Source organism: Leptolyngbya sp. GGD, from assembly GCF_026735145.1.
Classification (GTDB): domain Bacteria; phylum Cyanobacteriota; class Cyanobacteriia; order Leptolyngbyales; family Leptolyngbyaceae; genus Leptolyngbya; species Leptolyngbya boryana.
The window spans coordinates 115,344-173,014 of the sequence record NZ_JAPQKE010000003.1; the positions used below are offsets into that span (position 1 = coordinate 115,344).

Annotated in this window: 49 protein-coding genes and 2 tRNA genes (2 of these 51 cut by a window edge); 24 read left to right on the forward strand and 27 right to left on the reverse strand. The window is 46.8% G+C overall.

The window, feature by feature from the left end; genetic code table 11:
- The 4 genes from OU814_RS15440 to dusB all read right to left on the reverse strand — a co-directional run.
- Positions 1-29, reverse strand: the start of a protein-coding gene (locus tag OU814_RS15440; RefSeq protein WP_268184118.1) for an ABC transporter permease. It extends 772 nt beyond the left edge of the window; the window shows 29 of its 801 coding nt (coding positions 1-29); the start codon lies at positions 27-29; the stop codon falls past the left edge of the window.
- On the reverse strand, positions 26-985 hold the full coding sequence (locus tag OU814_RS15445) for an ABC transporter ATP-binding protein (protein ID WP_268184119.1): 960 nt from the start codon (positions 983-985) through the stop codon (positions 26-28). Before OU814_RS15445 ends, OU814_RS15440 begins: the two co-directional genes overlap by 4 nt.
- Positions 986-1,430: 445 nt before the next feature.
- Positions 1,431-2,972, reverse strand: a complete 1,542-nt coding sequence (locus tag OU814_RS15450) for a TAXI family TRAP transporter solute-binding subunit (protein WP_017287605.1) — start codon at positions 2,970-2,972, stop codon at positions 1,431-1,433.
- A 151-nt stretch (positions 2,973-3,123) separates the two neighbouring features.
- Entirely contained in the window at positions 3,124-4,260 is a 1,137-nt protein-coding gene (gene dusB, locus OU814_RS15455; RefSeq protein WP_326498309.1) for a tRNA dihydrouridine synthase DusB, read from the reverse strand.
- Between the two features lie 1,095 nt (positions 4,261-5,355).
- On the opposite strand from dusB, the gene OU814_RS15460 reads away from it, so the two are divergent.
- The 4 genes from OU814_RS15460 to OU814_RS15475 all read left to right on the forward strand — a co-directional run bounded on the left by OU814_RS15460 (position 5,356) and on the right by OU814_RS15475 (position 10,884).
- Positions 5,356-8,523, forward strand: coding sequence for a peptidase domain-containing ABC transporter (locus tag OU814_RS15460; RefSeq protein WP_268184120.1), 3,168 nt, complete (start codon positions 5,356-5,358; stop codon positions 8,521-8,523).
- 173 nt (positions 8,524-8,696) lie between these two features.
- Positions 8,697-10,070, forward strand: coding sequence for an HlyD family type I secretion periplasmic adaptor subunit (locus OU814_RS15465; protein WP_017287608.1), 1,374 nt, complete (start codon positions 8,697-8,699; stop codon positions 10,068-10,070).
- Between the two features lie 38 nt (positions 10,071-10,108).
- Positions 10,109-10,519 carry a HetP family heterocyst commitment protein gene (locus OU814_RS15470; RefSeq protein ID WP_017287609.1) on the forward strand — a complete coding sequence of 137 codons (411 nt, stop codon included), beginning with the start codon at positions 10,109-10,111 and terminating at the stop codon, positions 10,517-10,519.
- A 26-nt stretch (positions 10,520-10,545) separates the two neighbouring features.
- Complete coding sequence (locus tag OU814_RS15475) at positions 10,546-10,884, forward strand: hypothetical protein (RefSeq protein ID WP_017287610.1); 339 nt, start codon at positions 10,546-10,548, stop codon at positions 10,882-10,884.
- Between the two features lie 310 nt (positions 10,885-11,194).
- Here OU814_RS15475 and OU814_RS15480 read toward each other — a convergent pair whose 3' ends face one another.
- Positions 11,195-11,512: a hypothetical protein gene (locus tag OU814_RS15480; protein ID WP_017287611.1), complete on the reverse strand. Its 318-nt coding sequence runs from the start codon at positions 11,510-11,512 to the stop codon at positions 11,195-11,197.
- Between the two features lie 188 nt (positions 11,513-11,700).
- Positions 11,701-11,964 (reverse strand): hypothetical protein, encoded by a 264-nt coding sequence (locus OU814_RS15485; protein ID WP_017287612.1) that lies wholly within the window; start codon positions 11,962-11,964, stop codon positions 11,701-11,703.
- Positions 11,965-12,221: 257 nt separating this feature from the next.
- On the opposite strand from OU814_RS15485, the gene OU814_RS15490 reads away from it, so the two are divergent.
- Positions 12,222-14,561 (forward strand): GNAT family N-acetyltransferase, encoded by a 2,340-nt coding sequence (locus OU814_RS15490; protein WP_268184121.1) that lies wholly within the window; start codon positions 12,222-12,224, stop codon positions 14,559-14,561.
- Between the two features lie 258 nt (positions 14,562-14,819).
- On the opposite strand, the gene OU814_RS15495 is transcribed toward OU814_RS15490, so the two are convergent.
- Positions 14,820-15,152, reverse strand: a complete 333-nt coding sequence (locus OU814_RS15495; RefSeq protein ID WP_017287614.1) for a hypothetical protein — start codon at positions 15,150-15,152, stop codon at positions 14,820-14,822.
- A gap of 415 nt (positions 15,153-15,567) precedes the next feature.
- Here OU814_RS15495 and OU814_RS15500 point away from each other — a divergent pair, with 415 nt between their 5' ends.
- Entirely contained in the window at positions 15,568-16,299 is a 732-nt protein-coding gene (locus OU814_RS15500; protein WP_026148556.1) for a peptidylprolyl isomerase, read from the forward strand.
- Here OU814_RS15500 and OU814_RS15505 read toward each other — a convergent pair.
- The gene (locus OU814_RS15505) at positions 16,293-16,910 is read right to left on the reverse strand and encodes an esterase/lipase family protein (protein WP_017287616.1); all 618 of its coding nucleotides are present in this window, start codon (positions 16,908-16,910) and stop codon (positions 16,293-16,295) included. The two genes, OU814_RS15500 and OU814_RS15505, sit on opposite strands and share 7 nt — an antisense overlap.
- Before the next feature lie 74 nt (positions 16,911-16,984).
- On the opposite strand from OU814_RS15505, the gene fumC reads away from it, so the two are divergent.
- Positions 16,985-18,415, forward strand: a complete 1,431-nt coding sequence (fumC, locus tag OU814_RS15510; protein WP_268184124.1) for a class II fumarate hydratase — start codon at positions 16,985-16,987, stop codon at positions 18,413-18,415.
- Here fumC and OU814_RS15515 read toward each other — a convergent pair.
- Entirely contained in the window at positions 18,402-19,286 is an 885-nt protein-coding gene (locus OU814_RS15515) for a heme-dependent oxidative N-demethylase family protein (protein WP_268184125.1), read from the reverse strand. The genes fumC and OU814_RS15515 overlap by 14 nt on opposite strands.
- A 4-nt stretch (positions 19,287-19,290) precedes the next feature.
- Here OU814_RS15515 and ilvA point away from each other — a divergent pair, with 4 nt between their 5' ends.
- The 3 genes from ilvA to OU814_RS15530 all read left to right on the forward strand — a co-directional run bounded on the left by ilvA (position 19,291) and on the right by OU814_RS15530 (position 22,460).
- Positions 19,291-20,802 (forward strand): threonine ammonia-lyase, biosynthetic, encoded by a 1,512-nt coding sequence (gene ilvA / locus OU814_RS15520; RefSeq protein WP_017287619.1) that lies wholly within the window; start codon positions 19,291-19,293, stop codon positions 20,800-20,802.
- 54 nt (positions 20,803-20,856) lie between these two features.
- Entirely contained in the window at positions 20,857-21,366 is a 510-nt protein-coding gene (locus OU814_RS15525; protein WP_017287620.1) for an inorganic diphosphatase, read from the forward strand.
- Positions 21,367-21,614: 248 nt separating this feature from the next.
- A complete protein-coding gene (locus OU814_RS15530) occupies positions 21,615-22,460 on the forward strand; it encodes an MBL fold metallo-hydrolase (RefSeq protein WP_017287621.1) in 846 nt (281 codons plus the stop codon).
- A 91-nt stretch (positions 22,461-22,551) separates the two neighbouring features.
- Here OU814_RS15530 and OU814_RS15535 read toward each other — a convergent pair whose 3' ends face one another.
- Both OU814_RS15535 and ppk2 read right to left on the reverse strand, forming a co-directional pair.
- Positions 22,552-24,723 carry a glutamine synthetase III family protein gene (locus OU814_RS15535; RefSeq protein ID WP_268184126.1) on the reverse strand — a complete coding sequence of 724 codons (2,172 nt, stop codon included), beginning with the start codon at positions 24,721-24,723 and terminating at the stop codon, positions 22,552-22,554.
- A 27-nt stretch (positions 24,724-24,750) separates the two neighbouring features.
- Positions 24,751-25,692: a polyphosphate kinase 2 gene (ppk2, locus tag OU814_RS15540; RefSeq protein WP_268184127.1), complete on the reverse strand. Its 942-nt coding sequence runs from the start codon at positions 25,690-25,692 to the stop codon at positions 24,751-24,753.
- A 607-nt stretch (positions 25,693-26,299) separates the two neighbouring features.
- Between ppk2 and OU814_RS15545 the strand changes: the two genes are divergently transcribed.
- Positions 26,300-26,488 carry a YnfA family protein gene (locus OU814_RS15545; RefSeq protein WP_268184128.1) on the forward strand — a complete coding sequence of 63 codons (189 nt, stop codon included), beginning with the start codon at positions 26,300-26,302 and terminating at the stop codon, positions 26,486-26,488.
- Here the strand turns inward: OU814_RS15545 and OU814_RS31375 are convergent.
- Positions 26,476-26,601, reverse strand: a complete 126-nt coding sequence (locus OU814_RS31375) for a hypothetical protein (RefSeq protein WP_268184129.1) — start codon at positions 26,599-26,601, stop codon at positions 26,476-26,478. The genes OU814_RS15545 and OU814_RS31375 overlap by 13 nt on opposite strands.
- A 216-nt stretch (positions 26,602-26,817) precedes the next feature.
- Here OU814_RS31375 and OU814_RS15555 point away from each other — a divergent pair, with 216 nt between their 5' ends.
- From OU814_RS15555 to OU814_RS15565, 3 genes are all read left to right on the forward strand, one after another.
- Positions 26,818-27,792: an S-layer homology domain-containing protein gene (locus OU814_RS15555; RefSeq protein WP_268184131.1), complete on the forward strand. Its 975-nt coding sequence runs from the start codon at positions 26,818-26,820 to the stop codon at positions 27,790-27,792.
- Between the two features lie 115 nt (positions 27,793-27,907).
- Complete coding sequence (locus OU814_RS15560; protein ID WP_017287627.1) at positions 27,908-28,438, forward strand: DUF3124 domain-containing protein; 531 nt, start codon at positions 27,908-27,910, stop codon at positions 28,436-28,438.
- Between the two features lie 95 nt (positions 28,439-28,533).
- A complete protein-coding gene (locus tag OU814_RS15565; protein WP_268184132.1) occupies positions 28,534-29,556 on the forward strand; it encodes a metallophosphoesterase family protein in 1,023 nt (340 codons plus the stop codon).
- Here OU814_RS15565 and OU814_RS15570 read toward each other — a convergent pair.
- A complete protein-coding gene (locus OU814_RS15570) occupies positions 29,548-31,047 on the reverse strand; it encodes a gluconokinase (RefSeq protein ID WP_268184133.1) in 1,500 nt (499 codons plus the stop codon). The genes OU814_RS15565 and OU814_RS15570 overlap by 9 nt on opposite strands.
- Before the next feature lie 127 nt (positions 31,048-31,174).
- On the opposite strand from OU814_RS15570, the gene OU814_RS15575 reads away from it, so the two are divergent.
- The 3 genes from OU814_RS15575 to OU814_RS15585 all read left to right on the forward strand — a co-directional run bounded on the left by OU814_RS15575 (position 31,175) and on the right by OU814_RS15585 (position 32,203).
- A complete protein-coding gene (locus OU814_RS15575) occupies positions 31,175-31,516 on the forward strand; it encodes a nucleotidyltransferase family protein (RefSeq protein WP_268184134.1) in 342 nt (113 codons plus the stop codon).
- Positions 31,503-31,856, forward strand: coding sequence for a HepT-like ribonuclease domain-containing protein (locus OU814_RS15580; RefSeq protein ID WP_268184135.1), 354 nt, complete (start codon positions 31,503-31,505; stop codon positions 31,854-31,856). Before OU814_RS15575 ends, OU814_RS15580 begins: the two co-directional genes overlap by 14 nt.
- A 218-nt stretch (positions 31,857-32,074) precedes the next feature.
- The gene (locus OU814_RS15585) at positions 32,075-32,203 is read left to right on the forward strand and encodes a nucleotidyltransferase family protein (RefSeq protein ID WP_268184136.1); all 129 of its coding nucleotides are present in this window, start codon (positions 32,075-32,077) and stop codon (positions 32,201-32,203) included.
- Between the two features lie 68 nt (positions 32,204-32,271).
- Here the strand turns inward: OU814_RS15585 and OU814_RS15590 are convergent.
- The 4 genes from OU814_RS15590 to OU814_RS15605 form a co-directional block, all read right to left on the reverse strand.
- Positions 32,272-32,343: transfer RNA gene (locus tag OU814_RS15590), tRNA-Thr, on the reverse strand.
- A 10-nt stretch (positions 32,344-32,353) separates the two neighbouring features.
- A tRNA-Tyr gene (locus OU814_RS15595) sits at positions 32,354-32,435 on the reverse strand.
- Positions 32,436-32,452: 17 nt separating this feature from the next.
- Positions 32,453-34,018, reverse strand: coding sequence for an NAD(P)H-hydrate dehydratase (locus tag OU814_RS15600; protein ID WP_268184137.1), 1,566 nt, complete (start codon positions 34,016-34,018; stop codon positions 32,453-32,455).
- Between the two features lie 33 nt (positions 34,019-34,051).
- Positions 34,052-34,204 (reverse strand): hypothetical protein, encoded by a 153-nt coding sequence (locus tag OU814_RS15605; protein WP_017287639.1) that lies wholly within the window; start codon positions 34,202-34,204, stop codon positions 34,052-34,054.
- A gap of 286 nt (positions 34,205-34,490) precedes the next feature.
- On the opposite strand from OU814_RS15605, the gene OU814_RS15610 reads away from it, so the two are divergent.
- The 3 genes from OU814_RS15610 to OU814_RS15620 all read left to right on the forward strand — a co-directional run bounded on the left by OU814_RS15610 (position 34,491) and on the right by OU814_RS15620 (position 39,899).
- Entirely contained in the window at positions 34,491-35,963 is a 1,473-nt protein-coding gene (locus OU814_RS15610; protein ID WP_268184138.1) for a TldD/PmbA family protein, read from the forward strand.
- 162 nt (positions 35,964-36,125) lie between these two features.
- A complete protein-coding gene (locus tag OU814_RS15615; RefSeq protein ID WP_017287641.1) occupies positions 36,126-37,466 on the forward strand; it encodes a TldD/PmbA family protein in 1,341 nt (446 codons plus the stop codon).
- 300 nt (positions 37,467-37,766) lie between these two features.
- Positions 37,767-39,899, forward strand: coding sequence for a TonB-dependent receptor plug domain-containing protein (locus OU814_RS15620; RefSeq protein WP_268184139.1), 2,133 nt, complete (start codon positions 37,767-37,769; stop codon positions 39,897-39,899).
- A 55-nt stretch (positions 39,900-39,954) separates the two neighbouring features.
- Here the strand turns inward: OU814_RS15620 and gltD are convergent, their stop codons facing one another.
- Both gltD and gltB read right to left on the reverse strand, forming a co-directional pair.
- The gene (gene gltD, locus OU814_RS15625; RefSeq protein ID WP_268184140.1) at positions 39,955-41,433 is read right to left on the reverse strand and encodes a glutamate synthase small subunit; all 1,479 of its coding nucleotides are present in this window, start codon (positions 41,431-41,433) and stop codon (positions 39,955-39,957) included.
- Between the two features lie 106 nt (positions 41,434-41,539).
- Positions 41,540-46,126 (reverse strand): glutamate synthase large subunit, encoded by a 4,587-nt coding sequence (gene gltB, locus OU814_RS15630; RefSeq protein WP_268184141.1) that lies wholly within the window; start codon positions 46,124-46,126, stop codon positions 41,540-41,542.
- A gap of 376 nt (positions 46,127-46,502) precedes the next feature.
- On the opposite strand from gltB, the gene OU814_RS15635 reads away from it, so the two are divergent.
- The 3 genes from OU814_RS15635 to OU814_RS15645 all read left to right on the forward strand — a co-directional run bounded on the left by OU814_RS15635 (position 46,503) and on the right by OU814_RS15645 (position 48,318).
- Positions 46,503-46,778 (forward strand): NIL domain-containing protein, encoded by a 276-nt coding sequence (locus tag OU814_RS15635; protein ID WP_017287646.1) that lies wholly within the window; start codon positions 46,503-46,505, stop codon positions 46,776-46,778.
- A 42-nt stretch (positions 46,779-46,820) separates the two neighbouring features.
- Complete coding sequence (locus tag OU814_RS15640) at positions 46,821-47,552, forward strand: SDR family NAD(P)-dependent oxidoreductase (RefSeq protein ID WP_268184142.1); 732 nt, start codon at positions 46,821-46,823, stop codon at positions 47,550-47,552.
- An 88-nt stretch (positions 47,553-47,640) separates the two neighbouring features.
- A complete protein-coding gene (locus OU814_RS15645; RefSeq protein ID WP_026148563.1) occupies positions 47,641-48,318 on the forward strand; it encodes a hypothetical protein in 678 nt (225 codons plus the stop codon).
- On the opposite strand, the gene OU814_RS15650 is transcribed toward OU814_RS15645, so the two are convergent.
- On the reverse strand, positions 48,284-49,378 hold the full coding sequence (locus OU814_RS15650; protein WP_268184143.1) for an ABC transporter ATP-binding protein: 1,095 nt from the start codon (positions 49,376-49,378) through the stop codon (positions 48,284-48,286). The genes OU814_RS15645 and OU814_RS15650 overlap by 35 nt on opposite strands.
- A gap of 91 nt (positions 49,379-49,469) precedes the next feature.
- Between OU814_RS15650 and OU814_RS15655 the strand changes: the two genes are divergently transcribed.
- A complete protein-coding gene (locus OU814_RS15655; protein ID WP_268184145.1) occupies positions 49,470-51,122 on the forward strand; it encodes an ABC transporter permease in 1,653 nt (550 codons plus the stop codon).
- Positions 51,123-51,230: 108 nt separating this feature from the next.
- Here the strand turns inward: OU814_RS15655 and OU814_RS15660 are convergent, their stop codons facing one another.
- The 7 genes from OU814_RS15660 to OU814_RS15690 all read right to left on the reverse strand — a co-directional run.
- Entirely contained in the window at positions 51,231-52,685 is a 1,455-nt protein-coding gene (locus OU814_RS15660; RefSeq protein WP_268184146.1) for a glycosyltransferase, read from the reverse strand.
- Between the two features lie 315 nt (positions 52,686-53,000).
- Positions 53,001-53,429, reverse strand: a complete 429-nt coding sequence (locus OU814_RS15665; RefSeq protein ID WP_017287653.1) for an FKBP-type peptidyl-prolyl cis-trans isomerase — start codon at positions 53,427-53,429, stop codon at positions 53,001-53,003.
- 63 nt (positions 53,430-53,492) lie between these two features.
- Entirely contained in the window at positions 53,493-54,659 is a 1,167-nt protein-coding gene (locus OU814_RS15670; protein ID WP_017287654.1) for an ABC transporter permease, read from the reverse strand.
- A gap of 20 nt (positions 54,660-54,679) precedes the next feature.
- Positions 54,680-55,825, reverse strand: a complete 1,146-nt coding sequence (locus OU814_RS15675) for an AI-2E family transporter (protein WP_268184148.1) — start codon at positions 55,823-55,825, stop codon at positions 54,680-54,682.
- A 94-nt stretch (positions 55,826-55,919) separates the two neighbouring features.
- Complete coding sequence (locus OU814_RS15680; protein WP_017287656.1) at positions 55,920-56,765, reverse strand: Npun_R2479 family HD domain-containing metalloprotein; 846 nt, start codon at positions 56,763-56,765, stop codon at positions 55,920-55,922.
- A gap of 107 nt (positions 56,766-56,872) precedes the next feature.
- Positions 56,873-57,196 (reverse strand): hypothetical protein, encoded by a 324-nt coding sequence (locus OU814_RS15685; protein ID WP_017287657.1) that lies wholly within the window; start codon positions 57,194-57,196, stop codon positions 56,873-56,875.
- Positions 57,197-57,300: 104 nt separating this feature from the next.
- On the reverse strand, positions 57,301-57,671 hold the 3' portion of the coding sequence (locus tag OU814_RS15690) for an orange carotenoid-binding protein (protein WP_017287658.1). Its footprint extends 589 nt past the window's final position; the window shows 371 of its 960 coding nt (coding positions 590-960); its start codon lies beyond the right edge, outside the window — the gene reads right to left on this strand; the stop codon is at positions 57,301-57,303.

Genomic DNA, 57,671 nt, shown 5'->3' on the forward strand with positions numbered 1-57,671 from the left:
GCCACAATATTCAACAATACAGTCTTCATTCTTCCGCCTCGGTAGACTCTTCAACAGGGTTTTCTTCGGTCGTTAACTTTAAGAACACATCTTCTAAACTCGCCTGTACTCGCCGCATTTCATAGAGTCCTAATCCGTGACTCACGAGCGCGTTCGCGATTTCTCGACCCAAATCGACCTCTGAAAAGACGCGAACGCGATGCCGTTGATGAACCGTCGATTGCTGCTCGACAGATTGCACGGCTTGAATCATGTTTAAGCAATGATCGATCGTGTTCCAATCGCCTTCGACTTCGAGTTCATAGCCTGCACCCCGATTGAGTTGTGCCATCAATTGATCGGGCGTATTGGTTGCGACGACTCGACCGCGATTGATAATGGTGACGCGATCGCAGGTCATACTCACTTCCGGCAAGATATGCGTGGAAAGAATGACCGTGTGATCGCTTGCTAATTGTTTGATCAGATTGCGGACTTCGATAATTTGGCGCGGGTCAAGTCCAACGGTCGGTTCGTCCAAAATAATCACGGGCGGATCATGCACGATCGCTTGAGCAATGCCCACCCGTTGCCGATAGCCTTTAGACAGTTTGCGAATAATCGTTTTTCGCTTCTCGATGAGTCCTGTTTTTTCGAGTGCGATTTGAATGCGATTTGGGCGATCACCTGCATTCACCCCTTTAATTTGGGCAACAAAATTCAAGAATCCCTGGACGGTCATTTCAGGATAAAGCGGGGGAGATTCCGGCAAGTAGCCAATCTTTTGTCGGACTGCCATGAGATTTTCATGCACCTCGAAGCCTGCGACTTTAGCCGTTCCTCGACTAGCTGGTAAATAGCCCGACAGGATTCGCATTGTGGTGGTCTTTCCGGCTCCATTGGGACCGAGAAAGCCGAGAATTTCGCCAGGTTCGACTGAAAACGTGACATCTTCGATCGCAGCGGTAGAACCGTAAAGTTTGCTGAGGTGTTCGACTTCAATCATGAGGGATTCGCTCGATCGCAGAATTTGGGTCGCAGTCTCGTAGGGTAGCAAAATTTAACGACCACTGCTCAACGTTCGACGCAAACCGATACGATTTTGCTCCAGGATAATTATGCAAAGCGCGATCGTGCTCCCTAGACGAACTCACAGGGCAATCTCACACACAGGACACTCTTGTTTAGAATTTTTTCAGCGATCGAAACGGTTACAACTTAGGGTCAAACCTGTCTAAGTTGTAACCTTAACTAGGTGTTCACTGTATACACTATCTGATAAAAAAAACAGCCTAATTAAAATTAAGGCTGCCGAAAACGCTCCGAAGCAAGTCTGATTATATCTAATCAGATTTTTTGCAAAATGGCTATCACACAATTTAGTGAGGAAATCTGTTAGTAGATTCTCCTGGTTTCTCCTATATCCACAAGTTAAGGATCAAACATTACGCCTACTGAGAATATGGGGACGAAATGATCTCAGAATCAGGAGATCGATTCTCGTGTGCTTCGGTTTTCCGAGCCAATGACATTACGGATAAGAGCGTCAGTTCCATCAGCTCAATGTATGCCTGAATCTCGACTTGATCCTGGATCAGCATCTTCCGGTATTGCTGTTTTAGGGACGTGAGTTTTTGCAGCGCGGATTCTGGGTCGATTTGCAGCGCAGCTTGCCAGTCGTCCAGAATCAGCAAGGTATCGAGCACTAATTCTTTATGCTGTTGCTTAATGGTTTTGCGGCATTCCTCGGTGAAGGTCTGGGTTTTGTGCTGAACTTGCTCATAGGTATCAGCGGTGATCCGTCCATCAATGAACATCAGACGATGTTCTTGACTGAGGTCTTCAACACCCGAAAGTGCTTGTTGAGCATTTTGAGGCAGCAGTTGATTGAGTTCGTTGAGACGAGTAATGGTGGATGTGAGGAGCTTTTTGCAGCGCTCGCGGTTCCAACGCCGCATGATCAAACCAATCCCGCTCGTTCCTACCAGAATCACAATCCCGGCTTGAAGGTCGTTATTGGATTCTAAGTATCGTAGCCAGGCTTCGCGAGGATCGGCGTTTTGACTGTAAACGCTTTGTGCGCCCGGATGTACATAGAGCAAGTTCTTTTGCAGCAGCGATCGCGCTTCTCCGGTTTGTAATTCAGGATAAAAGAGAGAGAACTGGCGCGAGTTGTAGAGAATTGACCAGGTGAGGAGTCCAACGGTTTTTTCATCGACATCCGGGCGCGTCACGAGAACGGTGGCAGTTGCGAGCGTGGAAATATCGCGATCGGGAATCGTGGGACGCGCGCTGTAAATACCTTGAGGAATGCCCATGGCTTGATATGCGCCAGGATTGCGATTCATCAAATAGTTAATGAATGTCGGTTGGATTGAAACAAGTTGCAAAGAGGGTTGTGCGACGAGTTGTTGGCGGATACGATCGCTCGCGCCGATTGAGCCGACGTAGATGGCAGCATCAATTTGGCGGTTGTTGAGTTTGCGAAACGCTTCGTCAAATCCAGACGTGTCTTTCTGAATGTTTAAGTTGAAAGCGGTATTGATCAGTTCAGAAGTGTAGTAAATTCCGCTGCCTGGAGCGCCGATACCGACTCGTTTTTTTTCTAAATCACTCAGCGATCGCACGTTTGAATTTTTAAGGGCAATGATATGAATGGGTTCATCGGCAAGCACGGCGATCGCTTGGACTTTTCCCTGCTGCATTGCCTCACTCACAACATCCAACTGCACCAGCGCAAAATCGACTTGACGATCGAGGAGACGATTGAGATTCTCGATCGAGCCTTCGGATTTTTGATCTTGAATCTGGACATTGACGGTGCGGTTTGTGGCAGTGGTAATCTGCTTGGCGAGGCGGCTGTAATAGCCATTGCTGGTGCCGCTAGAGAGTGTGATCGGTTTGGGCGATCGACTGCATCCAGCAAGCAGAGAAAAAACAGCCACAAGACTGAGAGTCAGAAGGTTCGATGGTTGCAGAAAAAGTTTTTGCATTCAAATTTGATTGCCGTCACGCCTGATGTCATGTTTAACAGAATATAGACAGCTTTTTCTGAAGACGCGCACAAAATTTTCAATGCAACTTTACCGATGCTCAGATCAATGAAATCTGCGGCAAACCAAACGGGAGTTGTGCAGTCTGAAATCAGCTAACCGACATCTCCAGCAATTCGGCTTCCGATTCTTCTTGCCATCCTGTTACTGACAAGCGATCGATTGCCTTATTGATTAACTCCAATCCCTGATTCACATTCTCAATCAGACTTAACTGCCCTCGGAGTTCTGCTGCTCCAGCAAATCCTTTTGAGTACCAAGTCATGTGCTTGCGCGCTTGTCGAACTCCGCGATCGCCTTTGTACTCCCACAACATTTGCAGATGATCGCGCGCACATTCTAAACGCTCGATGGGCGTCGGTTTTGCTTTCTCTTCTCCTGTCTTGAGAAAATAGTCAATCTCTCCGACTAAAAACGGATATCCTAATGTCCCGCGCGAACACATCACACCGTCGGCTTTGGTAAATTCCAAGCATTTTACTGCTGCTTCTACCGAGAAAATATCGCCGTTTGCAATCACTGGAATCGAGAGAATTTCTTTGACTTTGGCAATCCATTCCCACTTAGCTGCGCCGTTGTACCCTTGCGATCGCGTACGTCCATGAACGGTGATCATTTTCGCGCCTGCATCTTCCATGCGCTTCGCAAATTCCAGAATCGTAATTTCTTTATCCGTCCAACCAATTCGAGTTTTAACCGTGACGGGAACATCGACTGCATTCACCACCGATCGCACAATCTCTTCTGCAAGTTCTGGCTGCCGGAGTAAAGAAGATCCACCCCCATTTTTCGTAATTTTATTCACGGGGCAACCCATATTAATATCAACGGTGTCTGCTCCCTCGTCTACCGCTTTTTGTGCGGCTTCCGCTAGAAAATCAGGGCGACAATCAAACAGTTGAATACTAATCGGGCGCTCATTCGGATCGACTTCCATGAGAATCGGAATCTCTTTGACATAATGCAATCCGGTTGCGTTCACCATCTCGGTATACATCATCGAATCCGGAGCATGACGACGCACTAATCTCCGAAATACGAGATCTGTTACACCCGATAGTGGCGATTGCAACACCCGACTTTTCACCTCAAAATCACCAATCTTCAGAGGTTGAGCTAAGCGAGTTTGCAGTTCGGGAGAAAGAATCATCATAGCCAGAGAAGCAGTTTGACGTTTTCCAGCATAGATCATCCTTGCCGAAATCGGATCGATTGCGCGCTTACGCATTGCTTATGAAGTAAAAAATGATGCATTAAACTATTAGTTGAAATCGTCCCTCTAACCAAAGTGAGAGATTAGAATTTCCTCTAAAAATTAAGTCCAAAAAAGTGATCTGCTCTACTTTCTATGAGGTTAGTTCTTTTGTAATTTCAGATGAGTCTGAAATCGTTCTATCTAATTGTTAGGGTTCTAATGGATTGGTATTTCTAATCCATCGTAGAAGTTGATTCGCTCGTTCTTATTCTTGCTGCACTCAATTTGGTGATTATAATAACGTGCATCCTTCACAATATGTTCCACGCTTGATATCTAGACGTGATGTAGCAATCTTTGGGTAATTTGTATAGCCCATATAGTTAATAAAAATAATTTTTGTAATTGACTTGACAGCAATCATTTCGTTTCTTAGGCTTTTTACAGAACGCCTTCGCACTCAAATCCTAAATCTAAATATATCTAAATATTATTTGGTTTCGGTTTGGGCAAGTCTTTGCAAAAGCAAGTCTGTGTTCCGAGGTTATCAACGATTCACTTTACATTACTCGGAATTAGCTTCATACAGCCTGAGCGAACTGATCGTATTTCGCTTGGTGCGAGTTTGAATTCGATCGAAACGTGTTGTTTTCTAATGTTAGGTAGGCTAAAGATGTCGAGATTCAAAATTATTTGTAGACGCGGCTTACGATACCGACGATGGGATAGACAGCACCACTGAGTTTGTCGCTTCTAATAATGGAATCACTCAGAATAACAAGATTCATTGAATCTTGATCGTTGTTTTATGGCTTGGTAATCGAGATTTGTACGAGGTCATCCTAACGCCCCAAGGATGTCAATTCATTATGAGGAAATTTGTCATGCACACTCGCATCAGTGCAGGGATATTCCATTCTATTGCAACGATTTCGAGAGTTATAGGGAATACCAGTTCATTAATTTATTCAAACTGACGCTCAAACTTGAGTCCATCGCTCAAAAAATCTGCCAAATTGGCGACAAATTTGGGGAGAGATTGTCACCATTGAGAGCAAGCATTTTAACGCTCGCTGGAGAGATAGTCAGCTTTTAAGAAAAATACTCAAAATGCCAGGAAGTTAGGATATGAATTCAGCCTCGAACCTTCAGGCACTGCTTCAGCCTCAACGCTTAGGAGGCGCGATCGACATCCAAATTGCCCTCCGAAAACTGCTCGCTGCTGCCCAGATGGATGAAACGATCGCGCAAGTTTTGAGCCAGGATTTTCAGCTGTGCGAATTTCAGCTTGGGAATGAATTGAACGATAACGCAGAAGACAAATCCCCTGCTGCTTCTGACGAACAAAATGCACACTTTTATGTCATTTGTCAGGGGAAAGTTAGATTGATCTGCCCTGATCGGCGGCAGCAGCGAGATCTATCAGTCATGCTTTTAGAGACCGGGCAATGCTTTGGGGCAGAGTCGATATTTTGCCAGAATTCACTCCCTTATACTGCGATCGCGGCGAGTCCTGTGACGCTTGCGCGTATCTCTGTGACCAAACTCGAAAGTTGGTTAAAAAAGCTTCCCCAACTGCGGAATTTTTTAGTCCAGCAAGCGACTCGCTTCGCCCGTTTAATCTTTCTCAGAACTGCTATCGCTTGGGATATAGAGGGTGCTAGCTCGAAGAAAACGCTGACGAGTCATCAGGCTCAGCAGTTGTTATTTTTCTTAGAGACGATTGAAGTGCCGGCAGGGGCAAAACTGGTGGAAGCAGGCATTGATTCGGGTTACTTCTGGCTATACCAAGGCGAGATTGACGATCAAAGTTCTGAGGTGACACCCGCGATCGTCGGGGAAAGTTGGGGAGAGATTCAGAAAACTCCCCCAGATTGGATCGCGAAGACAAAATTGCTGATTTACAAAGTCTCGATCGAGCAATGGAAAGCAATTTCCTCGCCAGTCACGACTTCTGGAACATTGGGGCGCTACCAGCAAGAAACGATAGCCTTGGGGCGCGGCTCACCGCAACTTTTACTCTCAACTTCGACTCAGGGAGATACGACTCAAAAAGCCCTGAGTCAGGATGTGACTCATCCAACGCCAGCGAATCAGGTTGCAGTCAACTTTCCTAAACCCGCTCGGCATGTTCCTTGGCAACCCAAACTGCTGAAGCGGTATCCATTGATTCAGCAGCAGAGCGCAGCAGATTGTGGGGTTGCCTGTATTGCAATGATTGGTCAGTACTGGGGAAATCGGCTGAGCCTGAACACATTGCGGGAACTAGCAAAGGTGGGACGTTCTGGGGCTTCACTCAAGAACTTAGCACTCGCAGCAGAGAATGTTGGGTTTCAGGCACGACCGGTTCGGGCAAGTTTGGGGCGGATGGCGGAGCAAAAAAACCCCTGGATTGCTCACTGGGAAGGGGATCACTATGTGGTCGTTTATCGGGTCAAAGGGGGGCGGGTACTGGTCGCCGATCCTGCCCGTGGTAAACGCAATCTCACTCATCAAGACTTTCTCAAGCATTGGTCGGGCTATGCCTTGATGCTTGATCCGACCCCGCAACTCAAAACGGTTCAAACCACAGAGCGCAACTTAAAACGGTTTTGGGAAGTCTTGTGGTCATATCGGTCTGTGCTGTGGCAAATCATTCTACTTTCTTTGCTACTGCAACTGTTTGGGCTAGTTACACCGCTCTTTACTCAGATTATTCTTGATCAGGTCGTCACGCAGAAAAGCTTACCCATGCTGCATCTTTTCAGCCTTGGGTTGCTGCTGTTTAGCGTTTGGCGGATTGGACTGGTTGGAGTACGGCAGTATCTATTAGATTATTTTTCTAATCGATTTGATTTGACGTTGATCAGTGGGTTTGTTGGTCATGCTTTAGTGTTGCCTCTGAAATTCTTTGAATCCCGTCAGGTTGGAGACATTCTGACGCGGGTGCAAGAAAATAGCAAAATTCAAGCTTTTCTAACGCGGCAGGCGGTTGCGACTTGGCTAGATACGACGATGGCGATCGTTTATCTCGGGCTGATGTTCTACTACAACTGGCATCTGACTCTCTTCGTCATCGCATTGATTCCACCGATCGTAATTTTGACTCTAGTTGCGACTCCATTTCTGCGGCAAATTTCGCGGGAAGCCTTTAGCGCAACGGCTGAGCAAAACTCGCTGCTGGTGGAAATGATGACAGGTGTCGCAACCGTAAAATCGGTGGCAGCAGAGCGAGAAGTCCGCTGGCGTTGGGAAGACCGCCTAATTGGAATGCTCAACATCCACTTTAAGGCGCAAAAACTGACCAATGGGCTGCAAGTGACAGGCGGATTGGTCAATTCGATCGGAAGTACTGCGCTACTTTGGTACGGTGCAAGTTTGGTGATTCAAGATCAGTTAACGATCGGGCAATTCGTTGCTTTTAATATGTTAATTGGTAATGTTATTGGACCTGTACTGGCACTCGTTGGACTGTGGGATGAGTTCCAGGAGGTTTTGATTTCAGTCGAACGATTGAATGATGTATTTTCCGTTAAACCGGAAGAGACACCTGGACAATCGATGTTAGTGCTCCCTCCGATACGAGGGGAAGTACAGTTCGAGAAAGTTACGTTTCGCTATGAGCAAGCCGAAGAACGCAACACGCTGGAAAACATTTCAGCAAAAGTTGAAGCAGGTCAAACGATCGCGATCGTGGGGCGGAGCGGGTCTGGAAAAAGTACGTTGATCAAGCTCCTGCAAGGGCTATATCATCCCACCACTGGTCGAATTTGGATCGATGGGCACGACATTAAGCATGTCTCACCCCAGTCCTTACGGAGCCAATTAGGGGTTGTGCCGCAAGAATGTTTCTTGTTTTCAGGCACGATTCTAGACAATATTCAGCTTTATCGACCTGAATACACCCTAGAGCAAGTGGTAGAGGTTGCGAAGCTAGCAGAAGCTCATGCTTTTATCCAGGATTTACCCTTGGGATATAACACCAAAGTCGGTGAGCGCGGTGCAAATCTATCGGGTGGACAGCGGCAGCGAATTGCGATCGCTCGTGCGCTTTTAGGGCAACCCGCAATTTTGATTTTAGACGAAGCCACGAGTTCTCTCGATACAGAATCAGAGCGCCGCTTTCAGCAGAATTTAGCCAGAATTAGTCGAGGACGCACCACATTTGTGATTGCTCATCGTCTATCTACGGTGCGAAATGCCGATCGCATTTGGGTCCTCGATCGTGGAGTTTTAGCAGAGCAAGGAACCCCTGAGGAATTAATTGAACTTAAAGGCATTTATGCCCATCTTGCTCAGCAACAACTCGATCTCTAAACTGAGGCTCGATCGATAGTTCCAATGCTGAAGAAGGTCTGAAAAGTTTCCGCAAGGTGTGTTTACTAACACTTGAAAAGCAGCACCCTAATGACTAAGATGATCGACGTTTTAGGGTTAGTTCTCACAAGATTTGTCCTATCTGAATACTATGACTCTACGAGGCATACTCTATGGTTCAGCTTGCCCCTCACAACCAAGGTTCTCCAGTCAATGATCAACAGCATGATCAACAGACGGAGAATTCCTTTCCCAAACCCTCAGGTTCCGCCCATTCTCACTGGTCTGCCCCTTTAGAAGCGGTGCTCGATCAACCTCCTTCTACATTGCCCCTGCGTCTGATGGTAGGAGGTGCGGTATTTTCGATTTGTTTTGCATCTTGGGCTTGGTTTGGTCAGATCAATGAAGTCGCTCGCGCTCAGGGCAGGCTGATTCCCAGAGGTAGCGTGTATAAAGTCAATCCGACTGAGACAGGCAAGGTTTCTCGCATCTTAGTTGAGGAAGGGAAGCCTGTGAAAGCTGGACAAGTCATGATGGAACTGGATAATGAACAAGCCAATCATGAAGTAGAACGGTTAGAGAAAGAAAGAACCGCAGCCCAGATCGAGTGGAGTCAGACTCAATCTTTACTGGCTCAAGTTCAGCTTCAGGCAGAGAGCCGTTTAGATGCGATGCACGCTGAAATGAGAGCGCAGCAGGTCGAAATTTCCCAAGGTAAAACCAATATTGCGACTACTCAACAATTACTGGATCAACTGAATGAAGATGCGATCGCTCAGGAAACTCGGCTGAAGCGATTCCAACCTTTAGTAGAAGCAGGCGCGATCGCGCAAGAACAAGTTTTTCAAGTTCAACAAGGGTTACGCGATCGCCAACGAACGATCACAGAGCAGCAAGGAACCTTGCAGCGATCAGTAGAAGATATCGAACGCCTGAATGCAGGAATCGCACAAAAACAAGCAGAACAAGCAGAACTGCAACAACAGTCGAACCAGCAAGTGCGCCAACTCGAAATCAAACTCTCTCAGATTCAAGCAAGAATTAGTGAACTACAAACCTTGATTGCAGCAGCAAATTCTAAACTTCGGGAACGTTACTTATACGCACCGACGAGTGGTATTGTTTCTGCACTGAGTCTGCGGCATCCTGGAGAAGTCGTCCAACTGGGACAAGCGATCGCAGAGATTTCTCCAGCCCAAAAGCCACTGATCTTATCCGCAGTCCTTCCAAACCAAGAAGCAGGGTTTGTCAAAGTAGGGATGCCTGTACAGGTAAAGCTTGATGCGTATCCGTATCAGGACTATGGCATTGTTACTGGACATGTTGCGAAAATTTCTCCCGATGCTCAACCCGACGAACGCTTGGGACGCGTGTACCACATCGAAGTGGAATTAGAACGCTCCTACATTACCAAAGATCAACAGAAAGTTTTGTTTAAGGCAGGGCAAACTGCGACGGCTGAGATTGTGACTCGGCAGCGGCGCATTGTCGATTTATTGTTTGATCCGCTGAAAAAGCTTCAGGCAAGCAACAACGTGATCCAGTGATTTTAAGATCTGACTAGGATATAAAAAAGGTGAAAAGCATGACTCAACAAGGCTTTAGAAATTCGAGCGCATCGCTCGATCGCGTCATGGAAACTGAGCAATTTAACCAAGTGATTGAAGCGATCTTAGCAGGAAAATATTCGTGGGCTTGTGTTTTAATTTTGCAGTTTGGTGGCTATAATCCGCTCCACTACATTCCCTACAGAACCTATAACCGGATTATGAAGGATCACTATCAAGCAGGGCAAAAGCAAGCTCAAACTCCTGATTCAAATCCGCAGCAACCGAATCCGATCAAGGATTTGAATTACTTGGAAGTCGTGAGTGAGCCTCGAACTCGAATTAAAGGCGGAACATTTGCAACCTTAGAACAATGGTTGGGTCAATGCAACGACTTGCCCGTGAATAAGGTGCCAAAATGGCAGGCTTCTCTGTTGACAACTGACTAGAATACTGGCAAATAAGGAGTATTTATATGCTGATTCGCGACTTGTCTCATCTTGAAATTCTGGATCACTCATCAGATATTTTTGGTGCTCTACAAGCGAATGACGGTATCCTGACCCTTTCACTGAGTGAGGACAACACGCTTTCTCTGAAACAGGGTAGTACAGAGCTGTGGAGCACAAAGCTAGCAAATTCACCTCAAGGTATCAGCCTCTCTCTCCCTGGTAATCCAAATCTTGCAGTCTCTAGCACAACAATGGCGACAGCAGATGGCAAGTCTAGAACAATCTTGGCTCTAAACTTCGGCACATCTCCGGTTGTCTCTTTCGCCTCTGCTCGGAGCTTGACAGCCAGTTTCCCATTCTAAATCTAATTACGACCTAGTAAAAACACAACACGGAACTCGTGTTGTGTTTTCTGTATGATTAGATTGAATTTACTAGCTCGACACTGAAGAACTGTTGGAGCAACTTATGGAGCGACTACTTGCGCTTTGGCTCGTTTCTGTAGAAGAGACGCTGATGCTGACAGATTGATGGGAAACCGTTGTGGGGTCTGAGAGAATCACCTCACTTCTAGCTTCGGCTCTCGATCGCCTATCCGCTGAAATAATTCGTCGAATCAAGATCTTGTGCTGGCTCATCTTTCGGTATCCTCAACTTCATGGCATTCGATTGCTATTTGTTCGACACACTGACATAGATCGAGGTGCTATTTGATCGCGCGATCGCGGTATTGTATTGCGCTGCGGCTAGCGCATAGGCATCTGCATTTGCATTGCTGGAATATAAATAGCCAACGTTATTAATCCGTGTGGATGTTTTTGTGGAAGTATAGGTCATTGAACCACTTGCACCTGCATTCGCATTCGCATAAGTAAAATTCTTCGTGCTGTAAGTTGTGGTACTGACGCTCACACTGACGCCGCCATGAATGCTCTCTTTCACAGTCGAGTCTACGCGATAGTCTAGATCAGTGATCATCAAACAAGTCATTCTTTTTCCTCCAATACTATGCAATTTGCACAAGCAATTTTGGTACGACAATATCGCCCTTAAATTTTTCAATTTAATCATTCGTGCAAAAAGCTTAAGGCAGAACAAAACAAATTAAGGTAGGGCAACAACGGAGAGATTCCATGGTTGCCCTACCTTAAACTAGTCACTCAATAATTAATTGAGTTCTAGTTGGAAGCAGAGATAGAAGTACCGCTCGAATAAGACGAGTAAGGCGTAGTTTTCGTGTAGGTGAAAATCTGAGCCAAACTGTCTTTTCCATAAGCTTCTGCATCAGATTCAGCAGTAGCGACGTTACCTTTCAGATTGACTTTCGAGTTGATGTATTTGTTGATTTTTACGGTTTCTTTGAAGGAGACAGAGGGATAAGTAAAGCCACCGAAAACTTCTGTTTGAGCGGTTTCTAAGTAGTTGAGATCAGAAATAATCATTGGATTTCTCCTTGGAATTTTTGTTTCTTAGTTGTTTCAACTCTGTTGTTTGAGTTGATATTTATAAGATAAAGGATGCGTTTTTTAGAGGTTGCCATTTTGGCAGTTTTGTTTGTGTTTTAGTAATTTTTTTCGACATTACATTTATGAGATTGAATTCTGCCAGAATGGCACATCGATACATTTTTTGATTGCTAAAATCCTTGGCGGCGGCAGAAATATTGATTGTTGATAAACAATTTCAGGAGAAACCAGATATGGAAGACATAGAAATTGGCATTATTGATGATTTTGAAATGTTTCAGACGATTAGAAATACCTGGGAATCCATATACAATGCTGATCATCAGGCTCGATTCTTCTCATCTTGGATCTGGCTATCTGGAGTACTGAAACGGTATGATCAGTTTCATGAATCGTGGTTTATATTAGCAGCCAAATCAAGGAGCCGCGGTTCAGAGTATGTCGCATTTTTTCCGCTATACCTTACAGCACTTGAGAATCCAGATGGATCATTTCATAGTGAACTTGTGATGGCAGGAGTAGCTGATGCAGACCATGTTGGATTTATCTGTTTGCCTGAATATGAAATAGCTGTAAGCTCTGCGTTTGCTGCATTTCTTCAACAAGAAGAATGGTGGACTTTTGAGCTAGATAATATTTCGACGATCGAGGGAAGAATTAGCCTAATTTTGAAGGAGTTTCTGACAGACGGATTTGAATTGAAGGAACGATGCTACGTTAGTGACTTAGATCATATCGACAATAACATTGTTCCATATATTGATTTGCCAGACACCTGGGAACAGTATCTTCAGACCGTTGTTAGCTCAAATACTCGGCACAAAATCAGACGCTTTTTCAGAAAAATTGAAGATTCTTCTGAATTCCATTTGACCTATGCCAACGCAGATAATTTTGAGGATCATCTTGAGGTACTTTTGGAACTCTGGAGATCAAACTGGGAAAGCAGAAAAGGGGCGGATCAATGCCAGAAGATTTTGGATAAGATTGGGCATACATTGCGGCATTGCTTTGAGCATCAAGCCCTGTCTTTGTCTGTGCTATGGCAGGGAGAAAAGCCACTCGGCGCGATCGCAAATCTCTTAGATTGGAGCCATAAAACGGTTTTGTTTTTGATCGGAGGACGCGACGATACTGTGAAAGATCTGGCTCCAGGAATCATTCTCCATGCGGACGCGATTCGGGATGCGATTCAGAAGGGGTTTCAAGTTTATGACTTTCTACTGGGCAATGAGGCGTATAAGTTTTCTTTTGGCGCGAAAGAGCGGCGAATTAAGATTGTTGCGATCGAGCGTAAGCACTTGCTCAATCCAATTCAGCCGCTAAATATTCGGCTGATTCCTAAAGCACTTCAAATTGCAGCAAGTTACCAACAGACGAATCAACTGAGTCAGGCTGAGCAAGCATACCGCCAGATTCTAAGGGTGCAACCTCAATATCCAGAAGCTCTGTATAACTTAGGAGTGGTGATGCATCACCAGGGAGATTATCCAACTGCCGAGGAGTGTTTTAGAAGTTTGCTACAGCTACAGCCGAACGATGTCAGAGCTTGGTTTAGTTTAGGAAACTTGTACCAAATTCAAGAGCAGTTACTAGAAGCAGAAAAGGTGTATCGGCAAGCTTTAATGCTTCAGCCTCAATCCTCTAATGTTGCATTTGCTCTCTATCACAATCTGGGCTATGCCTTACAGCAGCAGAACAAATGGGACGATGCGATCGCTTGTTATCAAACGGCTCGTGAACTGAAACCGGATTCGATTGAAGCAGAAGTGATTTGGGCGAATGCACTTTACGCTCAGGGCACATTACCCCCGGAACAACAGGAGCACTATGCTGTCATCAATGCTACTTTGGGCAACAAACGCCAACAAGCAGGCGACTTAAAGGTTGCGATCGCATATTACCAGCAGGCGATCACCATGAACCCAGAGTTAGCTGAAGCTTACTATGCTCTGGGGCGTGCTCTACAAAAACAAGAGCACTGGGAAGACGCGATCGCAGCTTATCAAAGAGCGCAGGAGCTTCAGCCGGAGGTGCGTGAAATCGCCGTTTGTCTAGCAAATGCTTTTTATGCTCAGGGAAAGCTCCCTTTAGACCAGCAGGTGCATTATGCAACAGTCAATTATGAGTTAGGCGACGAGTGCCAACAGATGGGTGATGATAACGGCGCTATTGAATGCTATCAGCAAGCGATCGCGATGAATCCAGCACTAGTAGAAGCTTACCTTGCTCTGGGGCTTGTCTTGCAAAAACAGAAAAGATGGGAAGCCGCGATCGCGGCTTATCAAAAAGTACAGACACTTCAACCTGATAATCTTCAAGCCGAGTTGGGTATCGCTGCTGTGCTTCATGCCCAGAACAAATTATCGATTGAAGATCAAGCTCGTTATGCTGCACTCAGCTACGAATTAGGGAATGCTCAGCGGCAAGCGGGTGATTTAAAGAGCGCGATCGAATCTTATCGACAGGCAATTACTTTACGACCAGATTTAGTTGAGGTTCGCAATCATCTACGACTTGCATTGCAAGATCAGGGCAACGTCAAAATTAAGGTCAGTTGTGCAAAACAGTAGCAAAAAAGTAGGGGTGAGATACTCTCGCCCCTATCAAAATTAAAGAAAATCAAAAAGCTTGAGAGCTTGAACTGGGTAACTGACAAAACGTTGAACATCATCTTGGCTGCGTTTCTGTCCCGCACCGGATTCAAAACCCGGTGCTAACCATGCGAACTCCCTAAAGGGACTCCTGAACCCAGCTAATGGCTTAGGAATACAATCTCTTCAGAGACTTCGTTCGATGAGCACGGGGTTTCAACCTCCAGGAGCTTGAGACTAAGGTTTATCGATGACCAGGATTTTACCCTTAACAATCATCGTGTCTTTGTTTGAAAAGTATTTTACTTTTGTCTTCTCGATCACCTTGTCTCCCGAGCCAAAGAGATCAACTCCAGCCAGCGAATCGGTTCCGGTCGCAACTGCTATCCCACTGCCTTTTCCGATAGATCCTCCATTTCCCAATTCTTTCACTTTAGTTCTGGTATCAGTTAGGGTGAAGCTTGAATCTCCGGTAGCGGATGCGTCAGCCGTTACACCGACAATAACTCCTCCTGAAATTGTCTTGATGTCTAGAACATGTTCTAAATAGTTCAAATCGTTGATCTGCATAGGATGTATCTCACAGATAAAGCTATTTTTACAATCTAAGCAGGTGTTCGTTGAAACAAATTGCCAATTTGGCACATTCTACTCAATAGTCCACATCGAGAGAATGGCAAAGCTTTGTTAGCAGAATTAGCCAAAATGGCAACATCTAATTTTTTTCAATCCCTACACTAGCTAAAAAGCCTTATTTGATCGTTTAGCTTGATACATCTTCAGGGCTGCTTGAGTCTCAATCATCTCATTTCATCTCTTGTATAAACGATCATGAAAGCGATCGCGAATAATTCCGTCTCAATACACAATCGCCCTGCCTCCATCAGTCGGTAAAATTAATTCCTACTGTAGAAGGCTGGATAGATCCTTCAATTATTCTTTCAACTCTACAGGTTCAGTGATGTTTATTCAGATTGAAAACGGCATGGTTTCCTCGTCATACTCTTCGATTCAACCTGATGAGATTGTTGGTTACTTGAAGAAGAACCTGCAATTCAAAGAAGTGTGTCAGGCGATTTTCACTCAAAAAATTATTGATCAAACGGCTCGTGAGCGTGAGATTTTTGTCTCGCCTGAGGAAATCCAAGCAGAGGCCGATCTCATCCGACGTGACCTACGGCTAGAGCGTGCCACTGATACATTAGCTTGGCTGGCAGAGCAGCAAATTACAGTTGAAGATTGGGAAGCGGGCATCCGCGATCGACTACTCACCCAAAAATTAAAAGAGACGCTATTTGGGCAGCAAGTTGAAGGTTTTTTCGCCCAGAATCGCCTGAATTTTGAGCGGGTAATTCTGTATCAAGTTCTTGTTCCTTACGAGCATGTGGCTCGAGAAGTTTTTTATCAAACCGAGGAACGAGAAATTAGTTTTTATGAGGCGGCTCATCTTTACGATATGGATAGTAAACGGCGATATCAGTGTGGATATGAAGGAGCCGTGTATCGTTGGAATTTGAAACCAGAAATCGCAGCGGCAGCATTTGGTGCAACCCCAGGAGAAGTGGTGCGCCCCATTCAGACTGACCAAGGGTTTCACCTTTTATTAGTCGAAGAGTTTATTCCCGCTCAACTGACTCCTGAAATTCGCGAAGAGATTCTCTCGACTTTGTTTAGTGAGTGGCTGAGTGGAGAACTAAATCATTGGCTGAATCAATAGGTTGTCAATGGTGAACTGGCTTTCTCAAGTGGCTTTCTCAGGGCTTCGGCAACCAGTGTCATCGATCGTGGATCAGTCACCATCCACGCATGAAGCGGAACTTTGATTTGAATCGCTTCTCCAACTGGAAGAACAGAGCTATTTGCTGGAACGATAATGCCATCCAAAGGTGTCCAAATCGAAGTGAAATTAATGCGATCGAGCATTTGCACATCTTGATTCAAATCACGCAAAAAAGAGCTATTCGGGCGCATCTGTATGCAGCCAGGACGTTGAGAAAGATAGGCTGCAAGTGTGCCATTGTGCGGTGTAGAAATCGTGATAAATCGCTGCACTCGGCTAATACCACCCAAGCGCTGAACGTAATAGCGACTGACCAGTCCACCCATGCTAAAGCCAACGAGATCAATCTGTTGATCGGCGGGAATGGTGGCTTCGATATAGGCTGCAAGTTGTTTTGCTAAGAGATCAAGGTGGCTATCTCCATTGGCTGGAATCAAGTCTAATCCATAAGTCTGCCATCCTGAACGCTCTAGGTACTGTGTCATCGGGTCGAAGAGAGCAAAGGTATCGGTGATGCCGTGAACGAAAATGACGGGATTGAGAGGCATGATTGAGCACTAGAAATGTCTTTCTTCTAGCGTAAATCGGTCAACCGTTTTTGGGATGATAAATTGGACAGGTGGTGGAATGTCCTACGATTACGGCGGAGAAACTCAGTGTGGATTTAACGACTCGGACAGAAACAGATAGTATGGGCGCGATCGCGGTCGAGTGCGATCGCTATTGGGGAGCGCAAACTCAGCGATCGCTCACGTATTTCGCAATCGGACAAGACAAAATGCCGACAGAACTGATTCGGGCATTTGGCATTTTGAAAAAAGCTGCCGCGATCGTCAATCAAGACTTAGGCAAGCTCCCTGCGGAAAAAGCAACATTGATGATTCAAGCCGCTGATGAAGTGATTGCTGGCAAGCTCAATGATCATTTTCCCTTGTCTGTCTGGCAGACCGGAAGTGGAACGCAAACGAATATGAATGCGAATGAGGTAATCTCGAATCGTGCGATCGAGATGGCTGGCGGAGAGTTGGGAAGTAAAACTCCCATTCACCCGAATGATCACGTCAATATGTCTCAATCCTCAAACGATACATTCCCAACTGCAATGCATATTGCAGCAGCAGAAGCAATTCATCAGCGATTGCTACCGATGGTTAAAAAACTGCGCGATGCATTGCAAAGTCAATCCAATGAGTTTGATGACATCATTAAAATTGGGCGGACTCATTTAATGGATGCTGTGCCCTTAACTTTAGGTCAAGAGTTCTCCGGCTATGTGGCACAGTTGGATCAAGCGATCGCCAGAATCGAAGCAACCCTGCCCGGATTGTATGAGCTTGCGATTGGTGGAACCGCAGTTGGAACCGGAATCAATACCCATCCTGAGTTTGCAGTGCGATCGGCAAGTAAAATTGCAGAATTAACCGGACTTCCTTTTGTCAGTGCCCCGAATAAGTTTGCGGCCTTAGCGGCTCATGATGCGATCGTCTTTACGAGCGGAGCGATTAAAACGCTCGCTTGTGCGTTGATGAAAATCGCCAATGATCTGCGCTGGATGGGGTCAGGTCCTCGCTGTGGATTAGGAGAATTAGTGTTACCTGCGAATGAGCCTGGATCATCGATTATGCCTGGTAAGGTCAATCCGACTCAATGCGAGGCAATGACAATGGTCTGTGTGCAAGTTATGGGCAACGATAGTGCGATCGCGATTGCAGCAAGCCAAGGTAACTTTGAGCTCAATGTGTTCAAGCCTGTGTTGATTCATAATTTGATTCATTCGATTCGCATTCTTTCTGATGCGTGCTCTTCGTTTACCGATCACATGGTTGTGGGAATTGTGCCGAATCGCGATCGCATCAATCATTTTTTGGAAAACTCCTTGATGCTCGTGACAGCTTTGAATCCTAAGATTGGATACGATAACGCTGCCAAAGTTGCTTACAAAGCTTACAAGGAGAACTCTACTTTGCGTCAAGCTTGTATTGAACTCGGATTGCTCACGGGAGAAGAATTCGATCAATTCGTGCGTCCAGAGCAAATGATTAATCCAAGTTAAGTTCCCTCAAAAGCCTGTCTCGAATTGGCTGAATGTTCTTGTAAAGCTGCATTTCTGGCGACAGCGATCGCACATTCTCAGCGAGTCCCTTCGCCAATTCGGGATACGCTTTCAAAATCTTGATCGGATAACGATAGGTGCGAATCCCAAACAAAATACTATGCTCAAATCTTCGCAGAGTTTGCCGTTCAACCCGAATCCATAAATGCTCTCCTGTATTGTGTGACTCGCTTTGATATCCCAAAAATAGCTCTGGCGTATCCACAATGCTCCAATTCAATCGAACGCCAGGAAATTCAGGCTTTAAGCGATCGAAGAACCGATCGACCGGATGTTCTAACTGCTCTGGATAGTCCGGCACAGGTTGGTGAATCTCGACTAAAGGTCGTCCAAGTTTGTCTCTCAATCGCCACCGGGACGGAAAACAAAGTGATGCTGCACTCAGAAAATACTGATTCTCATGCTTTTGCATCACACACAGGTCTTCTTGAACTAAGCGACCGGCTAAATCTAAAGGATTTTCAAATTCAGAGATTTGCCAAGTTTGATCCGTAAGCTGAATTGTAATGCGATCGCCGATTCGCTGATAAAAATCAGGAAAGTAATGCAAGAGATGATCGAGTAAGCGATCGAGAACTTCCCGCTGTGCAGCCTCGCTCCCTGCTAAACTCGCGAATACTTCTGAATAGTTCGTTTCTAGTAACTTTGCTTTTCGCTGCAAATACGACTCAAACTGATCATCAATTTCGATCCAGTCTTCTACCCTGAGTGATTTCAAACCGAGTTTCAAAGTTCGGTTGCCCTCAAACGGCAAATAAATTCGTTGACTTCTACCCGTAAAATAAGAATTCAACCCCTTTCCTCCCCGCATCTTTATGTCCGGTGACTACCTAGAACGCATTCTCAATGCCCGTGTATACGATGTTGCACAAGAAACGCCGTTAGAATTTGCTCCGAATCTCTCTGCTCGGTTGAACAATCGAGTCTTGCTCAAACGCGAAGACATGCAGTCTGTTTTTTCTTTCAAACTGCGCGGAGCTTACAACAAAATGGCGCAACTCTCGCCAGAGATCTTAGCGCAGGGTGTCATTGCTGCCTCAGCGGGAAATCATGCGCAAGGTGTTGCTCTGGGTGCAAAGCGCTTAGGCACAACGGCAATCATTGTCATGCCTGTCACCACACCGCAAGTGAAAATTGATGCTGTGCGATCGCGCGGTGGAGAAGTCGTTCTACACGGAGACACCTACGACGATGCGTATGCGTATGCCCGTCAATTAGAAGCCGAAAAAGGACTGACGTTTGTGCATCCTTTCGACGATCCCGATGTGATCGCGGGACAAGGCACGATCGGCATGGAAATTCTGCGGCAGTATCAGCAACCAATTCATGCGGTCTTTGTCGCGATCGGTGGGGGCGGGCTGATTTCAGGCATTGCAGCTTATATCAAACGATTGCGCCCAGAGACAAAAATTATCGGAGTTGAACCAGTCGATGCAGATGCGATGACTCAATCTCTTAAGGCGGGACATCGGATCAAATTGCCGAATGTCGGACTGTTTGCGGATGGGGTTGCCGTGCGAGAAGTGGGAGCCGAAACGTTTCGGCTGTGCCAGCAGTATGTGGATGACATGATTTTGGTCGATACCGATGACACTTGTGCGGCGATTAAAGATGTCTTTGAAGACACCCGATCGATTCTCGAGCCTGCTGGAGCTTTAGCGATCGCGGCAATGAAAGCCTATGTCGAACGCGAACAAATGACCGGACAAACTCTTGTCGCGGTCGCTTGTGGGGCGAATATGAACTTCGATCGTCTGAGATTTGTTGCCGAACGTGCAGAACTGGGAGAACGCCGAGAAGCCATTTTTGCCGTCACCATTCCCGAAGAACGCGGCAGTTTAAGAAAATTCTGCGATCTTCTCGGGGGAAGAAGTATTACTGAATTCAATTACCGAATTGCTGATGAGAAAATCGCTCACATTTTCGTTGGGATGCAGGTTTCAGGGCGCTCTGATGCGGCTCAAATGGTCACAACTTTTGAATCGAATGGATTCAAGACGCTAGATCTCACTGATGATGAATTTGCGAAACTGCATCTGCGGCACATGGTCGGAGGTCGCTCTGCTTTGGCAGAGAACGAGGTTTTATACCGATTTGAATTTCCCGAACGTCCAGGAGCCTTGATCAAATTTCTTACCTCAATGCGTCCAGACTGGAACATCAGCCTCTTTCACTACCGCAATCACGGAGCCGACTACGGGAGAATTGTACTCGGAATTCAAGTCCCACCGCATGAAATGGAAGACTGGCAAGCTTTTCTCGATACGATTCACTATCGATATTGGGACGAAAATCAAAATCCCGCCTACAAACTCTTCTTGGCGTGAACCGCTCTCCCCTACAATTCAGAATGGTAAAACTGTTTAGCTTGGAGAAACGCAGTGGATTTATCACGCATTCCCGCCCAACCCAAACCGGGCTTAATTAACGTCTTGATCGAAATTCCCGCAGGCAGCAAAAACAAATACGAATTTGACAAAGATCTCAATGCCTTCGCCCTCGATCGCGTTCTGTATGCCTCGGTCATGTACCCCTTCGATTACGGCTTCGTCCCCAATACCCTTGCGGACGATGGCGATCCGCTCGACGGCATGGTGATTATGGATCAGCCCACTTTCCCTGGATGCGTGATCGCAGCCCGTCCGATCGGCATGTTAGAGATGATTGATGGTGGCGATCGCGATGAAAAGATTCTCTGCGTTCCCGACAAAGATCCTCGGTACGCAAACGTCAAATCACTCAATGATATTGCCTCTCATCGTTTAGACGAAGTGGCAGAATTCTTTAGAACCTACAAAAATCTGGAGAAAAAAGTCACCGAAATTCTCGGTTGGCAAGATGTGGATAAAGTGATGCCACTGGTTGAAAAATGCATTAAAGCTGCAATCTAGATTCCGTAAATTTACGTAGATTACAAGGCTCAGGAAAATTCCTCAGCCTTTTTTTATATCTGCGTCTATAATTCATGTCAACTTGGTAGTCGTGAAAACCTGTTGGGTAGCTTAGAAGTAGGGACAACCCTCCCACCGTCAAATCATACGGTTCTGTCGCAAACTGCTTGTGGCAATCGACACAATAAAGATAGTTTTATCTGCCGAAGTCGAGTTCATGAGCGCTTGAAGTAAACGCAAATCCAGCAATGACCCAGTCTTCCGATTTTTTCATTCACTTTTGGGGTGTTCGAGGCAGCATCGCCGTTCCCGGAAAAGAAACCGTTCGCTATGGTGGCAATACATCCTGTATTGAAATGCGAGTTGGTGGCAAACGCTTGATTTTTGATGGCGGGACTGGGTTGCGAGTTCTTGGCAAGTCGATGCTCAAGCAGATGCCCGTCGAAGCCCACATGTTTTTCTCCCATTCCCACTGGGATCACATTCAAGGCTTTCCTTTCTTCGTTCCTGCCTTTATTCCTGGCAATTGCTTTCACATCTATGGTGCGATCGCTCCCAATGGCGCAACGATGCAAAAGCGACTCAGCGATCAAATGCACGACCCCAATTTTCCCGTGCCGATGCAGATCATGAAGTCCGATCTCAAATTCACCGATCTGATGGTGGGGGATGTCATTGACCTAGACGGCATTCGCATTGAGACCGGACCGTTAAATCATCCGAATAGTGCGATCGGCTATCGCGTCACCTATAACGGTAAAACTGTTGTTTATGCAACCGATACCGAACATTATCCCGATCGCATTGATGAAGATTTGGTCTATCTTGCTCGTGATGCAGATATTTTGATCTACGACGCTTGCTATACCGATGAGGAATATCACGATCCCAAAGCTCCGAAAATCGGTTGGGGACATTCCACCTGGCAAGAAGCACTGAAAGTCGTAGATGCGGCACGCGTGAAAAAAGCAGTGATGTTCCACCATGATCCGAATCACGATGATGACATGTTGGATCAGATTGAAGCAGATGTGAGATCGGTCTTTCCCAATAGCTTGTTAGCGCGTGAAGGAATGATTCTCCCCGTCGATTAAGGTCGCCCAAGAGTATCATTGTCCATCGTGCAATTGCGTTGAAAAAAGCCGCCTTCATTGAAGGCGGCTTTTTCTTAGGTAAAACGATCAGCTATTTCACAAACAGCATCTCTTGATAAGTTGGCATCGGCCACAGATCATCTGCGACCTCACCTTCGAGGGCATCTGCATACTCGCGCACCTTATCCATTAAAGGACGAATGGTTTGAGAGCAGTACTGCATGTGAGCCTCTACACTCTCAAAATCATGCTGACTCATGGCTGTACTCAATTTACTGACGTTATCCATCATCGATTGAATCAAAGCTGCCACTTTTTCAGCCGTGTCTTTCTCAAGCGTCAAGCCAATACCGCTAATTGCTGAGATCGAAGTTGCTAAATCTGTTAGATACCTTACTGCCGCAGGGTAAATGATCGTTTTCGCCATGGTTACGACGAGCTTCGCTTCAACCTCGATCGATTGAATATATTGCTCCGCATAAACATCAAAGCGGCTTTCAAGTTCAACAGGAGTGAGCACTCCAACCTTCTCAAAGAGATCTTCGATCGCTTTCTCTTTCAACACCGGTAAGGCATCGGCAGTTGTCCGAAGATTCGGCAGTCCGCGCTCTTCCACTGCCATGCGATGCCATTCTTCAGAGTAGCCATCTCCTCCAAAGATGACAGCACTATGTTTGTCCATCACTTCTTTGAGCACAGTGAACACTGCTGCACTCAATTCGGTTCCTTTTGCCAGTTCAGCTTCCAGTTGGTCAGATACCCAGGACAGCGAATCTGCCAAGATCGTATTCATTGCGACCAAAGGACCCGAAACAGATTGACCCGAGCCAACCGCACGGAATTCAAAGCGGTTGCCAGTAAAAGCAAAGGGAGACGTACGATTGCGATCGCCCGGATCTTTCGCAAATATCGGTAAGGTATCGACTCCTAGATCCATCATTCCGCCGTGGGTCGAATCTTTGACTTCACCTTTGGCGATCTGTTCAAACACTTCTTCGAGCTGCGTGCCGAGATAGACCGAAATGATGGCAGGTGGAGCTTCATTTGCTCCAAGACGGTGATCGTTACTCGCCGTTGCCACAACCGCTCGTAACAGTGAGCCATAGGTATGAACCCCTCGAATCACTGCGCCACAGAACAACAGAAATTGGAGGTTTTTGTGCGGTGTATCACCTGGATCTAGCAAATTCCCTTGAGTGGGATTGCCGACTGACCAGTTTACGTGCTTTCCTGAACCATTCACGCCTGCAAATGGCTTCTCATGCAGTAAGCACATAAAACCATGCTTTTTAGCAGTCGTCTTGAGAATGGTCATGATCAACTGCTGGTGATCACTCGCAACGTTGGCTGCTTCAAAAAAGGGCGCAATTTCAAACTGCCCAGGAGCGACTTCGTTGTGTCGAGTTTTGGCGGGAATTCCCAGTCGGTATAGTTTCTCTTCCACGTCCTGCATGAAGACCTGAACCCGTTCTGGAATTGCACCGAAGTAGTGGTCGTCAAATTGCTGACCTTTCGCTGCAGGTTTGCCAAACAAAGTTCGACCCGTGAGCAGCAAATCTGGACGATTGTGGGCAAAGTGAGCATCCACTAAGAAATACTCTTGCTCTGCACCACAGCTTGAGTTGACAGGAGCAACATCCGTGTAGCCCAGTAGTTTCAGGGCGCGAGTCGCAGCTTTATTCATTGCAGCGATCGAGCGCAGTAACGGCGTTTTTTTATCGAGTGCTTCGCCTGTCCAAGAGACAAACACCGTCGGAATGCACAAGGTCACGCCGTTATCGGTTTCCATCACATAGGCAGGGCTCGTCACATCCCAAGCCGTGTATCCGCGTGCTGCATTGGTGGCTCGCAGTCCGCCATTCGGAAATGATGAGCCATCCGGTTCACCTTGAACCAGCACTTTGCCCGTAAATTCTGAGATCACAGACCCATCACTTTGTACGGAAATGAATCCATCGTGCTTTTCAGCCGTTGCATTCGTGAGTGGGTAAAAGACGTGAGCATAATACAGTGCGCCCTTCGAGATTGCCCAATCTTTCATGGCTGCCGCAACGACACCTGCGACAGAAACATCGAGTTTCCCACCGGTTTTAACTGTGCTTTGGAGTGATTTGAAGACATCCTTGGGTAAGCAAGCTTGCATCTTGCTCAAGGTAAACACATCGCTTGCCCAGATTGCTTCTAGACGAGCAGGAACTTTCGGAGGAAGGGGAACTCGATCGGTAACTTGAGAGATCGCTTTAACACGCAATTCGTGGCTCATAGGGATTGTCCTGAGAAAGTGGAAAACTTAGTAAACGTGGGGAACAAAGAACTGTTCGTTGCGAGGGGGACGCACATAGTCGTCTGGGGCAGCGCGGCGTGGAGGAAGTTCCAGCGCTTCGGGGGTCATATCGGTGTAAGGAACCTTGCTCAAAATATGGCTGAGACAGTTGAGACGTGCCCGTTTCTTGTCATCTGCCTCGACCGTGAACCAAGGAGCTTCAGGAATATTCGTATGAGCAAACATCGTATCTTTTGCTTTGGAATATTCCACCCAGCGATCGCGCGATTCGAGATCCATTGGACTGAGCTTCCAACGACGAGCCGGATCGACCGTTCGCGATTGAAATCGCCGTTCTTGTTCTTCGTCACTGACGGAAAACCAATACTTCAGCAGCATGATCCCCGATCGTACAATCATCCGCTCAAACTCTGGGCAGGATTGCATAAATTCGGTGTACTGAGCGTCGGTACAAAAGCCCATCACATGCTCAACGCCTGCTCGGTTGTACCAACTGCGATCGAACAAAATAATCTCTCCGGCTGCGGGCAAGTGTGCGACATAGCGCTGAAAATACCACTGTGTTTTTTCACGATCGGAGGGAGTCCCCAGTGCAACAATGCCACAACCGCGAGGATTAAGCGGTTCTACAATGCGCTTAATGGTTCCTCCTTTTCCAGCAGCATCGCGCCCTTCAAATAAGATCACGAGACGATAGCCTGTGTGCTTGATCCAGTACTGCATTTTGACCAACTCACACTGCAAACGTGCAAGTTCTAGCTCGTAAGCTTGCTTGCCGAGCTTTTTTTGCTCAGGAAGGTCACTTTCAAAAGGCTCTGATGGATTTTCAGCAGAAGGTGGATGGGCCTGATGTTTATTCTTTTTATGTTTCTTGTGTTTCTTTTCCTTACTCGATGACTGATTGTTTTCCTGTTGTCCAGCTAAACCATTTAGATTTTGGAATTCCATGACACTAAACCTCCGAGAAGCTAGGACTCAGAAAGGGAGAAACCTCTAGAACATTGTGAGCGTCTCTCCCTCCCTAATGCTTTCCAGTGAGGAAAGGTCTGAGAAGGGGACGCGAACTGTGAATCTGAATTGTATCAGCGCAATGGCCAAGACTCCGGCAACCCCTTGCGGGAGAGCCTTGATCGCACAGTTCCTTACAAATCAGCAGAAAGCACCTTTCAGACACAGCTAGATGCCCCAATTCGCGATCGTTAAACATGCCTATCGCGAATCTGCAATATGTTCAAACGTTTTCAAGATAAATCTGATAGATGTCATCAAGATCCATCCATCAAATTGCTTGAAATCAGCATTTGGATACTTGCAAAGGTTTAACCTCCGTCACATGGTAGGAACAGTCCCCTTAGAAATTTGTATCAGAAAATACAATCTGTAGGGAAAGTAAAAAACTTTACACAATTTAATATTTAACAGGATGATGTATCATTAATTATTATATAGCTTGAGCTTATCTAGAAAACCGAATTGAGATCGTATGCTTGCTAGCCATTTCATTTTGCGCTGTACTCATTGAGGCATCTAGACTGATGAGCGATTCTTGCAAATCATGATTCAATCCTTACTCTTCTTTGTTCTCGCAGCACTGTGTGAGATTGGTGGCGGTTATCTCTTTTGGCTTTGGCTCCGAGAAGGCAAAAGTGCGTGGTTAGCAGTGATGGGCGTGATCATTTTGGCGATTTATGGTGTGGTTCCAACGTTACAGCCTGCCAATTTCGGTCGCGCCTACGCAGCATAGGGTGGGATTTTCATCGTTTCATCTATCTTGTGGGGCTGGTTTGTCGATCGAGTTGCTCCTGATCGGTAAGATTGGCTCGGAGGCTGGCTCGCGCTTCTGGGCGTTCTAGTCATGATGTATGCGCCTCGAAGCTAAGCTAATTCTTCATACAGTGGGAGGCAGAATACTGTAATCGGAATAGAGATAAAGAACGGGTGATCTATCGACTGTAGCAATTTCGATAGACCCTTCCAGTTCAGATTTTGCCGTAATACTCAGTCTTTAGATTGAAAAATATTTGATCCGAAAAGAGCTACAAAGAAAGGCATACTTTGCAGGCAAAAATAATTATGTCTAGAAGACTCTACTATCTACCATTAGCAGGATGTTTAGCGGCAGGAATCACGATTTCGCTAAATACCACTTCTAATGCTCAGCAGAATTCTCAAGGCAGCTTTCCTGACACTCAAAAGCACTGGGCACAGCCTTTTATTAATGCACTTGCTCAGCGTAATATTCTCCAGGGCTATCCAGATGGAACATTTCGTCCCACTCGTCCTGTAGAAAGAGATGAATTTGCAGCAATTATCCGGGAAGCATTTAACCAAAACCGAGAAAGGCAGATTTCCAGTGGCAGTGCGTATCGAGATGTTCCGAGTGGGTACTGGGCGGCTCTTGCGATCGAAGAAGCTTATGAGATGGGCTTTATGAATGGCTATCCTGATAAGACGTTTCGCCCGAGACAATCCGTTACACGGGCTGAAGTTCTCACGTCACTTGCTCGAAATCTAGAACTCAGTCAGCGGGTTCCGAGTACTGCTACAACGGCACAGCAAGCTCAAAATGCGAAGGCTCCCGCCCAACAAGCTTCTGCCCAACAAACTCCCAGACAGCAAACTCGGCGACCGATCGTACTGCCGTTCGCGGCTCTAACCTTGATGCAGCCTCTGATGAGGGCTGCTAAGACTGCAACTCCGCCTGCTAAGGCTGCAACTCCACCTGCTCAGCCTGCTCAATCCCAAACGGTTGCCAGTGCAAATTCTACTTCAGTTCCTGCTAGCCAGACCCTCAACAGTTACTATGATGATGCAGATCAAATTCCACAGTTTGCGAGAGATGCGATCGCATCTGTGACTCGTGCTGGGATTGTGGTGAATCATCCGCAGCAGCGTCTTCTCAATCCGAATCAGCCTGCAACTCGTGGCGATATGGCAGCTTTTATCCATCAAGCTCTCGTCAATAAGGGACAAGTGCCGCCTCTGAACAGTGAGGTTGCTGCTTCTCGCTATATTGTGGGACGGGAACCGAATCGCTCTACTCCATAGCTCGATTTGCATTGCGTTAGTGGCGAGGATACTGACGCAATGCTGAACTTTTGACAGGGCATTGCGATCGCACTTATTGTTGGTCTAGTCGGATTCATCCCCAGCCAACGCGATTATGATCAAGCGATATTTCTGTCTTGCTATTGTAGGTCTGATTTTACTAGGATGTAAACCAGAGGCTGAACTGCCCCCTACTCCTCAGTTGAAAACTGTGACACTCACAAACAGCATTAAAATTGCTAGAGGTCAAACGGTCTATGTCCCTGTCTACTCTCATATCTATTCGATAAGTCGTAGTCAGAAGATGGACTTATCAGTGACTCTGAGTGTGCGAAATACAGACCAATCCCACCCGATGATCATTACTTCTGTGTTCTACCACGATACAAATGGCAAGTTAATTCGGAAATATTTAGAGCAGCCTGTAGAACTGAGACCGCTTGCCTCAACCTATTTTTTTGTCGATCAAGCAGATACAGGTGGGGGTGCAGGAGCGAGCTTTTTAGTCGAGTGGGTCGCCCAGCAGAAAGTAACTGATCCAGTCATTGAAACGGTGATGATCAACACGATGGGCAACCAGGGAATTTCATTTGTGAGCGAGGGACGAGTGATTAAACGTCGAGAGGCAAGTACCTCGTCGAAGTAAATCTGACTTGAAGATTGATAGCGTTAGCCGAATCTAGCCATTCAAGGTTAAGATTGGTGTCTAAGCAGATTAAGGGCAGGTTTAAACTGTGCGCTATGCGAACAATCGTAGTCGGCGATATTCATGGTTGTTATCGAGAACTTTTGCGGTTGCTTGAGAAAGTGCAACTGGCGGATGAGGACTGTCTCATTTCACTAGGAGATATCGTCGATCGCGGTCCTGATTCTGTCAAAGTGTATGATTTTCTCAGAAATCGCCCGAATACGATCGTCTTGATGGGTAATCATGAGCGTAAGCATCTGAAACAAACGTTGTCCTATTCTCAAGAGATTGTCAAATTGCAGTTCGGCGATCGCTATACGGAGTTTCTAGACTGGATTCGCCTGCTTCCCTACTATTACGAAACGCCTGAAGCGATTCTAGTTCATGCTGCGGTCGAAAATGGTATCGACATTGCACAGCAGCGAGAAGAGGTACTGTGTGGCTGCACAGCAGGTGAGAGGTATCTAGAAAGGCAGTACGGTCAAGCCTATTGGACTCAGTTTTATCGGGGCGTAAAGCCTGTGATTTTTGGTCACCACGTGGTCGAAAATCGTCCTTTGGTCGTTGAGCAGAAAGCCTATGGGATTGATACCGGAGCGTGCCATGGGGGGCGATTAACAGCACTGATTTTACCGAGCTTTGAGGTTGTCCAGGTTCAAGCTGCAAAAGATTATTGGCGTGAGGAAATTGTCAAATGGCAATTACCTGTGTTGCAAGCCAAGCCTTGGAAAACGTATAAGTGGGAAAAGATTAAGGCAATGTGTGAGGAGAATCGCAATTCTTCGATTCCAGACCTGGCTGCGTTTACGATTCAGAAGGAGCGATGGATGAGCAACTTACTGGCTTTATCGACGATCGCAATTCCGAAAATCGAACAGCAACTGGCAACTTTAATTGCACAGTATGGGGTAGATGATTTCAAGAAGCAAGCCTGCCATTTCAGCTATGCTCCTCTGTTGTATAAGGCAAATTCCAGCCAACTCACGCTTGAATTTCTCAAACAAACTCTTCCGACCCCTGAGCGATGGCTTCAGGTGATGGCTGATCTCGGCATTGATATAGATACCTCAATCTAGAGTAGAAAATTCTGGTTCTAGCAGATAGTAAAGCCGTTGGTAACGATCGAATAACTTGTGATATTGCTGCGATCGCTCTAAGTTTGGCAGATGTCGATCGTGAATCCGAATCATCGACTGTACAGCTTCGAGTTTGACGATTTCCCCAACTGCATACATTGCAAGTACTGCTCCGCCGAATCCGCTTGCCTCATAGACTTCAGGTGCAAGAACTTCTATCCCAAATAAATCTGCCATCATCTGCCGCCAAATGCGCGATCGTGTCATTCCACCGGATGCCAAAATAGTCTGACTCGCGTCAGTCAAGTCACTCAACACAGTTGTAATACTATACGCTGCAAACAAAATCCCTTCTAAAACGGCTCGAACAAAGTGCGATCGCTGATGTTGCAAAGACATACCAAAAAATACCCCCCGTGCATCTGCATTCCAGTAGGGCGCACGTTCCCCAGATAGAAACGGCAAAAACAGTAATCCCTCTGCTCCGACTGGAATAGATTCGGCAAGCTGAATTAAGTGTGCATAAGCGTCTTGCTCGGGTTCGATTTCAAGTTGTCCAAAGGTATCGCGGAACCATCGCAGAACAATCCCACCATTGTTAGAAGCTCCACCAATCACCCAGTATTTCTCAGTTAAGGGATAGCAGAAGGTGCGACCTTGCTCGTCGGTAATTGGCTGAGAGACAACTTTTCGGACGGCGCCACTGGTTCCAACGGTGATCGCTAATTGATCCGATGCGATCGCGCCGACTCCTAAATTTGCAAGTACACCATCGCTTGATCCAACGACAACCGGAACGTTCGGATCGAGTCCCATTGCTGCTGCATATTCAGGCTTCATGCCTTGCAGAATATGAGTGGTTGGAACTAACTGGCTCAGTTGATCGACCCGCACTTGAGCGAGGTTAAGCACTTCTTGATCCCAGTTCAAAGCTTTGAGATTGAGCAATCCGGTTGCCGCTGCGATCGAGTAATCAACCACATATTGTTCAAACAACCGATACAGAACGTACTCTTTAATCGAGATAAACTTCGCTGCTTTGTTAAAGCGATCGGGGTCACATTCTCGCATCCACAGCAACTTAGTTAAAGGCGACATCGGATGCAGCGGTGTACCTGTCTTTCTGTAGATCTGAATTCCATTTGGGCTTTGCTTTAATGCTGCAGCTTGCGTCACACTCCGATTGTCTGCCCAAGTGATGCTCTGACTCAGGGGAAAATGATCTGCACCCATGACAATCAGACTATGCATGGCAGACCCGCACCCAATCGCCGCAATGTCGCGGCTAGATAAATTGGCGCGCTGAATTGCTTCTCGAACTGATTCTAGAACTGCGGAAAAAATCAGGTTGGGATCTTGTTCAGCAAATCGCGGTTGAGGAGCAAGCAACGGGTACTCTCGGCTGGCAATGCCCTTCATCTCACCGATCGAGGTAACGACGATCGCTTTTGTACTCGTCGTGCCAATATCAATTCCAATAAAATGATTCATGGTTTGATTTTAAAGCCCATGACGAGGATTGATGGTGTTGCTGGAAGGGGAGGCAGCGGCGGAGGCGGTGACGGCGGCGGTTGGGTTGTTGTTACTTTAAGATCAAGTCAGGCAAGCAGGAGGATTTATGAGCCTTGAGCAGACGATCGATTTAAATCAGATTTTGCACGATCGCTTAAAAGTGTCGCAGGATGCGATCGCGCAGTTTTGTCAGAAATGGAAAATCGTTGAGTTTGCGTTATTTGGGTCAGTGTTGCGGGATGATTTTCGGGATGATAGTGATTTGGATGTTCTGGTTGTGTTTGAAGAGCCTCGTGATTTGAGCTTATCGGCGTGGCTAGATATTCGCGAGGAGATTTCTGTGCTATTTGGGCGAAAGGTGGATCTGATTCAAAAAAAACTTTTGAAAAACCCATATAGTAAGGCTGAGATTTTACGAACTCATCGAGTGATTTATGCGAGCAAATAATCGTGATGCGACTGCGCTTTGGGATATGGTGCAGTCGATTCGGAATCTTCAGATGTTTGTAAGGGATCTCACTTTAGAGAGCTATTTGGAAAGTATTGTGATGCAAAGCGCGGTGGAGCGTCAGTTTGAGATTTTGGGTGAGGCGGCGCGGCGAATCTCACAGGAGTTTCAACAGACACACACAGAGATTGATTGGCGCGGCGCGATCGGGTTGCGAAATATCATTGCTCACCGCTATGAACAGGTTGAGCAAGAGACGCTTTGGAATATTATTCATACGGTCTTGCCTGATTTACTCAATCAGCTAGAAGTGTTGCTACCACCGTTACCAGATCTTTGATTGCGGCTTCTTCTATGTTTGTTGTGTTTACTCTTTTGGATTATGAATGATGATGAGTGATAAATCGATCGATCTAATTTAAGGAAATAGGCACGATGACGATCGTTAAAATTCCGAGACAATATCTAGTTAGGGATAAATCATGAAGTCAATTGAGGAAATTCGGTGAGTTCTGAGAGAAAATAAGCCGTTCTTGCGAGATCAGTATCGAGTGAATAGTGAATAAGGTGGGAATTTTTGGGTCTTATGCGCGGGGTGAGCGGACTGAGACAAGTGATGTAGATGTGCTGATTGATTATGAAGAAGCCCCAACTTGCCAAGAAATCCCCAAACTATCCCGTTATTGACAACAGATTGTCGTCCAAAACTAAATTTAAAAACACTAAAACCCGCTCATTGAGCGGGTTTTCAGTAAAGCCCGTGACGAGGATTGAACTCGTGACCTCACCCTTACCAAGGGTGTGCTCTACCACTGAGCCACACGGGCAAAATGTGAATGGGCCGAGCTGGATTTGAACCAGCGTAGGCGTAGCCAGCGGATTTACAGTCCGCCCCCATTAACCACTCGGGCATCGACCCTTGTCATTCACAAGAATTTATCTTAGCACAGGTTCTTGAGGAAAGCTACATAAAAACTTAGTTTTTTGGTGCGCAGCGATCGACGGGATTAAAAACTGGGTCAAGGTATGGGCATCAACACCAAGCTCCGTCCGGGTTTCAGCGGCAAGAATCCCCGCTTGAGCATGCCACCACGCAGCAGTTTGAGTCATATCGAGAAGCGAAATTTGGCTCTGGGCGGCGATCTGTTGAGCCAATAATCCGCCCAATAAGCCCGTGAGCACATCCCCACTGCCGCCGCGTGCAAGCGCCGGAGTACTTTCTGGATTAATTCTTAGTTCTCCTTCAGGATTGGCGATCGCAATTCTTGCTCCTTTCAACAACACGATCGCTGTCGTTGCTGCTGCCGCTGCTCGAACTGCTGTAGCCCGACAGGTTAAATCGGCATTCGGAAATAATCGCTTGAATTCTCCTAGGTGTGGGGTCAAAATCGTCGCAGCTTGACGGGTTTTGAGCGTTTCTGCACCGAGTTTTGCCAGCGCATTCAGTCCATCTGCATCTAAAACTAAAGGTCGATCGCTGTCTAAAACTTGTCGCACGATGTCAGCCGCTTCTAATGTTAGACCCGGCCCACAGGCGATCGCATCAAAGGCAGTGAGATCGAGATCAAGCTGCGCGATCGCACCTGATTCAGTTTCAGGACAACCAATAATCAGAGCCTCTGGCAGGTGAGAAGACAGCATTGGCTTGAGAGACTTTGGAACTGCGATCGACAGCATTCCCACCCCGCTGGCTCGTCCGCCTAATCCAGTCAATAACGCCCCTCCTGAATATCTCTCTGAACCGCAAACCAGTAAGAGATGACCCATCTTATATTTATGAGTCGAAGCGGGACGCTGAAGTGGCAAAGTAGACATCGCCCAAGCTGAAGTCACGCGATGGGTTTGGGGAGATTCGCCCAGAATTGCAAAAATATCCGCAAGCGGAATATCGAAATCAATTAACTCCGCTTTGCCAACGAATTCAAGGGCAGGTTCTTGTAGTAAACCGAGTTTCCATAAGCCAAGACAAAGCGTGTGCGTCGCTCGAATGGCGGCTCCTAAGGCTCGACCTGTATCGGTATCTAATCCAGACGGCAGATCAATACTGATCACGGGGATCTGCCAGCTATTCACTTGATGAATGAGAGAAAGAATTGGATCTTCGATCGCTCGCGTTAATCCGAATCCAAACAAGCCATCAATGATCAAATCGCATGATTGCAAATCCTCGACACAAGGAATTCTCAGAGACTTTGCGTATTGAAGATGGGTTGCAGTCAACTCCTTGAAGCGAGAGAAGGGACTAAAAATCTGAACTTCATACCCGCGAAAATGCAGTTCTCGCGCCACCACGAGAGCATCTCCGCCATTATGACCGGAGCCGACGAGAATACCGACTTTACATGCTGGATACAGTTGAGCAATACGATCGCTCAACTTTCCTGCGACTTTCTCCATCAGTGCCGCAACGGGCATTCCAGCCTCAAAAATGCGATGCTCGATCGATCTCATCTGATCAGCCGTTACCAGAATCCGGGAAAGGTGTTCTAATCTGGAATTCACGATCGCCCTGCCAATAACCGCACCTACAGCCTATCAAGAACTCTTCCCGGGTTCCATCAGCCGCAGATACAGAAATGTTGCAAAAAAGAAGAACGGCACAAAAAACCATTCTGGAGAATTGCGGTACACCCAAATCATCAGGATAAGCCAGCAAATCAAGCTCGTAATGGCGAGAAGCTCACGCATAGAATACCTCGGTGATTTCCAGGAGATTGTTTTACATATTTCAGCAGTCTCACCGAAACTTCAGGCAGATCAGCAGAAGAAGTTGATTAAGATTCCGTGAAGATGGGCAAAATCTCGCATTCATTGCCCTCTACGGCTTTGAGTCGAGACTACTGAACTCCGTAGAAACGCACATCTAACAGAAGAAAGATCTTATAGGTACGGACTCCCCCAAATCACACATGTCTCTAAAGCAGAATCGCTTCGCTACAATAAACGAAAACGAACCCTGCGCGAGGCTTGCTTGATGCAATCACCGACTCTTTTAATTTCTAAAGAGCTACCTAGCTTGACTTATACTTATGCTCCTGATCGATTTGATGAATCATGGGAAGCTCCATTGTCGATTCTGCTTGGACTCGGACGGGCAGCGGGGGCAGATTTTATTGAATTTTTCTTAGAGCGCGTCAACTACATTAGCTGCATGGCAGAAGATGATGCGATTACGAGCATTGCGCCTCGATTGGCAACAGGGGCAGGCGTGCGGGTGTTTCGAGGCAAGGCAGACTGTTACGTTTCGACGAATGATTTGTCGTTTAACGGGCTGAAGGCTGCCTTGGAAAAAGGCTTATCGATTATGGGCTTACACTTGCCCGCACCCAATTCATTTGTGCCTGAAATTCACCTGGAAATTCTGCGCGATTACGCCACGAAAAAAGGCAAAGAAGCTTGGCTCGGGCAGTCTAGTTCGATGCGGGAAATGGGCGATGTCTTATTGGCAGCGAATGGAGCGCTTTCTCAGAAGGCGAGTCACATTCAGTCGCGCCGCGCCGTGTATTTCCGCGACTGGCAAGAAGTGTTAGTAGCGGCAAGTGATGGAACTTTTGCGCGCGATATTCGCTTGACGCAATCTGTCGGATATAGCTTGCTCTGTGCAGACGGTACGAATCGATCGTCGATCAGTAAGCGGGTTGGCGGAACGAGCGCACCTGATTTTCTCAGAACGTGGAATTACGCGCATGACGCAGAAGAAGTGGCAGAATCGGCGGCGAAAATGCTGTACGCCGATTATGTCGAATCGGGAACTTACCCGATCGTCATGGCAAACGAGTTTGGTGGGGTAATTTTCCACGAAGCTTGTGGTCACTTGCTCGAAACAACGCAGATTGAGCGTAAGACGACTCCGTTTGCCGAGAAGAAAGGCGAGAAAATCGCGCACGAAAATCTCACGGCATGGGATGAAGGGATTACCTCGGATGCATTTGGCACGATCGATATGGATGACGAGGGAATGCCTGCTCAACGTACTTTGCTGATTGAAAATGGCATTTTGAAGAATTTCATTTCCGATCGCGCTGGCTCTATGAGAACCGGACATCCGAGAACGGGAAGTGGTCGTCGTCAAGGATATACCTTTGCAGCAGCAAGCCGGATGCGGAATACGTATATTGCTCCCGGTGAGTATGAGATCGATGACTTGTTCGCGTCGATCGAGAAAGGAATCTATTGCAAAAAAATGGGCGGCGGCAGTGTCGGTGCGACCGGACAATTTAACTTTGCCGTAGATGAAGCTTATCTGATTGAAAACGGGAAAGTGACGAAGCCATTGAAGGGCGCGACCTTAATCGGGGAAGCAACTGAGATTATGGATAAGATCTCGATGTGTTCCAAGGATTTGGGGCTGGCAGCAGGATTCTGTGGATCGGTCAGTGGCAGCGTTTATGTCACGGTTGGACAGCCGCATTTGAAGGTGGATTCGATTACGGTTGGCGGACGATAGTTCGAGGTTTGTTGGTTTCGTTGCAGTAGGATCGCTGTTTGTTCAATCCTTTAGGTTTGGGGACGTTGAAGACCTTCAGGGATGTTCAGGGGTGAAACTGCTGACAACGAAGCGGAAACCATCGAATTCTCGTAAAGTGAGACATCTTGGAGCAAAGAGAATATGGCGAAAGTTCAGGAAATTGCGGCAGCAGCCCAGAATGCTGCTCAGAAACTTGGGATTGAGAAGTTTGATATTTTTGGATCTGCGATCGACGAAACGAGTGTGCAAGTCGATCAGGGCGAACCTCAACAAATGAAAGCGTCTCAGCGCTCAGGTGTAACGGTACGAGTTTGGAATGAAGACAATAGCGTTGGCGTAACTTCCACGACCGATGTTGATCCGATCGGATTAGAACTCGCACTCAAAACGGCGAAAGAAGCGAGTTACTTTGGCGTGAAAGAGAATGCGCCAGATTTTAGCCCAGAAGCAACTTCAGCGATCGCTGAAGTCAAGCAAGAACATCTTCCGCAAGCTGCGGTTTCACAGTTACTAGAGACTCTGATTCAGGCAGAAAAACAACTCTTAGCAGCACATCCTGCGATTGTTGGTGTTCCTTACAACGGATTAGCTCAGCGAGATATCGATCGTTTTTATCTCAACAGTCAGGGTGCTTTACGGCATGAGGCACATTCTTATGCGTCAGTTTACTTGTACACCAAGACGGAAGAAGAAGGAAGAAAGCCTCGCAGTGCAGGCGCATTTCGGGTCAGTCCTGGTGTTGAAAAGCTCGACATTGAAGGCTGTTTGAAGGAAGCAGCCGAGAAAACCATCAGTCATCTGAACTACGACAAAGTCAAGACGGGAAAATACCGGGTTGTCTTTTCGCCGGAAGCGTTTCTAGGTCTGATTGGTGCGTTTTCTAATATGTTCAATGCTCAAAGCATTTTGGATAAGCAGAGCCTTTCGACTGAGGAATCTTTGGGAAGCACGATCGCATCTCCTCTGTTGTGTTTAGATGACAACGTGCTGCATCCAGACAACATTGGTGCGGAAGCATTTGATGGAGAAGGGACTCCCACTCGTCCAGTTTCTTTGATCAAAAACGGTGTGCTTTCTAGCTTCTTGCATAGTGCTGGAACGGCGAAACGCATGAATGTACAACCGACTGGACATGCCAACATGGGTGCGAAGGTCACGGTGAGTCCTCACTTTTTCCATGTGTATGCAGGAGAACCTGCGGCACAGGAATACAGTTTGGACGATGCAGACAACGTGATTTTGATCGATGATTTGAGCGCGCTTCATGCAGGTGTGCAGGCGCTGCAAGGCTCATTCTCGCTGCCTTTTGATGGGTGGTTGATTGAGAATGGCAAGCGCACAAGTATTGAATCGGCAACCGTTGCAGGTGACATTCGAGAAGTGTTGAAGTCGATTATCTATGTGGAGAAAGAAACGGAATTCACTGGCTCAGGGGTTGCGCCTAGAGTTTGGGTAGACGAACTCTCGATTACAGGAGAGTAAAGTGAAGTCTCGCGAACGGAGCCTTGGCGAATAGATTTCGCAGCAATAGGACAAAGCGCGTCGTCGTGCAGGAATAGCTATACAAACGGAACGAGCCAGTCATTGCTGGCTCGTTCCGTTTGTAGTCTAAGCCAATCAGTCCAAGCTAATCAGCAAGCAATTGTTGTGATCAATTTTTAAGACTAAGACGCTCTGTCTTTTGACAGCAGACTGGAAAAACCTCTATACAGATGATTGTCAGTGCCGCTTAAGTTCAAAGCCTGAAAGGCTGCTTAACTATGGCTTAGTCTCATAATTCTAATGAAACTCTCTTTATTTGGCATCGCGTTTCTCTCTAGCGCGGCATGGATTTGTGTGTTTACGCAATCAAGCTATGGTGCAGAAGCATCAGCTAAACCGAATCTGATTCCGTCTGCTATACCTCCTGATCAGTCTTTACCTGATACAGCAAGTTTAACCCCTGCTCATCTTCAAGACTTCCAAAAGCCGCTTACAGAGGCTCGTTTACTTCAATCAAACTCTGCAACGGTGAGCTTAGAGCGCAAGGCAACAGACATTGCACAACAAGAAGAACCTCTAGACTCATCACCAGAAGAAGAAATTGTCGGGGTTGAAAAGCTACAAAAGCCAACTTCAACTCCGGTTTACACAATCGAAGCGGATGAAATTCGCCGTGAGAGTGCAGATAGTTTAGCTGAGATTTTACGCGGATTGCCTGGATTCGCAGTCAATGATGTCGGCTTTGGTGCAGATATTCACACTGGAACCTTTTATCGTGGAGCTTCGATCAATCAATCTGTCTTCTTGCTCAATGGTAGACCGATCGGCACAAACGTCAATACCTATCATGGTGGCACCGATTTAAACTCCATTCCCACAGGTGCGATCGAGCGAGTTGAGCTATCGAGTGGAACGGCTGCAACCCTTTACGGTTCTGAATCAGTAGGGGGTGTCGTGAATGTTGTTACCAAGAAAGGAACGGGCATTCCGCAATTCAATGGCTTTGCTCAGTTGGGATCGTTTAGTTCCTCCAACTACCGAGGCAGCTATTCTGGTTCACTTGGAGCCGTTGATTATCTATTCAGCTATCAGCGTTTCAAAGCAGAGAATGATTATCGTGTCCCGGTTGGAGCCGCAAATCGGGGGGCAGATGGGCGATTGTTCAATGGGGATTCGACTCAAGATAATTACTATGGCAATTTGAGTTTAGATCTCAATGATCGTAATTCGCTCAGTTTAGATGTTTCAACTGTTACGAGTCGGCGCGGTCTGTTGTACTTTGGATTCCCATTGCAGCGCGATCGCTTGGACCACGATACTGTGAATCTCGGGTTGACCTGGAAAGCGCTTGTAGGGAATGGAGAAGACTCCACGCTCAACACAACCTTATCGTTTAATCAAGATTACTTTAGTACTTACGGACCGACACAAGCGGTTTTCTTTCGACGCGGCATTTTGAACTCTCGCAGTTTCAATGCCAGAGTTGAACACGATTGGCAAACGAGCAAGACGAACAATCTACGTTGGGGCTTGGATCTACAAAATTCACAACTTAATGGAGAAGCTTTTAGTACACTGCCGCGACTAGCTCAATTAAATGGCGAGTTCGATCGCGATCGCTTTCAAGCTGCTTTGTTTGCCTTGAATACTTGGCAGATTACCAATAATTTCCAAGCAGAATTAGGTCTGCGCCAAAACTTTACGAGTGAATTTGGGAGTTATCTTAATCCGAGTGTTGGAGCGCGTTGGGCACTATCGCCCAATCTTGCCCTGCGGGGAAGTTGGGTCTCTGTGCATCGCAATCCAGGTCTGGATCAACTTTATGCATTTGATACGGTGCATAATTGGTTGCCCAATCCGGATCTCAAGCCTGAAACCGGATCATCTTGGACGACTGGTTTTGATGTACAACTGGCTAAAAGTTTTACAGCACAGGTTACTTATTTTGGGAGTCGGTTAAACGATCGTATCTCAGTTCAGTCCGGGCGATGGGCGAATATTGGGGTAGTCAACACGAATGGTATTGAGGCAGCTTTGCGCTGGCAGGTTTCTTCGCAGTGGTCTACCTTTGCGAACTATACCTACACCGATGCAAAGATTGGTAGCGGTGTAGAACGAGGATTGCAATTGAGTACAGTTCCCTTCTCAGTGGCGCGATTTGGCATTGGTTATGCCTCAAACGGATGGGAGGTGAATCTATATGCAAACTATTTCAGCGGTGCGCGACGTGCTTTATTTACGCTAGCAAGTGATAGTCCCCGCGACTTTTCACCCTCCTGGTTCAGCTTTGATCTAGGTTTGCGAATTCCGGTTACTCGTGGGCTTGGACTGACTGTATTTCTCGAAAATCTTGCCGATCGTAGCTACGAAAAAGCCAATCGCATTTACCAACCTGGGTTGACTTATCGAGTGGGCTTGGTTTCAGATTTCTAGTGCTGATTCACCGTACTGCCCGTGATTAGAAACCACGGGCAAGATGATCAAACAATTAGGGTAGATTGGTTTCGCCCATCAGATAGCGATCGCATTCTCTCGCCGCACCACGACCTTCATTGAATGCCCAGACAACTAAACTTTGTCCTCGACGGCAATCTCCGGCTGCAAACACCTTGGGAATACTGGTCGTGTATCTACCGTATTCGGATTTGATGTTACTACGGGCATCGCGATCGAGTCCCATTGCATCGAGTAAAGGTTGCTCAGGTCCTAAAAATCCCATTGCGAGTAGTACTAACTGAGCCGGAATGATTTTCTCAGTTCCCGGAATTTGCTTAGGAATGAACTGTCCTTGTTCATTGCGTTCCCATTGCACCTCGACCGTGTGAACTGCTTTGACATTGCCCTGCTCATCGCCTTCAAAGTGCGTTGCCGTTCTCAGATAAGCCCGAGGATCACCTCCGAATTTTGCGGCAGCTTCTTCTTGTCCATAGTCCATTTTGTAGACTTTTGGATATTCAGGCCAAGGATTGTTGGGAGCGCGTTCTTCGGGTGGTTGAGGTAAGATTTCGAGTTGGACAAGACCGTTACAGCCGTGTCGAATCGAAGTCCCAACACAGTCCGTTCCGGTGTCTCCTCCACCAATGATCACAACATCTTTGCCTTGAGCGGTAATCGCTGGCTCGGTTTGGTCTAGTACAGCTTGAGTGTTCGCGGTGAGAAAGTCCATTGCGAAGTGAATGCCTTTGAGTTGGCGACCTTCGATCGGTAAATCACGCGGTTTCGTCGCACCTGTGCAGAGTACAACTGCATCAAAATCTCTCAGCAAGTCTTCAGCAGGCAGATCTTTTCCGATTTCAGTATTGCAAACGAATTTCACACCTTCGGCTTCGAGGATGTTTAATCGCCGCATCACGACTTCTTGTTTGTCGAGCTTCATGTTGGGAATGCCATACATGAGCAATCCACCGGGACGATCAGCCCGTTCAAACACAGTTACCCAGTGTCCGACTTTATTAAGCTGAGCCGCAGCAGAAAGTCCAGCAGGTCCAGATCCTACGATCGCAATTTTCTTACCCGTTCTTTTAGCAGGAGGTTCGGGTTTGATCCAACCTTCGTTCCAGCCTTTTTCAGCGATCGAGTATTCAATGTTCTTGATCGTGACGGGTGGATTGTGAATGCCGAGTACACACGACCCTTCACAAGGAGCAGGACAGACCCGCCCAGTGAATTCGGGGAAATTGTTGGTTTTATGTAAGCGATCGAGTGCTTCTTTCCAGAGTCCGCGATAGATCAAATCATTCCATTCAGGAATGAGATTGTTGATCGGGCAGCCACTCGCCATGCCGCTGATTAAGGTTCCCGTATGGCAAAACGGAATGCCACAATCCATACAACGCGCGCCTTGAGTGCGAAGATTTTCCTCAGGCATTGAGAGGTGGAATTCGTCCCAATTGCGAATGCGATCGAGTGGTGCGAGTTCGGAAGGAAGTTCGCGCAGATATTCGATGAATCCAGTTGGTTTTCCCATAGGTTAAGAATGTTTTTTAGGTAAAGGGTTTGAGAAGGTGGGGAGTGGGGGAATAGGGAGAAGCAGAAACTTCTTTACTGCTGCCTAGCTCCCTATTCCTCTATCTCTAACTTCCTCCTACACGGGCAACGTCGCGGGCATTTTCCTCAAACGCTGCTGTTAAAGCATCATCACCACTCAGGCCTGACTCTTCAGCTCGTCTTAGTGCTTGGAGTACTCGCTTGTAATCTTTTGGCATGACCTTCACAAACCGCGATCGCGCTTGCTCCCAGTTTTCTAGGATGTCTTTTGCCTTGTGACTATGCGTGTAATTGGCGTGATTCTGGATCATCTGACGCACGATCGCAATGTCTTCGGGGTCTTCAAACGGCTCGATCGCAACCATCTGCATATTGCAACGGCTCGCAAAATCGCCTGCTTCGTCATAGATATAGGCGGCTCCGCCACTCATCCCGGCGGCAAAGTTCCGTCCAGTTGCTCCAAGGACAACAACTGTGCCACCAGTCATATACTCACAACCATGATCGCCAACCCCTTCAACAACGGTATTCACTCCAGAGTTGCGAACACAGAATCGTTCTCCGGCAATGCCATTGATATAGACTTCGCCTTTGGTTGCGCCATACATTGCAACGTTGCCGATGATGATGTTTTCAGACGGATCAAACGAAGAAACCGCCGGAGGATAAACAATCAGCTTACCGCCACTTAAACCCTTTCCGAGATAGTCATTGGCATCGCCTTCTAGTTCGAGCGTTACTCCTTTCGGCACAAATGCTCCAAAACTCTGTCCCGCACTGCCTTGGAAATGAAGATGTACCGTATCTTCCGGCAAGCCATTCCAGTGTCGTTTTGTAATCTCATTGCCAAGAATTGTTCCGACCACGCGATTGACATTCCGAATCGGTAGCGTTGCTTTAACGGGTTTGCCTTCTTCGATCGCATCTTTACACAGATCGACTAGCACAGTTAAATCCAGCGACTTGTCTAAGCCATGATCCTGCGGAATCTGGCAATACAAGCCAACAGACGGATCAACATCAGGCTGATACAGGATCTTGGAGAAATCTAGACCTTTTGCTTTCCAATGTTCGACTGCTTGTTTTGCTTCTAAGATATCTGTCCGACCGACCATCTCATTCAAAGTACGGAAACCAAGCTGTGCCATGATTTCGCGGACTTCTTGAGCAATGAACTTCATAAAGTTCACTGTGTTGTCCGGATCGCCGATAAAGCTTGCGCGCAATTGAGGATCTTGAGTCGCAATCCCAACTGGACAAGTGTTGAGATGGCAAACGCGCATCATAATGCAGCCCAATGTGACGAGCGGAGCAGTTGCAAAGCCGAATTCTTCAGCACCTAGCAACGCTGCCATCACCACATCACGTCCAGTTTTCATTTGTCCGTCAGCTTCGACAACAATGCGCGATCGCAAATTGTTTAACACTAACGTTTGATGAGTTTCAGCGAGTCCCAATTCCCAAGGTAAACCTGCATGTTTGATCGAAGTTTGGGGAGATGCGCCCGTTCCGCCATCGTAACCAGAGATCAAAACGACATCAGCATGAGCTTTGGAAACACCTGCTGCAATCGTTCCGACTCCCACTTCCGAAACGAGTTTGACACTGATGCGTGCGTCTCGGTTGGCGTTTTTCAAGTCGTGGATTAGTTCAGCTAAATCCTCGATCGAGTAAATGTCATGGTGTGGTGGTGGCGAAATTAAGCCGACCCCCGGAGTCGAATGTCGAACTTTCGCAATCCAAGGATAGACTTTGCGTCCTGGAAGTTGTCCGCCTTCTCCAGGCTTTGCACCTTGAGCCATTTTGATCTGGATTTCTCTCGCCTGAGACAGATAGAGACTGGTTACTCCAAACCGACCGGAAGCAACTTGCTTGATGGCGCTGTTTTTGGAATCGCCTTGTTCATTGCTCCAAGTGTAACGATCTGGATCTTCGCCGCCCTCGCCCGTATTGGATTTACCGCCGATGCGGTTCATGGCGATCGCTAACGCTTCATGAGCTTCTTTCGAGATTGATCCGTAGCTCATTGCTCCAGTTTTGAAGCGTTTCATAATGGCTTCAATTGGTTCAACTTCTTCGAGTGGGATGGGTTGGCGAGGCTTAAATTGCAACATGCCGCGCAGTGTAAAATGCTGCTGATTTTGCTCGTTGACTAACGCAGCATATTGCTTGAATAGCTCGTAATTTCCTTCTCGAACTGCTCTTTGCAGCGTGTGAATCGTTTGCGGGCTGAAAAGGTGAGCTTCCCCTTCTTTACGCCATTGATATTCGCCACCAACACCCAAAGTTTGTCCACTGGCTTGACGCTCTGAGAAAGCTTGATGATGACGAAGCAGTGCCTCTTGGGTAATGACTTCGAGATCCACGCCTTCAATCCGAGAAGCAGTCCAGGTAAAGTAACGATCGACGACCGAACGGTTTAAGCCAACTGCTTCAAAGATCTGTGCGCCGCGATAGCTCTGAATGGTCGAAATACCAATCTTCGACGCAACTTTGATCACGCCTTTGGTTGCTGATTTGATGTAGTTCTTGCAAGCTGTTGCATACTCTAGATTCGGGAGTAAGCCTTGAGCAATCATCGATTCGATTGTCTCAAACGCTAAGTAAGGATTGATTGCGCCGCAACCATATCCAATCAGCATGGCAAAGTGATGTACTTCACGCGGTTCGCCCGATTCGAGTACTAAGCCAACTCTGGTTCTCGCACCCGTGCGGATCAAATGATGATGCACGCCAGCGACAGCAAGTAAGGCAGGAATGGGAGCATTTTCGGCATCTACACTGCGATCGCTCAGAATGATGAGATTGATTCCAGCTTCAATTGCTTGGTCGGCTTGAGTACAGAGATTGTCGATCGCGCTTTCTAAGCCTTTTACACCGGATTTGGGATCAAATACGATCGCAATTGTCGTCGATTTGAAACCTTGCTCATCGACCTGTTTGAGTTTTGCTAATTCCTCATTGCTGAGAATTGGACTTTTTAGCTCAATCAAATGACAGCTTTCTGGCACAGGTTTGAGCAGGTTTTTCTCAGCACCAATAGTGGTTTCGGCTGAAGTGATGATCTCTTCTCGAATGGAATCGATCGGCGGATTGGTCACCTGAGCAAATAGCTGTTTGAAGTAGTCATAGAGTAGCTTGGGTCGATCAGAGAGAACAGCTAAAGGCGTATCTGCACCCATTGCTCCCACAGCTTCAACGCCATCTCGCGCCATCGGAGTGATCAACAAGCGCAACTCTTCAAACGTATAGCCAAATGCTAATTGACGCTGAAGCACAGTATTGAGATCAGACGAAGACGGAGGTGCATCTTTGAGATCAGCAAGGCTGACCATATGTTGATCAATCCAGTCTTGATATGGCTCAGCACTGGCAATTTGGTGCTTGATTTCTTCATCCGCTACAATCCGACCTTGTTCCATATCAACGAGGAACATTCTTCCGGGCTGCAACCGACCTTTTTGAGCAATCCGCTCAGGCTCGATCGGTAAAACTCCGGCTTCAGATGCCATGATCACCAAATCATCTTTGGTGACATAGTACCGAGACGGACGCAAGCCATTGCGATCGAGAACGGCTCCCATCATGCGACCGTCCGTAAATGCGATCGAAGCGGGGCCATCCCAAGGTTCCATCAAGCAAGAATGGTACTTATAAAATGCCTTGCGCTCAGGACTCATCGACTCATGGGCTGTCCAAGGTTCCGGGATCATCATCATCACGGCATGAGGCAGCGATCGACCGGATAGTGTCAGCAATTCCAAAGCATTATCAAAAATCGTGGAATCACTTCCGTCAATGTTAATAACAGGCTGGGCTTTTCTTAAATCGTCGCCAAATAAATCAGATTCAAACAAAGATTGCCGAGCGTGCATCCAGTTGATGTTACCGCGCAGGGTATTAATTTCGCCATTGTGAGCGATATAGCGATAAGGATGCGATCGCTCCCAACTCGGGAAGGTATTGGTACTAAAGCGAGAATGCACTAATCCCAAAGCACTTTGCAAATCGGGATCGCTCAAGTCAGGATAGTACTCTTTCACCTGCAAAGGCATCAACATGCCTTTATAAACCAAGGTGCGGCAAGAAAGACTAGCCGGATACCAGAACGGATCAATCCCAGTTTGGCGAATGGCACTATGCGATCGCTTCCGAATCAAATACAGCTTCCGCTCAAATGCTAAATCATCTGCTAAATCCGCCGAGCGTTGAATAAAGACTTGCTGCATAAAGGGTTCACTGGCTTTTGCCGTTTCCCCTAAGGTCGAATTGTCAGTTGGAACGTCTCGCCAGCCGAGAACTTTTTGTCCTTCCTCTGCCACGACTTGCTCAAATATCCGCCGCCCTGCTTCGCGCTGAGCACGATCGGGAGATGAATAAACCATCCCGACCCCGTACTGTCCAGCATCGGGCAAAGTAATGTTCAATGTTGCAGTCACTTTCTGAAAAAAGCCATGCGGAACCTGCATTAAAATGCCTGCCCCGTCTCCCGTGTTCGTCTCAGCTCCACATGCTCCCCGATGTTCCAAATTCGCCAAAATCGTTAAGGCTTGCTGCACGATCGAGTGAGATGGTTGTCCTTTCATCTGCACAATGAACCCAACTCCACAGGCATCATGCTCGAACTGCGGATCATACAAACCTTGCTTCGCGGGCAGTCCGTATCTAGTCATTATCATTACCCTAACAGTGGCAGAGAGAGTGTTCACTAGAGCTTCAATGAAGATATCTCTAGTACTTTTGAAATTCTCTAATACACTTCCGAGATCCCCTTCAGGTCTTAATAAAGATCTCAGATCTGTATCTCCAGAGCTTTCAATTCAGGATCTTCTATCTTGCGGCAGGTTGAATTTCTAGGGTTTAAAGTTGATAAAAATCAACAATTTTCCGGCAAATCTTGCGGCTTTGTAACATGATTCAACATCTTGCAGCGAATTTTCTGTCGAGAAAGTGCTAGTTCGCTGGCATCAAACTCTTTCGCTTCCATATAAAAATAATATACAATAAATCGATAGGCTTACCGTACTTTAACAATTTAGGAGAAAAATGATGTCTACGAGTACGAACATTGACCGGACGACTGAGCAGCGCATCCGCATCCGCATTCCCCGGCACTACCATCAAGAGCCTGTGATTTCGCAACTCGTCTCGCAGTATCAGTTAACAATCAATATTGCTGCGGCGATTTTGGGCGCGAATGCGAGTGGAGACGGCTGGTTTGATCTCGTTCTAAAGGGACATCACACCAATATTCAAGCGGCTTTGAGTTACTTGGATGAGTTGGATTTGGAGGTTTGGCAGGGCGAGGAGTCAGACGGGTGGTAAGCGCCGCGTTATACTCAATGTAAAGTTTTGTAAAAACAACTGATGATGAGTAAGGCAGCGCTAGTTGTAGGGGCGAGTCAAGGAATTGGGCTGGAATTTGCCCGACAATTGCTCGATCGAGTGGATCGGGTTTATGCGACTTATCGCAGTCCTGATTGCGATCTTTTTCAGCTTGATTCGCCTTCTCTAGAGCGGCTGCAACTTGATCTCACTGATGAGGCTCAAATCGAACGTACGATCACCAAAATTAAGTCGGAAACGTCTGAATTGCACTACATCATCAACTGTGTGGGTGTATTGCACGATGGAGCGATGCAACCAGAGAAAAGCCTGCGACATCTCAATGGGGATCAGCTTCTCAAGTATTTTCAAATTAATAGTATTGGCGCGGTCTTGTTAGCCAAGCATGTGCAGCCGTTGTTGAAGCATCGCGATCGCTCCGTTTTGGCGACGATTTCGGCAAAAGTTGGCAGCATTGGAGACAATCAGCTTGGGGGCTGGTATGGTTACCGGGCTTCTAAAGCAGCGTTGAATATGTTCATGCGAACAACTGCGATCGAATATAAGCGGACTTGTCCGAATGCAATTGTGGTGAACCTGCATCCAGGGACAACGGATACAAGACTATCTAAGCCGTTTCAGAAGTCTGTGCCGCCAGAGAAATTATTTTCGGTCGATCGTACCGTTCGGCAACTGCTCGACGTGATTGATCAACTGGAAAATCATCAGGGTGGCGAGTTTTTCTCCTGGGATGGGACACAGATCCCTTGGTAAAGTTTTTCAGCCTCAACCTGGAGAGTGGTGTGATTTAGGTGAATCCTAAATTAGACCTACTTGTCTATTAAGAGGTTGAGGAAAAGCAATGAATCCGAATAAAGCTAGGGTGTTAATCTCGTTGGCATTGATGGTCGCAGGAGGTGTGGGCGCTTTAGTCGCACTGAATCAATCGCCGTCTGACATATCATCTTTTCAGACTCCGCCTGCACAACCTGAACCCGTGGTTGTGCAAAAAGTTGCTCAAAAACCGATTCAGCAAGCTCCGCAGCAAAGTCGATCGCAAGAAATTGCCACTCAGCTTGATCAATCGATGGCCGGACAATTTTTGAAGCAACTGTCGGGTCAAGCGGATGCGAAAGTAGAAGCATCCAAAAGCGCGATCGGGAATTTTATCAAGCAGAAAACTGACGAGCAGCGGCAGTACGTGAAGCAAATCGTGATCGATGCTTTAGAAGAAACGGTTTCAGGGGAAGTCAAAAAACAGACTGAATCGCTCAAAGCTGAATTCAAAGGCGTTCAACTTACCCCAGATCAGTCGGCTCAAATCCAGCAAGCTCGACGTGAAATGCAAGCTGAAATCGTCAAAGAACTGCAAGCCAATCCAGAATTGCTGAAACAGATCCAAACGGGCAAAGTCGATCAAACTTTATCGCAGCCGTTGAAAGACTATAGCCAGGTTGTGACCACTGTTTTAACTCCGCAACAGCGAGCACAATGGCGCAAGAATTTCAATGCGCTGCACTCTCAAGCTGTGAATCCCTAGTCGGTTCAAACAATCGCACCCCAGATAAATTCACTTTGACGCGCACTCGTGTGCCAATGTCTAACGCAGGCTTCACAGCGCTCAGGACTTTCAGGCGAGTCCCTGAGCTAGTTTGAATACAGTATCGATGCTCACGCCCTAAAAATTGACGATCGACAATCACAATCGATCCCGCTGGAGCAGGTTCTAACTTAATGTCTTGCTGTCGAATCATCACATCAGCTTGATGGGCAAATTCTCCAGAATCTTCCACCATTAATGTTCCGATCGCAGTTTTCCAACCTGTACCACTATAAGTCGCAGGTAAGAAATTTCCTTGAGTCACAAATTCTGCAACGAACCGGGTTGCAGGCTCGTCATAAAGCGTCTCAGGAGTTGCTAACTGTTCTAATTTGCCTTGATTCATCACGGCAACTCGATCCGAAATGGACAACGCTTCTTCTTGATCGTGCGTGACAAAAATTGCAGTTGTTCCAGTGTTTTTGAGAATGGTGCGAATTTCTTGTCGGAGATGCGATCGCACTTGCACATCCAAGTTACTCAACGGCTCATCGAGCAGAATCAAAGCAGGCTGAGGCGCTAATGCTCGCGCTAATGCAACTCTTTGCTGTTGTCCACCGGAGAGTTCGTGCGGATAGCGTTTTTCTAACCCCGATAAGCCGACTTGCGCGATCGCAGCCGAGACCATTTCTTTTGCTTGCTGAGCGGGATAACCCGATCGCTTGCGTCGAGATTTTTTTAAGCCAAATCCCACATTTTCTGCCACATTCAAATGCGGAAACAGCGCATAGTCCTGAAAGACCATGCCAATATCTCGCTGTTCAGGAGCTTGCCAGTATTTCCCACCTGCAACTTGCTGACCTGACAATTCGATGGTTCCAGATTCAGGTCGCTCAAATCCTGCAATCAGTCTCAATAATGTAGTCTTTCCACAGCCCGATGCCCCCAGTAGGCTTAATAACTCACCTCTTCGCAGCTTTAGCGAAACGGCATCTACAACAGGCGTAGCGGAAAATCGCTTTGAAACCTGGTCTAATTGCAAAATGATCGAGTCAAGCATTAGAGTTCTTATAGCGGCAAACTTATTGAGACTAATCATCAACAATTTTGAAGCCCTAGTAAAGTAGTTTTACAAGATTTCTTGAGAGCATATGCAAATTTCGCGGGCGAGAGAGACTCGACGTTCTAGATTGAGTGCATGGACGATCGTTGTAATTGCGATCGCAGTTTTAATTGCATTCCCAATCTTTGCTGTATTGAGCGGATTATTTGCAGATGCCAGATCAGTTTGGCAACATCTCGCAAGCACAGTTCTGACCACTTACATCACGAATTCGCTCTATTTAATGCTTGCGGTGGCGCTAGGTGTCACGATCATTGGAACGGGCACAGCTTGGCTGGTGACGATGTGCCGATTTCCAGGAAGTAGAATTTTAACTTGGGCATTGCTGTTGCCGCTGGCTGCTCCAGCTTATATTTTGGCGTATACCTATACGGATTTGCTCGAATACTTCGGGATTGTGCAAACGACGTTGCGATCGTGGTTTGGCTGGAAAACGGCACAAGAGTATTGGTTTCCGAATGTGCGATCGCTTTGGGGTGCAGCAGTGATGCTGATTTTGGTGCTGTATCCCTATGTCTATTTGTTAGCGCGATCGGCGTTTTTATCTCAGTCTGTCTGTACTTTAGAAGCCAGTCGTAGCTTAGGCTGTAGCCCGTGGCAGAGTTTTAGAAAAGTGGCTTTACCTTTGGCACGTCCCGCGATCGTAGCAGGGTTGTCTTTAGCTCTAATGGAAACTTTAAATGACTATGCAACCGTTCAGTTTTTTGAGGTCAGCACGTTCACGACTGGAATCTATCGCACTTGGTTTGGTATGGGCGAACGGCTTGCAGCAACTCAATTAGCTGCATTTTTATTGATATTTATTTTTGTCTTGATCTGGTTAGAACAACTTTCAAGAGGACGAGTCCAGTACTATCAATCTTCCAATTCATCGCCTGTTCAGAAATATCAGCTCCGGGGCATCCGTGCGATCATCGCGATTGTATTTTGTATCATTCCTCTATTCCTCGGCTTTTTGATTCCGGCAGGTGTGCTGCTCAATATGACGTTAGAAAATTGGGAAGATGCTTTTGATCAGAGATTTTGGGGCTTTGCAACGAATAGTTTAACTGTGTCCGGGATTGCAGCCTTGGTTGCGATCGTAGTGGGAATTATCTTGGCGTATGGATTGCGTTTAGATCGCTCCCTGATGATGCGAGGGGCGACTTACATTGCTTCAATGGGTTACGCTATCCCCGGTTCTGTGATTGCTGTTGGGATTTTAGTTCCGTTGGGATTGTTTGATAATGCGATCGATGGCTGGATGCGATCGACGTTCAATTATTCAACGGGCTTATTGCTGAGTGGAACGATGTTTGCGCTGGTGTTTGCTTATTTAGTTCGATTTCTTGCCTTGTCGTTTAATAGCATCGATGCGAGTTTGGCAAACATTAAACCGAGTTTGGATGATGCGTCTCGTAGTCTCGGATTTGGCGCGACGAATACTTTATTCCGAGTCCATGTGCCGCTGTTATGGAAGGGAGTTTTGGCAGCAGCAATTCTCGTTTTTGTCGATGTAATGAAAGAATTGTCTGCAACGCTGATCATTCGTCCGTTTAACTTTGACACGTTAGCAGTGCATGTATTTAACCTTGCGTCTGATGAGCGACTCACGGAAGCCTCTGGATCAGCTTTAGCGATCGTACTGGTTGGCTTAATTCCCGTCATTCTTCTCAGTTGGCAAATGGAGCAGAAGCGCTAAGAAGATGAGTGAGAGCCGTATTGTTCCTCATCTCTCCCACTATGACTTTCAAACTAAAAAAGCTCCAAGCTTTCTAAAGACTTGGAGCTTTTCTAAGTCGAAATCTTGCTACTTCGCTTCCGGCAAAGCATCCGTCGATCGACGAGTCACAATCCATTCGGTATTGCCAACAATGTGGTCATAAATTGCCGTAATCGCAATCACACTCTTAAACACACAGTAGAACGGAATAAAAAAGCAATAGACCAAGAAATCTCGTCCAGACTGCTTGATGGCATCAGTTCGTACAAGCCAAGCTGCCAAAGCTTGTAACGGACCACTTGCCAAAGTCAATGCTGTCATTGTCCAGATATATTCCGGTGCAATATCCGGTGCATTCTCTCCCGCTAAGGTCAGACTCAATGTAATTGGAAACGCTTGCAGGGCGACAAAATGGAATCCCGCACTGTAGACCAAAAGCAACGTCCAATAAAACTTTTGCCAGTTATCGAGTCTTAGCGATCGCGCAATCGTGCCTTGATATTTCAACGTCACTTCTAGCCAACCTTGTGCCCACCGCTTGCGCTGGAACCAGAACGATCGCACATCCACAGGCGCAAGTTCGGTCACCACGATCGTCGGATCATGGACGATATTATGTCCGCTCAACAGGGTTCTAAAACTCGCATCGATGTCTTCAGTCAACATCTTTGACGAGAAGCCAATCTTCTTCAGTACCTCAGTCCGCCAATATCCGTTTGCCCCACAGAACACGCCTGTATCGACTAAAAGTGACTTCGCCGGATGACTCACCCCATAAATACACTCAAACTCCACCGCAATCATGCGCGTCATGAAGTTCACATCTTGGTTGCGAATCACATTTCGTCCTTGTACCGCGCTGTAGCGATAATTCGATAACCAACGCCAAGCGCGAGTAAAGCTGTCTGGATTCGGGTGATGGTCTGCGTCCAAGATTCCAGTCACTTCGCCCGTGACGATTTCTAAGGCTGCATTAATGTTTTGCGCTTTCGATCGACTGCCTTCAACACAGAGCAATTTCAACTCCGGATGTTCTTCTGCCATCCGTTCTAATCGATCTTCGACCGGTAAGCGTTCTGGGCGGTTGTACGCCAGAATCACTTCTAATCCCCCTTCCGGGCGTTCCATCGTGCTGAGAATGTGATCTAGCGTATTGATAATAATATGCTGCTCATTGGGCAAATAGGCTGCAACAATCAGCGAACACTTGGGAACCGCGCCCGGCGATCTCAACAGCGGATAGAGCGGTTGAGTTCTCGGCGATCGCATAAAGCGCTGCACCATCCCGAACTTCGGCATCTTGGCGGGGCGACCGCGACGATATGTAATTGCCGTCGAAACTGCCTCACCGATCACAACGATCGACGTAACAAAATACAAAATCGGAATCAAAACATGGAGAAACGACAAATTCCAACCATTCTCCAGAATGTAGTAGTAGAGCACCGTTGGTAGCCCAATCACCACAAAATGGGTCAAAAGAATTTTGTCCAGAATCGGACCGAAGAGGTTAACCGGTTTGTGCAGCAGTCCCTTACGCATAACAGTTTTTTAACAACCTAAAAGGGTTCTTCATAGATAGAAACCATGTGTTACAAGAAGTTGTCAAATCCTGAAACCGCCAATTCTGAGAAGAAGTCGCGGAAAGCCTTACTGCTTGCACCCTTCGGCAAATTAGGTAATATGGCTCAGGATTCAAACGATCCTGGTTTAGATTTCTCTCAGACACGGACTAATCCGGATCACAAGAAAACTTCACATGTTTTCGCTTGGATTACGGAATTTTGACAAATAAAAAGGTCTTGTGAACATAAACTTTTGCCCACAAGACCTTTTTTCGACAACTGATTAGTTTTATTAACCAATTTCGACTAGTTGTATATCAAATGTTAAATCTTCTCCAGCGAGCGGATGATTTGCATCCAGGGTGACATCAGCATCAGATACGTCCGTAATTACGACTGGAATCGATTGTCCAGTTGGCTGTCGAATTTCCAACTGTTGTCCGACCTCTGGCTGTAGGTCTGGCGGCATTTGAGCACGCTCAACGACTAAAACCATGGCTTCTTGATAAGCGCCGTACGCTTGATCTGCCGGAATGATTTCCGTTTTGGAATCGCCTGGACTCATCCCCATCACTGCATTCTCAAATCCAGGAATAACATTCCCTGCGCCCAACGTGAATTCTAGCGGATCAGCGTTGACAGAAGAGTCAAACACTGTCCCATCGTCGAGTTTTCCCGTGTAGTGAACTCGAACTGTATCGCCTAATTTTGCTTGTGCCATTTGAAAGTTTCTATTAGCGTTTCCTCAGTCTAAAGGGTTTTCCAATTTTGATCACCCCTTTTTCTACCGCTGCAAACTGCGCGGATCGAGCGCATCCCGCAAGCCATCGCCGAGTAGGTTAAACGCCAAAACCGTCAACACGATCAAAATAGCGGGAGGCCACACTAACCAGGGTTGCAGGACCAGAATCGAGGCATTCGTGGCGAGCGACAACATATTTCCCCAAGAGGGATCGGGCTGCTGAATGCCAAGCCCAATCAAGCTCAGAACCGATTCTGCAATGATAAAACTGGGGACTTGCAACGTCGCTGAAATAATCACATAGGTTGCGGTCTGAGGTAAAACGTGTCGAGTGATGATGTAGAGTGACTTTCCACCCATGGCGCGTGAGGCTTGAACAAACTCTCGTTCTTTGATCGATAACACTTGCCCCCGAATCACCCGTGCTAATCCTGCCCAACTGATAAACGAGGTAATAAAGACGATTAGTAGAAATCGTTGCGCGCTACTTAAGCCCGGTGGAAGGACTGCGGCTAATGCAACAAGTAAGTAGATGCTTGGGATCGTCATCAATACTTCTACAATCCGCATCAGCACCGCATCGACCCAACCTCCGACATAGCCTGAAATGCCACCAACGAGCATCCCGATCGGGAAAGACAACGCGATCCCGACGAGTCCAATACTGAGACTAATCCGACCACCGTAAAGGAGCCGACTAAACAGGTCGCGCGCTTGCTCATCAGTTCCCAGAAGATTAAATTTGCCCTCCCCTGCCGTGCCAAACAGATGCAGATTGCCTGGAATTCCAGAAAAAAGTTCGATTTCTTCAAACTTGGGATCGCTGAGTGAAAAGTTCGTGGGTAACGGTAAGCGAATTTGGAACAATCGATACGGTTCGCCTTGTACGAAGAGTCTGAGCGGTGAAGGTTTCGATCGATCAACTTGCAATTCGCGATCGCCCGTATTCACATCAATGGGACCTTGAGTGGTTGGGTAAACATGAGGTCCAATGAATTGATTATTTTGATCCGTCCAATAAATCTGAGTGGGCGGTAACAATGCGCCATCCGTTTGTGGTTTACAGGCTCCACTGGTAATGGAAGCCGTATCACAGGGGCTATAAGGAGCAACGAATTCTGCCGCAATCACGGCAACATAGAATAACGCTAGTAAGATTGCTCCAAACTTAGCTAACGGATTGCGTTTGAGCTTTTGCCACCAGTCCATAGGTCAGAAGAAATAAAGGATTAATGCGAATCTTTGACGATCACAGTAACATTCGGTTCGATATCGGGATCAACCGAAAGCATGGGTTCCAGAATACTATTTTCCACAGCTTCCGAGAAAATTGATCCAGCTTGCGGCGGGAGGTCAGGATTCATCAGGATTTCGACGATCGTTTTCACGACACTGGTCAAGGGAATTGCCAGAATCACGCCTAATAGTCCTGCTACTCTAGCACCCACTAGCAAAGACGTGAGAATAATCACGGGACTCAATCCTGTCAGCCCGCCCAAAATCCGAGGCGCGATCGCATTATCTTTAACTTGCTGAATCGCGATCGCGGTTCCTAACACTTCGATCGCCATCCACCAATCAATAAATGCCACTAAAATCCCAACCGTGGCAATTCCTAGCGATGCCCCAATAAATGGGATCACTTCCATCACCCCAATAAACACCGCAAACACGAGAAAGAATGGAACTTTTAACCACCAGAACGCCAATGAAAGCGCGATCGCCATAAACAGCCCTAACAGCAATTGTCCTGAGGCAAATCGCTGCAAACTATCCCGCATCGAATTCGTTAAACTCTCCTGAATCGGCTGAGAAAAGATGCCTGTGATCCCGCCCCAAATCTTTGCTCCGTCTAGGACTAAATAGAACGAAATCACCAGAATCAGGATCAGATCCAAGACCCAATTAAAGGTGTTCAGAACCAATCCGATTCCGGTCGATGCGATCGTTTTTGCCTGCCCTTGTAATTGAACCGAGAGTTGTTGTTCTAAAAACGAGAGATCAAAGCCTAAATGCCGAGATTCTCCCCACGTTTGAAAGTCTTGGAGTTGTTGCTGTCCCGATGCAATCAGATTCGGTAAATTTGCCGTCAGTTGTTGAGTCTGTTGAATAATAGGCGGCGCGATCGTCACGGCAACTACCGTTAAAATCAACCCTGCAAATAGATAGACCACTCCAGCAGCTAACGCCTTGGGCATAACTTTTCCCAATCTTGCCACCGGGTAATTCAGCAAGAAAGCGATTAATCCTGCCGTGACGAGTACGCTGATTAATTCTCCAAAGTAAGTGAGTGCATTCAGCGTCAGCCACCCTGAGACGAGAATTAACAGCCAGGTAATCAGAAATTGTTGAATCGGAGAGAAAAAACGATCCATACAGCAAACAGCGCGATCGAGTACCCCTCAATTTTGCCGTTAATCGCGTAATTTCGCCGTTCAATTCACGAGACACCGCTTTCTCTAACCGATTTCAGGTGCAATACTCGTCGGAGGGTTCATGCTCGACGACAAACACGTTTGAGTAGAGATTAGCAACGATTTGCTTGCCTTGTTGAGTTAAGGAGAGATAGTAGAGCGCCTGTTTGACATAAGGGTAAACACCCTGCCAATAGAATTTTGGATAATTTTTTCGCAGATCTCCTGGATGGCGATAGCCTAAAGCTTTGTTCACCCCAGTTTCCTCGAATTCGTAATAGAGTGCGCTGATTTTTTTCAGATAACGCGGATCGCTGAGCTGTCCAATCAGATCAGAAGCGCGCACCAGTCCTGGATAATTGCTCGTGTCTTGATGGTCTTCAGCCGCAGGAACGGGGAAGCGGGTCAGTTCAATATTACGTTTGACCACTTCGACATCGATGAGTTTATGACCACCAAATCGTTCGTCAATGAAGAGTTTAGCGCGATCGACATGATACGGAGTCATGGCGGCATCAGATGAGCCAGGCGGTACTGAAACCATCGCGCCATCACGACCTGTGGCATATAGCCCGGTCTTATCTTGGCGGCAAACGCCTCGGACATACCCGATATCGTGGCAAACGAGCGAAACAATAAAGTGCAGCCAGTCCTCACACGACACCCCGCCGTCTCGAATATGCCGTCCTCGTAAGATCTCTTGACCCACCAGGGTGACTAAAATCGAATGTTCAACGTTGTGATAGAGCGCGTCACTGTTGGCAATATTTTCCATCGCCATCGACCCAACCCAACCAATAATGTCTTCGTAATCTGATTTCCAGCCGCCATAGGTTCGGTGATAGCCTTCTTTCAGTTGGCGAACAAAGTCATCAATGAGAAGTTCTGTGGCGTTAAACATGTTGGGGCGAATTTAGATAGAGGAACCCTCTTAGGTTTCCCGCCCAACTTTATAAAGTAAAGATAGGGCTTAATCTAATCTTTCAATTCAAGATAAGCCCTAAAAAATCAGCCCATTCTGACCAAGGCTGAAATTTTGGCAAGTTTATCGGCTGCCAATCCTTTGAGTTCATTGAGATCCAACCACTTTTCGCGGACGAGTTGGGCAAACACAAAAATCAAAACCGAGTCACGATAGTCATATTTCCCGTCGATTTCGTGCCGTCTGGCGCTCAAAAAATCGTGGAATTGCCACAGATCGCTGACTTCTGAGACCTGATTGGCTCGTTCAGCAACGTCTTGCATGAGCGCCTGAATCTCTCGTTGATACGCTCGATCGAATGCGGATCGAGAAATCTCTTGTTCGGTCTGAGTCCAATGAATTTCGCTCACTTGCTTCGTTTACTCACATCACAGTCTGCCAATATACAAATGAATGGACGCTCCTAAGATTCAGAACATCCATTCTTTGAGAATTTACGATCGCAAATTTATGCTTATCGCATTAGATTTAAAAGTTCTTTCGGCGAAGCGAGCAGGTCGATCGCAACAAAGAAAATTTTACCTTCAGGATTGAGCAGGAATCTCCACGCCATATTCATCCCAACTGCTGCACCAAACCAAGGTGTTTGAACTTTTCCAGTGACTTTGATTTGGGTATAGCCATCTTCTGCGGGTTCAGAAACGCCGCGTTCGGGCATCAAGTTGAGGTTCTGGCATTCTTCACGAAAGAAGCGCATCACTCCTTCTTTTCCAACGATCGGTTTTTGGAAAGGAGCTTGCAGTGCGCCATCTTCACTAAAGAGTTGGATCAGCGCATCGAAATCGTTGGCGTTCATGTTGTTCATGTACTGCGTCACGGTCTGAT

Excerpts from the sequence above, each read along its gene's own strand:
- OU814_RS15655 (WP_268184145.1), top strand. The coding sequence starts at position 49,470 with ATGCAAATTTCGCGGGCGAGAGAGACTCGACGTTCTAGATTGAGTGCA.
- OU814_RS15500 (WP_026148556.1), top strand. The coding sequence starts at position 15,568 with ATGGTTTCCTCGTCATACTCTTCGATTCAACCTGATGAGATTGTTGGT.
- OU814_RS15560 (WP_017287627.1), top strand. The coding sequence starts at position 27,908 with ATGATCAAGCGATATTTCTGTCTTGCTATTGTAGGTCTGATTTTACTA.
- OU814_RS15515 (WP_268184125.1), bottom strand. The coding sequence starts at position 19,286 with ATGCGGGGAGGAAAGGGGTTGAATTCTTATTTTACGGGTAGAAGTCAA.
- OU814_RS15535 (WP_268184126.1), bottom strand. The coding sequence starts at position 24,723 with ATGAGCCACGAATTGCGTGTTAAAGCGATCTCTCAAGTTACCGATCGA.
- OU814_RS15530 (WP_017287621.1), top strand. The coding sequence starts at position 21,615 with ATGACCCAGTCTTCCGATTTTTTCATTCACTTTTGGGGTGTTCGAGGC.
- OU814_RS31375 (WP_268184129.1), bottom strand. The coding sequence starts at position 26,601 with ATGACTAGAACGCCCAGAAGCGCGAGCCAGCCTCCGAGCCAATCTTAC.
- OU814_RS15495 (WP_017287614.1), bottom strand. The coding sequence starts at position 15,152 with ATGCAGATCAACGATTTGAACTATTTAGAACATGTTCTAGACATCAAG.
- gltB (WP_268184141.1), bottom strand. The coding sequence starts at position 46,126 with ATGACTAGATACGGACTGCCCGCGAAGCAAGGTTTGTATGATCCGCAG.
- ppk2 (WP_268184127.1), bottom strand. The coding sequence starts at position 25,692 with ATGGAATTCCAAAATCTAAATGGTTTAGCTGGACAACAGGAAAACAAT.
- OU814_RS15575 (WP_268184134.1), top strand. The coding sequence starts at position 31,175 with ATGAGCCTTGAGCAGACGATCGATTTAAATCAGATTTTGCACGATCGC.
- OU814_RS15485 (WP_017287612.1), bottom strand. The coding sequence starts at position 11,964 with ATGATTATTTCTGATCTCAACTACTTAGAAACCGCTCAAACAGAAGTT.
- OU814_RS15640 (WP_268184142.1), top strand. The coding sequence starts at position 46,821 with ATGATGAGTAAGGCAGCGCTAGTTGTAGGGGCGAGTCAAGGAATTGGG.
- OU814_RS15475 (WP_017287610.1), top strand. The coding sequence starts at position 10,546 with ATGCTGATTCGCGACTTGTCTCATCTTGAAATTCTGGATCACTCATCA.
- OU814_RS15570 (WP_268184133.1), bottom strand. The coding sequence starts at position 31,047 with ATGAATCATTTTATTGGAATTGATATTGGCACGACGAGTACAAAAGCG.
- OU814_RS15605 (WP_017287639.1), bottom strand. The coding sequence starts at position 34,204 with ATGCGTGAGCTTCTCGCCATTACGAGCTTGATTTGCTGGCTTATCCTG.
- OU814_RS15565 (WP_268184132.1), top strand. The coding sequence starts at position 28,534 with ATGCGAACAATCGTAGTCGGCGATATTCATGGTTGTTATCGAGAACTT.
- dusB (WP_326498309.1), bottom strand. The coding sequence starts at position 4,260 with ATGCGTAAGCGCGCAATCGATCCGATTTCGGCAAGGATGATCTATGCT.
- OU814_RS15580 (WP_268184135.1), top strand. The coding sequence starts at position 31,503 with ATGCGAGCAAATAATCGTGATGCGACTGCGCTTTGGGATATGGTGCAG.
- OU814_RS15545 (WP_268184128.1), top strand. The coding sequence starts at position 26,300 with ATGATTCAATCCTTACTCTTCTTTGTTCTCGCAGCACTGTGTGAGATT.
- OU814_RS15665 (WP_017287653.1), bottom strand. The coding sequence starts at position 53,429 with ATGGCACAAGCAAAATTAGGCGATACAGTTCGAGTTCACTACACGGGA.
- OU814_RS15470 (WP_017287609.1), top strand. The coding sequence starts at position 10,109 with ATGACTCAACAAGGCTTTAGAAATTCGAGCGCATCGCTCGATCGCGTC.
- OU814_RS15670 (WP_017287654.1), bottom strand. The coding sequence starts at position 54,659 with ATGGACTGGTGGCAAAAGCTCAAACGCAATCCGTTAGCTAAGTTTGGA.
- gltD (WP_268184140.1), bottom strand. The coding sequence starts at position 41,433 with ATGGGAAAACCAACTGGATTCATCGAATATCTGCGCGAACTTCCTTCC.
- OU814_RS15490 (WP_268184121.1), top strand. The coding sequence starts at position 12,222 with ATGGAAGACATAGAAATTGGCATTATTGATGATTTTGAAATGTTTCAG.
- OU814_RS15460 (WP_268184120.1), top strand. The coding sequence starts at position 5,356 with ATGAATTCAGCCTCGAACCTTCAGGCACTGCTTCAGCCTCAACGCTTA.
- OU814_RS15450 (WP_017287605.1), bottom strand. The coding sequence starts at position 2,972 with ATGCAAAAACTTTTTCTGCAACCATCGAACCTTCTGACTCTCAGTCTT.
- OU814_RS15675 (WP_268184148.1), bottom strand. The coding sequence starts at position 55,825 with ATGGATCGTTTTTTCTCTCCGATTCAACAATTTCTGATTACCTGGCTG.
- OU814_RS15465 (WP_017287608.1), top strand. The coding sequence starts at position 8,697 with ATGGTTCAGCTTGCCCCTCACAACCAAGGTTCTCCAGTCAATGATCAA.
- OU814_RS15445 (WP_268184119.1), bottom strand. The coding sequence starts at position 985 with ATGATTGAAGTCGAACACCTCAGCAAACTTTACGGTTCTACCGCTGCG.
- OU814_RS15650 (WP_268184143.1), bottom strand. The coding sequence starts at position 49,378 with ATGCTTGACTCGATCATTTTGCAATTAGACCAGGTTTCAAAGCGATTT.
- ilvA (WP_017287619.1), top strand. The coding sequence starts at position 19,291 with ATGTCCGGTGACTACCTAGAACGCATTCTCAATGCCCGTGTATACGAT.
- OU814_RS15660 (WP_268184146.1), bottom strand. The coding sequence starts at position 52,685 with ATGCGTAAGGGACTGCTGCACAAACCGGTTAACCTCTTCGGTCCGATT.
- OU814_RS15615 (WP_017287641.1), top strand. The coding sequence starts at position 36,126 with ATGGCGAAAGTTCAGGAAATTGCGGCAGCAGCCCAGAATGCTGCTCAG.
- OU814_RS15610 (WP_268184138.1), top strand. The coding sequence starts at position 34,491 with ATGCAATCACCGACTCTTTTAATTTCTAAAGAGCTACCTAGCTTGACT.
- OU814_RS15635 (WP_017287646.1), top strand. The coding sequence starts at position 46,503 with ATGTCTACGAGTACGAACATTGACCGGACGACTGAGCAGCGCATCCGC.
- OU814_RS15505 (WP_017287616.1), bottom strand. The coding sequence starts at position 16,910 with ATGCCTCTCAATCCCGTCATTTTCGTTCACGGCATCACCGATACCTTT.
- OU814_RS15645 (WP_026148563.1), top strand. The coding sequence starts at position 47,641 with ATGAATCCGAATAAAGCTAGGGTGTTAATCTCGTTGGCATTGATGGTC.
- OU814_RS15620 (WP_268184139.1), top strand. The coding sequence starts at position 37,767 with ATGAAACTCTCTTTATTTGGCATCGCGTTTCTCTCTAGCGCGGCATGG.
- OU814_RS15555 (WP_268184131.1), top strand. The coding sequence starts at position 26,818 with ATGTCTAGAAGACTCTACTATCTACCATTAGCAGGATGTTTAGCGGCA.
- OU814_RS15480 (WP_017287611.1), bottom strand. The coding sequence starts at position 11,512 with ATGACTTGTTTGATGATCACTGATCTAGACTATCGCGTAGACTCGACT.
- OU814_RS15680 (WP_017287656.1), bottom strand. The coding sequence starts at position 56,765 with ATGTTTAACGCCACAGAACTTCTCATTGATGACTTTGTTCGCCAACTG.